General features: G+C 65.6%; 46 protein-coding genes. 37 read left to right on the top strand and 9 right to left on the bottom strand.

Annotated elements, in window-relative coordinates; all coding sequences use genetic code 11:
• The 20 genes from UNPF46_RS38205 to UNPF46_RS07775 form a co-directional block, all read left to right on the top strand.
• On the top strand, positions 1-576 hold a 576-nt coding region (locus tag UNPF46_RS38205), incomplete at its 5' end, for a flagellin (RefSeq protein WP_283811656.1).
• 305 nt (positions 577-881) lie between these two features.
• Positions 882-2,510: a flagellar basal-body MS-ring/collar protein FliF gene (gene fliF / locus UNPF46_RS07865; RefSeq protein WP_174719112.1), complete on the top strand. Its 1,629-nt coding sequence runs from the start codon at positions 882-884 to the stop codon at positions 2,508-2,510.
• A complete protein-coding gene (locus tag UNPF46_RS07860) occupies positions 2,507-3,193 on the top strand; it encodes a hypothetical protein (RefSeq protein ID WP_142249602.1) in 687 nt (228 codons plus the stop codon). The genes fliF and UNPF46_RS07860 overlap by 4 nt, the downstream gene beginning before the upstream one ends.
• Positions 3,194-3,199: 6 nt before the next feature.
• Entirely contained in the window at positions 3,200-4,528 is a 1,329-nt protein-coding gene (locus tag UNPF46_RS07855; RefSeq protein WP_142249601.1) for a MotB family protein, read from the top strand.
• Positions 4,525-5,703, top strand: a complete 1,179-nt coding sequence (locus tag UNPF46_RS07850) for a chemotaxis protein (RefSeq protein WP_142249600.1) — start codon at positions 4,525-4,527, stop codon at positions 5,701-5,703. Before UNPF46_RS07855 ends, UNPF46_RS07850 begins: the two co-directional genes overlap by 4 nt.
• Complete coding sequence (gene fliK, locus UNPF46_RS07845; RefSeq protein WP_142249599.1) at positions 5,700-7,043, top strand: flagellar hook-length control protein FliK; 1,344 nt, start codon at positions 5,700-5,702, stop codon at positions 7,041-7,043. The genes UNPF46_RS07850 and fliK overlap by 4 nt, the downstream gene beginning before the upstream one ends.
• Positions 6,994-7,575 (top strand): transglycosylase SLT domain-containing protein, encoded by a 582-nt coding sequence (locus UNPF46_RS07840; RefSeq protein WP_142249598.1) that lies wholly within the window; start codon positions 6,994-6,996, stop codon positions 7,573-7,575. Before fliK ends, UNPF46_RS07840 begins: the two co-directional genes overlap by 50 nt.
• Before the next feature lie 120 nt (positions 7,576-7,695).
• Positions 7,696-8,925 (top strand): flagellar hook protein FlgE, encoded by a 1,230-nt coding sequence (locus tag UNPF46_RS07835; protein WP_100178018.1) that lies wholly within the window; start codon positions 7,696-7,698, stop codon positions 8,923-8,925.
• Between the two features lie 34 nt (positions 8,926-8,959).
• Positions 8,960-10,435 (top strand): flagellar hook-associated protein FlgK, encoded by a 1,476-nt coding sequence (flgK, locus tag UNPF46_RS07830; protein ID WP_142249597.1) that lies wholly within the window; start codon positions 8,960-8,962, stop codon positions 10,433-10,435.
• A gap of 3 nt (positions 10,436-10,438) precedes the next feature.
• Positions 10,439-11,485, top strand: a complete 1,047-nt coding sequence (locus tag UNPF46_RS07825; RefSeq protein WP_100178020.1) for a flagellar hook-associated family protein — start codon at positions 10,439-10,441, stop codon at positions 11,483-11,485.
• A gap of 56 nt (positions 11,486-11,541) precedes the next feature.
• Positions 11,542-11,886 carry a flagellar biosynthesis regulator FlaF gene (gene flaF / locus UNPF46_RS07820; RefSeq protein ID WP_063201526.1) on the top strand — a complete coding sequence of 115 codons (345 nt, stop codon included), beginning with the start codon at positions 11,542-11,544 and terminating at the stop codon, positions 11,884-11,886.
• Entirely contained in the window at positions 11,886-12,296 is a 411-nt protein-coding gene (flbT, locus tag UNPF46_RS07815) for a flagellar biosynthesis repressor FlbT (protein ID WP_142249596.1), read from the top strand. Before flaF ends, flbT begins: the two co-directional genes overlap by 1 nt.
• A gap of 14 nt (positions 12,297-12,310) precedes the next feature.
• On the top strand, positions 12,311-12,730 hold the full coding sequence (gene flgD / locus UNPF46_RS07810) for a flagellar hook assembly protein FlgD (protein ID WP_100178023.1): 420 nt from the start codon (positions 12,311-12,313) through the stop codon (positions 12,728-12,730).
• On the top strand, positions 12,727-12,993 hold the full coding sequence (fliQ, locus tag UNPF46_RS07805; protein WP_142249595.1) for a flagellar biosynthesis protein FliQ: 267 nt from the start codon (positions 12,727-12,729) through the stop codon (positions 12,991-12,993). The genes flgD and fliQ overlap by 4 nt, the downstream gene beginning before the upstream one ends.
• A gap of 77 nt (positions 12,994-13,070) precedes the next feature.
• Positions 13,071-15,152 (top strand): flagellar biosynthesis protein FlhA, encoded by a 2,082-nt coding sequence (flhA, locus tag UNPF46_RS07800; protein WP_100178025.1) that lies wholly within the window; start codon positions 13,071-13,073, stop codon positions 15,150-15,152.
• Positions 15,149-15,901, top strand: coding sequence for a flagellar biosynthesis protein FliR (gene fliR / locus UNPF46_RS07795; protein WP_100178026.1), 753 nt, complete (start codon positions 15,149-15,151; stop codon positions 15,899-15,901). Before flhA ends, fliR begins: the two co-directional genes overlap by 4 nt.
• Before the next feature lie 5 nt (positions 15,902-15,906).
• The gene (locus tag UNPF46_RS07790) at positions 15,907-16,326 is read left to right on the top strand and encodes a hypothetical protein (RefSeq protein ID WP_100181264.1); all 420 of its coding nucleotides are present in this window, start codon (positions 15,907-15,909) and stop codon (positions 16,324-16,326) included.
• On the top strand, positions 16,323-16,799 hold the full coding sequence (locus UNPF46_RS07785) for a rod-binding protein (protein WP_174718999.1): 477 nt from the start codon (positions 16,323-16,325) through the stop codon (positions 16,797-16,799). The genes UNPF46_RS07790 and UNPF46_RS07785 overlap by 4 nt, the downstream gene beginning before the upstream one ends.
• A 43-nt stretch (positions 16,800-16,842) precedes the next feature.
• Positions 16,843-17,355, top strand: a complete 513-nt coding sequence (locus UNPF46_RS07780; RefSeq protein WP_100178028.1) for a flagellar biosynthesis protein FlgN — start codon at positions 16,843-16,845, stop codon at positions 17,353-17,355.
• Positions 17,352-17,810, top strand: a complete 459-nt coding sequence (locus UNPF46_RS07775; protein WP_100178029.1) for a hypothetical protein — start codon at positions 17,352-17,354, stop codon at positions 17,808-17,810. Before UNPF46_RS07780 ends, UNPF46_RS07775 begins: the two co-directional genes overlap by 4 nt.
• Before the next feature lie 253 nt (positions 17,811-18,063).
• Here the strand turns inward: UNPF46_RS07775 and UNPF46_RS07770 are convergent, their stop codons facing one another.
• A complete protein-coding gene (locus UNPF46_RS07770) occupies positions 18,064-18,834 on the bottom strand; it encodes a response regulator transcription factor (RefSeq protein ID WP_174719323.1) in 771 nt (256 codons plus the stop codon).
• A gap of 817 nt (positions 18,835-19,651) precedes the next feature.
• Here UNPF46_RS07770 and UNPF46_RS07760 point away from each other — a divergent pair.
• On the top strand, positions 19,652-20,608 hold the full coding sequence (locus UNPF46_RS07760; RefSeq protein ID WP_142249594.1) for a hypothetical protein: 957 nt from the start codon (positions 19,652-19,654) through the stop codon (positions 20,606-20,608).
• A gap of 15 nt (positions 20,609-20,623) precedes the next feature.
• On the opposite strand, the gene UNPF46_RS07755 is transcribed toward UNPF46_RS07760, so the two are convergent.
• The gene (locus UNPF46_RS07755) at positions 20,624-21,202 is read right to left on the bottom strand and encodes a MarR family winged helix-turn-helix transcriptional regulator (RefSeq protein ID WP_100178032.1); all 579 of its coding nucleotides are present in this window, start codon (positions 21,200-21,202) and stop codon (positions 20,624-20,626) included.
• A 624-nt stretch (positions 21,203-21,826) separates the two neighbouring features.
• On the opposite strand from UNPF46_RS07755, the gene UNPF46_RS07745 reads away from it, so the two are divergent.
• Positions 21,827-22,714: a dienelactone hydrolase family protein gene (locus UNPF46_RS07745; RefSeq protein ID WP_142249593.1), complete on the top strand. Its 888-nt coding sequence runs from the start codon at positions 21,827-21,829 to the stop codon at positions 22,712-22,714.
• Between the two features lie 58 nt (positions 22,715-22,772).
• Here the strand turns inward: UNPF46_RS07745 and UNPF46_RS07740 are convergent, their stop codons facing one another.
• Together UNPF46_RS07740 and UNPF46_RS07735 are read right to left on the bottom strand one after the other, a co-directional pair.
• A complete protein-coding gene (locus UNPF46_RS07740; protein ID WP_142249592.1) occupies positions 22,773-24,041 on the bottom strand; it encodes a serine hydrolase domain-containing protein in 1,269 nt (422 codons plus the stop codon).
• 122 nt (positions 24,042-24,163) lie between these two features.
• Positions 24,164-25,009: an SDR family oxidoreductase gene (locus UNPF46_RS07735; RefSeq protein WP_142249591.1), complete on the bottom strand. Its 846-nt coding sequence runs from the start codon at positions 25,007-25,009 to the stop codon at positions 24,164-24,166.
• A 145-nt stretch (positions 25,010-25,154) separates the two neighbouring features.
• On the opposite strand from UNPF46_RS07735, the gene UNPF46_RS07730 reads away from it, so the two are divergent.
• Positions 25,155-25,901: an HAD family hydrolase gene (locus UNPF46_RS07730; protein WP_142249590.1), complete on the top strand. Its 747-nt coding sequence runs from the start codon at positions 25,155-25,157 to the stop codon at positions 25,899-25,901.
• Between the two features lie 24 nt (positions 25,902-25,925).
• Here the strand turns inward: UNPF46_RS07730 and UNPF46_RS07725 are convergent, their stop codons facing one another.
• Both UNPF46_RS07725 and UNPF46_RS07720 read right to left on the bottom strand, forming a co-directional pair.
• Positions 25,926-26,333, bottom strand: a complete 408-nt coding sequence (locus UNPF46_RS07725) for a nuclear transport factor 2 family protein (RefSeq protein ID WP_100178036.1) — start codon at positions 26,331-26,333, stop codon at positions 25,926-25,928.
• A gap of 92 nt (positions 26,334-26,425) precedes the next feature.
• A complete protein-coding gene (locus tag UNPF46_RS07720; RefSeq protein ID WP_142249589.1) occupies positions 26,426-27,910 on the bottom strand; it encodes a mannitol dehydrogenase family protein in 1,485 nt (494 codons plus the stop codon).
• A gap of 142 nt (positions 27,911-28,052) precedes the next feature.
• Here UNPF46_RS07720 and UNPF46_RS07715 point away from each other — a divergent pair, with 142 nt between their 5' ends.
• The 6 genes from UNPF46_RS07715 (at position 28,053) to uxuA (ending at position 34,277) form a co-directional block, all read left to right on the top strand.
• Positions 28,053-28,856, top strand: coding sequence for a FadR/GntR family transcriptional regulator (locus UNPF46_RS07715; protein WP_142249588.1), 804 nt, complete (start codon positions 28,053-28,055; stop codon positions 28,854-28,856).
• 56 nt (positions 28,857-28,912) lie between these two features.
• Positions 28,913-29,905 carry a sialic acid TRAP transporter substrate-binding protein SiaP gene (locus UNPF46_RS07710; protein ID WP_100178039.1) on the top strand — a complete coding sequence of 331 codons (993 nt, stop codon included), beginning with the start codon at positions 28,913-28,915 and terminating at the stop codon, positions 29,903-29,905.
• A 132-nt stretch (positions 29,906-30,037) separates the two neighbouring features.
• Positions 30,038-30,616, top strand: a complete 579-nt coding sequence (locus tag UNPF46_RS07705) for a TRAP transporter small permease (protein ID WP_142249587.1) — start codon at positions 30,038-30,040, stop codon at positions 30,614-30,616.
• A 4-nt stretch (positions 30,617-30,620) separates the two neighbouring features.
• Entirely contained in the window at positions 30,621-32,027 is a 1,407-nt protein-coding gene (locus UNPF46_RS07700; RefSeq protein ID WP_142249586.1) for a TRAP transporter large permease, read from the top strand.
• Positions 32,024-33,073: an L-idonate 5-dehydrogenase gene (locus tag UNPF46_RS07695; RefSeq protein WP_142249585.1), complete on the top strand. Its 1,050-nt coding sequence runs from the start codon at positions 32,024-32,026 to the stop codon at positions 33,071-33,073. Before UNPF46_RS07700 ends, UNPF46_RS07695 begins: the two co-directional genes overlap by 4 nt.
• 13 nt (positions 33,074-33,086) lie before the next feature.
• Positions 33,087-34,277, top strand: a complete 1,191-nt coding sequence (gene uxuA, locus UNPF46_RS07690) for a mannonate dehydratase (protein WP_142249584.1) — start codon at positions 33,087-33,089, stop codon at positions 34,275-34,277.
• Between the two features lie 172 nt (positions 34,278-34,449).
• On the opposite strand, the gene UNPF46_RS07680 is transcribed toward uxuA, so the two are convergent.
• The gene (locus UNPF46_RS07680; RefSeq protein ID WP_142249582.1) at positions 34,450-35,388 is read right to left on the bottom strand and encodes a LysR family transcriptional regulator; all 939 of its coding nucleotides are present in this window, start codon (positions 35,386-35,388) and stop codon (positions 34,450-34,452) included.
• A gap of 210 nt (positions 35,389-35,598) precedes the next feature.
• On the opposite strand from UNPF46_RS07680, the gene UNPF46_RS07675 reads away from it, so the two are divergent.
• From UNPF46_RS07675 to UNPF46_RS07650, 6 genes are read left to right on the top strand one after another with little or no spacing between them, the layout of a single operon-like run.
• Entirely contained in the window at positions 35,599-36,678 is a 1,080-nt protein-coding gene (locus UNPF46_RS07675; RefSeq protein WP_174719000.1) for an ABC transporter ATP-binding protein, read from the top strand.
• A gap of 33 nt (positions 36,679-36,711) precedes the next feature.
• Positions 36,712-37,428, top strand: a complete 717-nt coding sequence (locus UNPF46_RS07670; protein ID WP_142249581.1) for an HAD family hydrolase — start codon at positions 36,712-36,714, stop codon at positions 37,426-37,428.
• Positions 37,429-37,444: 16 nt separating this feature from the next.
• On the top strand, positions 37,445-38,752 hold the full coding sequence (locus UNPF46_RS07665) for an NAD(P)/FAD-dependent oxidoreductase (RefSeq protein ID WP_181769835.1): 1,308 nt from the start codon (positions 37,445-37,447) through the stop codon (positions 38,750-38,752).
• A 21-nt stretch (positions 38,753-38,773) separates the two neighbouring features.
• Positions 38,774-39,820, top strand: a complete 1,047-nt coding sequence (locus UNPF46_RS07660) for an ABC transporter substrate-binding protein (RefSeq protein WP_100178049.1) — start codon at positions 38,774-38,776, stop codon at positions 39,818-39,820.
• Positions 39,821-39,829: 9 nt separating this feature from the next.
• Positions 39,830-40,702: an ABC transporter permease gene (locus UNPF46_RS07655; protein WP_181769834.1), complete on the top strand. Its 873-nt coding sequence runs from the start codon at positions 39,830-39,832 to the stop codon at positions 40,700-40,702.
• Positions 40,699-41,484: an ABC transporter permease gene (locus tag UNPF46_RS07650; RefSeq protein ID WP_142249579.1), complete on the top strand. Its 786-nt coding sequence runs from the start codon at positions 40,699-40,701 to the stop codon at positions 41,482-41,484. Before UNPF46_RS07655 ends, UNPF46_RS07650 begins: the two co-directional genes overlap by 4 nt.
• A gap of 224 nt (positions 41,485-41,708) precedes the next feature.
• On the opposite strand, the gene UNPF46_RS07645 is transcribed toward UNPF46_RS07650, so the two are convergent.
• The gene (locus UNPF46_RS07645; RefSeq protein WP_181769833.1) at positions 41,709-42,356 is read right to left on the bottom strand and encodes a TetR/AcrR family transcriptional regulator; all 648 of its coding nucleotides are present in this window, start codon (positions 42,354-42,356) and stop codon (positions 41,709-41,711) included.
• A gap of 211 nt (positions 42,357-42,567) precedes the next feature.
• On the opposite strand from UNPF46_RS07645, the gene UNPF46_RS07640 reads away from it, so the two are divergent.
• Entirely contained in the window at positions 42,568-43,908 is a 1,341-nt protein-coding gene (locus UNPF46_RS07640) for an MFS transporter (RefSeq protein WP_100178052.1), read from the top strand.
• A gap of 18 nt (positions 43,909-43,926) precedes the next feature.
• Positions 43,927-45,441: a carboxylesterase/lipase family protein gene (locus UNPF46_RS07635; protein WP_142249577.1), complete on the top strand. Its 1,515-nt coding sequence runs from the start codon at positions 43,927-43,929 to the stop codon at positions 45,439-45,441.
• Here the strand turns inward: UNPF46_RS07635 and UNPF46_RS07630 are convergent.
• On the bottom strand, positions 45,405-46,094 hold the full coding sequence (locus UNPF46_RS07630) for an aspartate/glutamate racemase family protein (RefSeq protein WP_142249576.1): 690 nt from the start codon (positions 46,092-46,094) through the stop codon (positions 45,405-45,407). The two genes, UNPF46_RS07635 and UNPF46_RS07630, sit on opposite strands and share 37 nt — an antisense overlap.
• Positions 46,095-46,470: the final 376 nt, after the last annotated feature.

Raw genomic sequence — 46,470 nt, 5'->3', positions numbered from 1 at the left:
ATCCAGTCGGAAATCACCCAGATCCAGCAGGACATGAAGAACGTCGCCAGCGCGGCGACCTTCAACGGCGTCAACTGGCTGAGCACCAACGCCTCGACCCCGGCCACCGTCAACCTGGTGTCCTCGTTCTCGCGCGTCGGCGGCACGCCGACGATCAGCACCATCACGGTGACGGTTGCCAACTACTCGCTCTACACCGCGAGCACGAACGGCATCCTCGACACGGTGAGCGGCAGCGCCTCGGTCGACAGCCTCAACATCGGTGCGCTGACCGACTCGGCCGCCGACCAGACCATCCTCGATGGCTACATCGCGAAGGTCACCGCGGCGATCAACACCGTCAGCCAGTCCGCCGCCAACCTCGGCGCCATCAAGAACCGCATCTCGAACAACACGGAATTCGTGAAGTCGCTGATGGACTCGGTCGATCGCGGTATCGGCCAGCTCGTCGACGCCGACATGAACGCGGAATCGACCCGGCTCCAGGCGCTGCAGACCCAGCAGCAGCTCGGCGTTCAGGCGCTCTCGATCGCCAACCAGAACAGCCAGAGCATCCTGTCGCTGTTCCGCGGCTAAGCGGCGCTTTCGAAAACGACCGTGCTCCCTTCAGGGAGCACGGTCCCCGCCGTGACCGGCGGACGCGACGGCACATGACGTGCCCGCAATCGACCCCGACGCCAGACCTGATACGGCCCGCCGCAACCGACCGCACCATGATGCGCCCGGAGCGACTGCGCGTTGCCGAAAGGCTGAAGGCGTCTCCAAGCTTCTTGTAAAATTGCAACGCCGTGCCTGCGAACTGACACAATCGCGTCCGCGCGCAACCCTCAGACAAGGTTGGCAGCGGAGTGTCGTCTACGTTCGCATTGGTACGAGGTCATATGCTGTTCAGTCGTGCGCAGATACAGCAACTGCTCAACAACCTGCTGGAGCTTGGGCCGCGACGCCTGATGGCCTTGGGACTGATCGGCTTCGCCGTTCTCGTCACTGTCGTCGGCGGCGCGTATTATCTGAGCCGTCCCGAGTTCGAGACGCTCTATACCGGCCTCACCCGCGAAGACGTGACGCGAATGGGCGCGGCGCTGCGCGAGCAAAACGTCACCTTCGACGTCAACACGGCGGGCGATGCGCTCTCGGTGCGCCCGAGCCAGACCATGCAGGCGCGCATGCTGCTCGCCGAGAAGGGGCTGCCGACCAGTGCCAATTCCGGCTACGAGCTGTTCGACAAGATCGGCTCGCTCGGATTGACCTCGTTCATGCAGGAAGTGACGAAGCTGCGCGCGCTGGAAGGCGAGATCGCGCGCACGGTTCAATTGATGAAGGGCGTCAAGGCGGCGCGCGTGCATATCGTGCTGCCGGTGCGCGGCTCGTTCCGCGCGACGCAGCAGCCGCCATCCGCCTCGGTCGTGCTGCGCACCGACGGCGCCATCGAGGCGCGCACGGCGCAGTCGATCCGCCATCTCGTCGCCGCCGCGATTCCGGGCATGAGCCGCGACAAGGTGACGGTGCTCGACGCCGACGGTTCGATGCTGCTCGCCGAAGAGGACGAGGCGAGCGCCGCCCCGACCAAGATGGCGAGCCTGCAGAAGACGGTCGGCGGCATGGTGCAGGAGAACATCCGCAAGGCGCTGACGCCGTATCTCGGCCTCGACAATTTCGAGGTGAGCGTCGCCCCGCAGCTCTCCACCGACAAGAAGCAGATCAACGAGACCGTTTACGATCCCGAGAGCCGTGCCGAGCGTTCGGTGCGGAACGTGCGCGAGAAGGAATCGTCGCAGAACGCCGACCGTTCGACCCCGACCACGGTGCAGCAGAACCTTCCCGATCAGCAGGTGAACGCCGGCGGCGGCAAGAACTCCAGCGAGGACAAGACCCGCCGCGAGGACGTCACCAATTTCGAGGTCTCGTCCAAGACCACGACGACGGTGAGCGACGGCTATTCGGTGAAGAAGCTCTTCATCGCCGTGCTGGTCAATCGCGCCCGGCTGGTCGCCGATCTCGGCGACAAGACCAACCAGGCCATCGTCGACAGCAAGCTCGCCGAGATCAGCCAGCTGGCGGCGACGGCCGGCGGACTGGACAAGACGCGCGGCGATCAGATCCAGGTGACGGCCGTCGACTTCATCGAAGGCTCGCGCGAGCTGGCGCCGGTGCCGCCGATCAGCTTCGTCGAGATGATCAACAAGCAGCTCGGCAGCGTCATCAACGCGGTGACGATCCTGGCGGTCGCCTCGATGCTGGTCTGGTTCGGCTTGCGGCCGGCGGTCAACGGCATTCTGACGCATCGCGCGGAGCAGGAGCAGGTGGAGGCCGCCGAGGCCGCTGAGCTGGAAGCCGCTGCGGCCCTTGCCCTTGCAGAGAACAGCGACCCCGAGCTCAACCTCGTCGAGGACCTCGAAGGCAAGATGCAGCGCACGCCGCAGAAGCGGCTGGAGCAGATCGTCCGGCTCGATCAGGCGCAGGCGGCAGCGATCCTTAAAGACTGGATGCGACGCGAGGAGGCGGCATGAACGCGGCAATCGGAAAGCTCCTGACTCAGTTCGACGCGAACGGCCGGGCCAAGGCACCGCCGCCTCCGCCGCCCAAGATCCAGGACGTGCTGACAAGGCCGAAGGAGATCGCGCGCGAATCTCAGCCGCAGCTTCAGGCTCAGCCGCAGCCGCAGTCGCCGCCTCCGGCGCCGAAGGCGGAAGCGCCGCCGGTCAATCTGCTGGAGGACGCCTACCGGCGCGGCCTGGCCGCCGGCGTTGCGGAAGGCGACACCAAGCTTGCCGAGGAGCGCGTTCGCAGCGCGGTCCGGCTCGGCGAGGAGCGCGCCAAATGGTCCGACCAGCAGGCGGTCGCGATCGTCAGCGGCTTCGAGGCGGCGTGCCGCGAGATCGAGACCAACATCGCAAGCTCCGTCGCGCGGATCCTGCTGCCGTTCCTCGCCGACGCGGTGCGTGACAAGGCGATCGGATCGCTGGTCGAGCAGATTGCGGCGCTGACCGGCAACTCGTCGGTGCCTGCCTTCAAGGTCACCGGCCCGAGCGAGCTGCTCGATCTCGTGAGAACCCAGCTCGAGGCGTCCAGGCGCACCGGCATCGAGTATGAGGCGGCCGAGACGGTCGAGGTCCGCGTCGTCGCCGACCAGACCGTGATCGAGACGCAGATCTCGGCCTGGAGCGAACGCCTGAAGGAAGCGCGCCGGTAAGCCGCCATGGAAGAAGTCAAGCATGAGCTCGTGATCGTCCGCCGTCGCAGCGCCTTTGCCGAGGAGGCGCATCACGGCGGCGTATGGAAGATCGCCTATGCGGACTTCATGACCGCGATGATGGCGTTCTTCCTGGTCATGTGGCTGCTGAACGCGCTCAACCAGGACCAGAAGCAGGTTGTCGCGAGCTATTTCAATCCGATCAAGCTCGCGGAGAACGCACCTGCCCCGAAAGGTCTGAAGGACCTCTCCAAGAAGGAGCCGTCGTCGTTGGAAGGTCAGGACGGCAGGCGGCAGCCGGCCGGTCCGAGCGAAGAGCGCCGCGGCGATTCCCCGACGGCGGAGAAGCCGCCCTTCTACGAAGAGAAAGTGCTGTTCCGCGATCCCTACGCAACGCTCGCCGAGATCGCGAGCAGCGCCAACCAGGCCTCGGGGCAGAGGCGCGCCGGCGCGCTGACGTCGGCCGAAGAGGATGGCCTGAAGGGCGGCGACGCCTATCGCGATCCGTTTGATCCCGGCTATTGGAAGCTGGCGCCGCAAGCCTCCAAGGACGCGGATCGCATGATCGAAAGCGAGCCCAAGCCGAATGCCTCCGCGCGCGACGCCGCGGCCGCCGCAAGTCCGGGTGAGCAGACACGTCGTGCCAAGGCGGACGACGCCGGCGGAAGCGTGGCTTCGAACGCGGATGCGTCGTCCGCGAACCTGTCGCCGCTGATGCCGCCGGCGCCGGCGCAATCGCCGCGCGAAGGCAGCGCCCAGGCGACGGCTCAGGCGAACAGTCAAGCGACCGCTCAAGCCAACGCCGCCGCGCCGGCACGTCCGAACGATGCCGCCAAGGAAAACGATCCGCGCGATGCCGCGCAGACTCAGCAGCCGACCGTCAAGCAGCTGCAGTCCGCGATCGCGGAGGCGCTGTCGGACATCAAGGCGGGCGCAGGCCCGGCGGCCGAGGTGCGTCAGGTCGAGGAGGGGCTCCTGATCAGCCTGACCGACGATGCGAGCTTCGGCATGTTCGCGGTCGGCTCGGCCGAGCCGCGGCCCGAACTGATCCGCGTGATCGACAAGATCGGGCCGCTGCTGACGAAGCGCCAGGGCATGATCATCGTCCGCGGCCATACCGACAATCGGCCGTATCGTTCCGAGAACTACGACAATTGGCGGCTGTCGACCGCCCGCGCCCAGATGGCCTATTACATGCTGGTCCGCTCCGGCGTCGACGCGCAGCGGATCGAGCATGTCGAAGGTTACGCCGACCGGCGCCCGAAGCTTCCGAACGATCCCGCCGCCGCGCAGAACCGCCGGATCGAGATCCTGATCCGCGAGAAGCGCCCTTGATCAGGCCGCTCCTCTGCGCCGCCCTGCTGCTCCTGCCGTTCACGGCGGGACGCGGGCTTGCGCAACCCGCGCGCCAGTCGGGTGAGCCCTATGAACTCGTCCGCGCGTTGCAGGCGGTGCAGGACGGCATCGCCAGCGGCGACACCGCCGCGCATGGCAGCCACATCGCGCTGATCCGGCAGATCGGCGAGAAGTTTCTCGCGGCCGATCCCGCCGTGTGGAGCAATCCGCAGAACAGCCAGGCCGTCGTCATCTACCTGCTCAGCGGCGGGGCGCCGCAAATCGTCCGCAAGCTGCCGCGCGACAAGATGAACGTGGACGAGCGGCTGTTCAACGGCGCGCTCGCTTATGTCGAGGGCCGTCAGGAGGAAGCGCGCGAGCAGCTCAAGGACGTCAAGCCGCGGACGCTGTCCTCCGGCCTCGGCGGACAGGTCGCGCTGGTCCAGGGTGCGTTGTTCGCGCGTGTCGAGGCCTCGCTCGCGATCGAGCGCCTGGACGACGCGCGCCTGCTGCTGCCCGGCACGCTGGTGGAGGAGGCGGCGCTGCGGCGCGAGATCCTGCTGGTGGGGCAGGCGGAGGATTTCGAGAAGTTCGAGTTCCTGACGCTGGCCTATCTCCGCCACTACCGCAACTCGATCTATGCCGGCGATTTCTGGCAGCGCTTCTCCACCGGTCTGACGCAATCAAGCCTGGCGCTCGACGAACGCCGCTTCGCGCGGATCGCGGCCCTGCTGGAGCAGATCGATCGGGCAAGCCGCCTCAAGCTCTATCTGGTGATCGCGCGCGCCGCGATGGTGCGCGGACACCTGGCCGTGACGCGGCTCGCCGGCGAACGGGCGCTGACGCTCAGCGCTGATGCCTCGGCGGACCGCGAACGGGCGCATTTCTTCCGCGGCGCGGCGCGGGCACTCGCCGACGAATATGACGGCGGCCTCGCCGAGTTGAAGGCGGTCGACCGGTCGAAGCTGCCCGAGCGCGACGTGCCCCTGTTCAACGCCACGGTGCAGCTCGCGCTCGATGTTCGCAAGCCGCTTCCGGGCGAATCCGCCACTGCAACCGACAAGCCTCCGGTAACGCCGGCGCGCCTAGATCTGGCGTCATCAACCGCGACGCTCGCGCGCGCGCAGAAGCAGCTCCGCGAGCTCGAACTCTTCACCAGGGATCGCCGTCCATGACCAAGCTCACGGGAACCTCCGGACAGCTCTTCTCGGGTCTTGCCGAGAGCCTCAACATCCGGGGAACGTCGCGCTCGGCCAAGAGCGCCGGGGGCAAGTCTCAGTCCAGCTCCTCGTTCAACGACCTGCTCCATACCGTCTCGAACCTTGCCAAGCAGGCTCTGAACGACGGCGGCAGCGAGACGACGGCAAAGCCCGGAACGTTGCGTACGCGTCTGGCTCACCCGGGCGAGGCGGAGAAGCCGAAAACCGCGGTGGTGCCGGAGCGCGTCGCAGCGTCGGAGCACGCAAAGTCCAGCGAAGAGCCGTCCGACAAGACGACCGACAAGCCCTCGGAGAAGCAACGCCGCGTCGATCATGCCGCCAAGCCGGACGTCCAGGCCCCGTCGAATACTGCCGTGGTGATCGGACAGGAGATCGCCGCCGCCCCTGCCGTGAAGCCGCAGATGCAGTTGCAGTCGGCCGACAAGGACGCGCCCGCGCGCGAGGAGGGGCCGTCCACGAAGCGCGAGGTTCAGGGTACGAAGGCGGCGGCGACGACCGAGACCGCTTCACCCGATGATGCTCCGGCCGCCGCGCGGCCGCGGGGCGCGGCCTCGCAAGTGGCGGCCGCGCCTCAACCCCTGCCTGCACAGGACAGTGAGCCGTCGGGCGCGATGCCCGCGACAGCAGGCTTCGAAGCGGTCACGGCCAATGTCGAGCGCGCCGCCAGGGCCGCGGGGCGCGAGGCGTTGCCAGAACCGATCAAAGTCACGGTGGTCCAGCAGGAGACCCATCTGCCTCCGGCGCAGTTCAGCGCCCCGCAGCAGGTCGCGAGCGCCGTCGTCGCCGAGCTGAAGGAGTCCGCAAGCCCTGCGGCGTCCGCCGCGCCGGATCTCACGGCGTCCCAGACCAATGCGCCGGATCAGCCGCTGAAGATCCTGACACTTAATCTGGAGCCGCCCGCGCTCGGCAACGTCACCGTGCGCCTTCGTCTCGTCGGCACCGAAGTGTCCATCCATCTAGCGGCCGAGCGCAAGGACACCAGCCAGATGCTGGACCAGCAGCGCGATTCGATCCGCGATCTGATGCAATCGGCAGGCTACGTGGCCGACGTCGCGCCCGTGCAGCACGGCTCGCTCGACGGATTCCAGAGCGGCTCCGGCCAGTCGCAGCCGCAGTTCTCGGGCCAGCAACAGCCTTCGTCGCAGTCGCAAGGAACGTTCGGCGGCGCCGGCACGCCATCGGGACAGTCCGACGGCGGCGCCAGGCAGGCAAGGCAGGAGCGCCAGTCCAACCAGGAGACGCGTCATGACCAGGAATTGGGCCAGCAGAATCGCCGCGGCCCTGTTTATCTGTAATGCCGGCACCGCGGCGGCGGCGACCGACGGCGCGCGTCCCTGCGAGCGCGAGATGGCGCGCGCGGCCCAGCAGCACGGGATTCCGCTCGGCATTCTCTACGCGGTCGGCCTCACCGAGACCGGGCGGCGCGGCGCGCTGCATCCTTACGCGCTCGGGGCCGACGGCCAGACCGTGTTCGCCAAGGACCTCGACGACGCGATCGCGAATTTCGAGGCGATACGCGGCAAGGGGATCAAGCTGATCGATCTCGGCTGCATGCAGATCAACCACTATTTCCACGGCGACAAGTTCAATTCGGTGCGGGCGATGTTCGATCCCGCCAGGAACGTCGACTATGCCGCGCGGTTCCTGAAAGAACTGAAGCAGCGCGAGGGCAGCTGGACCATGGCGGTCGCGCGCTACAATGCCGGCCCCAACAACCAGCCGGCGCAGAAGCGCTACGTCTGCCACATCGTCGCGCATCTCGTCTCCAGTGGCTTCGGCGCGTGGACCGACAAGGCGCGCTCGTTCTGTCAGCCGAAGGCGACGTGACGTGACGAACTGAAGCAACGACCGATGGCGCGACGACAAGTTGTGCATCGTCCCCAATCATCAGCCCCGCGCAAGCAAGAACCCGCATTGTAGCTGCAACCTACCAAAGGAGCCCCCTTCATGAGCCTGTATGGTGTTATGCGCACCGGCGTTTCCGGGATGAACGCGCAGTCCAACAAGCTGTCGACGGTCTCGGACAACATCGCCAACGTCAACACGACCGGCTACAAGCGGGCTTCCACCGAATTCTCCTCGCTGATCCTGAAGAGCGGCTCCGGCAATTACGATTCCGGCGCGGTCGAGACCACGGTCCGCTACGCCATCTCCGATCCCGGCAACTATCACTTCACGACGTCGACGACGGATCTCGCGGTCCAGGGCAATGGCTTCTTCGTGGTGCAGGACGCGAACGGAAACAACTTCCTGACCCGCGCCGGCGCGTTCGTGCCCGACAATACCGGCAACCTCGTCAACACCGCCGGCTTCCAGCTGATGGGCTACAACATCGCGAACGGCGCCGTCCCCACCGTCGCCGCCAACGGCTTCGGCGGCCTGCAGGTCATCAACGTCAACCAGATGGCGCTGCAGGCTGCGCCGTCCACCAAGGCGACCGTCGCCGCCAACCTCGATCCGAGCGCAACCGCGATCGCAGCCCCGGCGGGGCCCGCCAACTACACCTCGAAGACCTCGATGGTGACCTACGACAATATCGGCAATGCCGTGACGCTCGACGTCTACGCCGCCAAGACGGGCGCCAACACCTGGGACATCCAGGTCTATAATGGCGCAACCGCGCTGACGACGGCCGGCCCCGCAACCACGTTTACCTTCGACGTCACCGCGACCGGCAAGGGTAAGCTCGCCGCGGCGAGCCCGACGTCGCTCTCGGTCGCGATCCCCGGCGGCTCGGCCGCCTTCAACATCGATATGTCGGCCATGACCCAGGTCGCTGCCGCCTTCGACTTCAAGGCGACCGTCGACGGCAACGCTCCGTCCGCGGTCGAGAAGGTGAACATCGACGACAAGGGCATCGTCACCGCCGTGCTCAAGAACGGCACCACGCTGCCGAGCTTCCAGATCGCGCTCGCCACCGTGCCGAGCCCGGACCATCTGACGCCCGAGGTCGGCAACGTCTATTCGCCCAATCTGGAGTCGGGAAACGTCCAGGTCGGCCTCGCCGGCCAGGGCGGTCTCGGCACCGTCAAATCCGGCGCATTGGAAGATTCCAACGTCGATCTCGCGGACGAGCTGACCTCGATGATCGAGGCCCAGCGCGGCTTCACCGCCAACTCGAAATCGTTCCAGACCGGTGCCGACCTGCTGGACGTCGTCGTCAACCTGAAGCGCTGAATTCCTCAGCGCTCGTCTCGGGTAAGAGCACTTCATGTCCATCACCGGCGCCCTCAACTCCGCCCGCTCCTCGCTCATGGCGTCGGGCATCCAGTCGGCGACGATCTCGCGCAACATCGCCGGGGCCAGTGCCCCCGGCTATTCGCGCAAGCTCACCATGCTGGACAATTTTCCCGGCGCGGGCGTCTATGTCGCCGCGATCCAGCGCGCCGCCTCGTCCGGCCTCTATACCAACGTCCTGATCGCGACGTCCTCGTCCGCCAAGCAGAGCGTGATCTATGACGGTCTGCAGAAGATCGCGGCCGCGACAGTGGACGATCCCGAGCTCGAACAGTCGCCCACCGCCCAGCTCAACAAGCTGAAGCAGGCGCTGCAGCAATACGCCAACTCCACCGACAATGCGACCCTGGCACAATCCGCCGTGACGTCCGCCAAGGACATGGTGACCGCGCTCAACCAGGCCACCAAGACCGTGCAGTCGGTCCGCGAGCAGGCGGACGCCGACATGGCGACGTCGGTCAGCAACATCAACCAGCTCCTCACCCAGTTCCAGACCGTCAACACCGCGATCGTGAAGGGCACGATCACCGGCGACGACGTCACCGACTATCTCGACCAGCGCGACAGCATCGTCTCGAAGCTGTCGCAGGAGCTCGGCGTCACCATGTCGCTGCGTCCCAATGGCGATGCGGCGCTCTATACCGACAGCGGTGTCGTGCTGTTCGACAAGACGGCGCGGACGGTGAGCTTCGCGCCGACCAACGCCTACACGGCCGGCACCACCGGCAATGCCGTCTTCATCGACGGCGTGCCCGTGACCGGTGCCAATTCCGTCATGCCGCTCAAATCCGGCAAGCTCGCCGGCCTTGCCCAGCTGCGCGACCAGGACACGGTGACGTATCAGAGCCAGCTCGACGAAGTCGCGCGCGGCCTGATCAATGCCTTCAAGGAGGTCGATCAGTCCGGCGCTGCGCTGCCCGACGTGCCCGGCCTCTTCACCTATCCCGGAGCGCCCGCGATGCCCGCGAGCGCCACGATCTCGGTCGGCCTCGCCGGTACGATCTCGGTCGCCGCGTCGGTCGATCCGGCCGCGGGCGGCAACCCCAATCTGCTGCGCGACGGCGCCATCAGCGGCAACCCCGCCTACAATTACAACACGACCGGCAACGCCGGCTTCTCGACGCGTCTCCAGCAGCTGATCGACAACATGAACGCGCCGCAGCCGTTCGATGTCACGGCGCAAGGCAAGCCGAGCGGCAGCGTGATCGAGTTCGCCTCGTCATCGGCGAGCTGGATCGAAAGCCATCGCAAGACCGCGGACGCCAACGTGCAGTACCAGAACACGCTGCTCGACCGCAGCACCGCGGCGCTGTCCAACGTCGCCGGCGTCAACATGGACGACGAGATGTCGTTGATGCTCCAGGTCGAGCGCACCTATTCGGCCTCGTCCAAGATCATTTCGACCGTCGACCAGATGTTGCAGAGCCTGCTGGCTGCCGTGGGGAATTAAGTCATGATGAGCGCGAACTACATTTCGACCTTGATGCTGTCGTCGTCGTTGAGGTCGTCGATCACGAACAACCAGAGCGCGCTGACCAAGGCCTCGAAGGAGGCGACCACCGGCCGTTTCGCCGATGTCGGCCTGGAGCTCGGCACGGGAACGGGCCGCGACGTGGCGCTGCGGGCCGATTTCAACTTCGCCGACCAGCTCGTCGACACCAACGAGCTGGTGTCGGGGCGCCTCGACGTGACGCAGAACCGGATCACTCAGCTCGGCACGACCGCGTCAGAATTCCTCAAGAACCTGATCGCGGCCCGCGACGCCGACAGCGGCGCGAAGATCATCCTGCCGAGCGCGTCCGCCAACCTCCAGGATCTGATCGGCGCGCTCAACGTCTCCTACAACGGCTCGTATCTGTTCGGCGGCATCAATACGCAGACCGTGCCGGTCGCGAACTACACCGCCGGATCGACCAGCAAGAACCAGGTCGACGCAGACTTCCTGGCGACGTTCGGCTTCTCGCAGTCCGCGGCGGGCGTGAGCACGATCACGCCGGCGCAGATGCAGAACTTCCTCGACAACAATCTCGATCCGGAGTTCGCAAGCCCCGCCTGGAACACCAACTGGTCAACGGCAACGGATCAGACGCTGTCGAGCCGCATCTCCACGACCGAGGTCGTCGACAGCTCCGTCAGCGCCAACCAGCCCGGCTTCCGTAAGCTGGCCGAGGCCTACACCATGCTCACCGACCTCGGCAACACCAGCCTGAGCAAGGACACGTTCCAGGTCGTCGTCGACAAGGCCATCGGTCTCGTCAGCGGCGCGATCAACGATCTCGCCGTGCTCGGCGGTACCGTCGGCTCGATCCAGCAACGGCTCACCGGCGCATCCGAGAAGCTGAAGATCCAGAAGGACATTCTCAACAACCAGATCGTCAAGCTGGAGGCGGTCGACCCGACCGAGGCCTCGGTCCGGGTTAACACCTTGCAGACCCAGATCAAGACGGCGCTCGCGCTGACCTCGCAGCTCCAGCAGATCAGCCTCATCAACTATCTCTAGAGTCGGGGGTCGCAAATTTTGTCCTGTTATTCGGTCTCCTGCGCAGAGTGGTTCTGATGACGTTTGAAGCCTATGAAGCGGTCGTCGACGAGAGTGGCTACGAGGCGCGGGGGCGCGAGCGGCAGGCGCTCAGCCTCGGCATCGACCGGCTCGAGCGCCTCCAGAGAGGGCGCTTCAGCCTCGAGGATCTGGTCGAGAGCCTGCTCTATGTGCGGCGGCTGTGGACGATCTTCATCGAGGATCTCTCGCATCCTGAAAACGGGCTGCCGGAAAAGCTGCGCGCCGACATCATCTCGATCGGCCTGTGGGTCGTCAAGGAAGCCGATCGCCTTCGCGAGGAGAGATCGAACGACGTGATGCAGCTCATCGAAATCAACCGCCTGATCCGAGACGCTCTTTGATGAAAGTCTCCTTGCGGGCCGGCGAACGGATCTACATCAACGGCGCGGTGCTGCGCGTGGACCGCAAGGTCTCCGTCGAGCTCGTCAACGACGTGATGTTCCTGCTGGAAGGGCAGGTCATGCAGGCCTCCGACGCCACCACGGCGCTGCGGCAGCTCTATTTCATCGTCCAGCTCATGCTGATGAACCCGACCGACATCCGCGACGCCGCGGCGCTCTACACGCAGCATCACGCGGCCCTGTGTGCCGTGTGCGAGAGCCGCGAGATGCTGGACGGGCTCGGCGCGGTCGACGAGCTGGTCCAGGCGACACGTTACTTCGAGGCGCTCAAGCGGATCCGAGCCCTGTTCCCGGTGGAGCAGGCCATCCTGGCCGGCGCGACCCCCATTTCCCCCGTCGAGGCTGCCTGACAGCGGAGAGACACATGAACGTCACCAGCGCGACCGATACGACCGGCAAGTCCAATACGACCAACACGACCACGACGACGTCGGGCAGCGGCGTCGACTACAATACGTTTCTTCAGCTCCTCATCGCCGAGATGAAGAACCAGGATCCGACCAATCCGATGGACACCTCGCAATATATGAGCCAGTTCGCCCAGCTCTCGACGGTCGAGCAGGCGATGCAGACCAATTCGAAGCTCGACGCGCTGCTGTCGTCGCAGTCCTTGTCCCAGGCCAACAGCCTGATTGGCAAGACCGTCAGCTTCACCGATTCCACCGGCGCCAGCTTCAGCGGCAAGGTCGTCTCGGTCGCCATCAACAGCGACGGCTCCATCGCGACCCTCCAGGACGGCACCAAGGTTGCCGTCGGACCCGGCCTCACGATCAGCCAGTCATGAACGAGCGGGACGCTCTCGACATCGTCCAGGCGGCGATCTGGACCATCATCGTCGCCTCCGGGCCTGCGGTCGGCGCCGCGATGCTGGTCGGCACCCTGATCGCGCTGATCCAGGCCCTGACCCAGATCCAGGAGGTGACGCTGACCTTCGTTCCGAAGATCATCGTCATCCTGCTCGTCGTTGCCGTCTCCGGCTCCTTCATCGGCGCGCATCTCTCCACCTTCACCGAGATGGTCTATTCGCGGATCGAGCACGGCTTCTGATCCGGACGGCGATCCGCCACCATCCCCGCGTAAGCTTTGCACGGCAGATTGGGGGCGGACCCCTCTGCCGGTGACCCATGGCCGATACGTTAGCTGCTAGCCTGCCGACTCCCCGACGATTGGGGGCCGACGCCTTCTTTGCCGGCGGCATCGTGGCCATGCTCACGATCCTGTTCCTGCCGATCCCGCCGATCCTGATCGACCTTGGCCTCGCATTCTCGATCGCGCTGTCGGCGCTGATCCTGATGGTCGCGCTGTGGATCCAGCGGCCGCTCGACTTCTCGGCCTTCCCGACCGTGCTGCTGATCGCGACGATCCTGCGCCTGGCGCTGAACGTCGCGACCACCCGTCTGATCCTGTCGCGCGGTGGCGAGGGCGAGCAGGCTGCCGGCCACGTCGTCGCCGGCTTCTCCAAGTTCGTCATGGGCGGCGACTTCGTCATCGGCCTGATCATCTTCGCCATCCTGGTCACGGTGAACTTCGTCGTGATCACCAAGGGTGCGACGCGTATCGCCGAAGTCGGCGCCCGATTCACCCTCGACGCGATTCCCGGCAAGCAGATGGCGATCGACGCCGATCTGTCGGCGGGCCTGATCGACGACAAGGAAGCCCAGCGCCGGCGCCGCGAGCTCGAAGAGGAGAGCGCGTTCTTCGGTGCCATGGACGGTGCCTCGAAATTCGTCCGCGGCGACGCCATCGCCGGCCTCATCATCACCGCGATCAACATTTTCGGCGGCATCATCATCGGCGTCACCCATCACGGGCTGACACTGTCGCGCGCCGCCGACGTCTACACAAAGCTCTCCGTCGGCGACGGTCTGGTGTCGCAGATGCCGGCGCTGATCGTGTCGCTGTCGGCGGGCCTGCTGGTCTCCAAGGGCGGCACCAGGGGGTCGGCAGAGCAGGCCGTGCTGCGCCAGCTCAGCGGTTATCCGCGCGCGGTGTCGGCCGCCGCGCTGATGATGTTCGTGCTCGCTTTGATGCCGGGGCTGCCGTTGGCGCCGTTCTTCGCGCTGGGTGGCGTCATGGCCTTCGTCGGCTACTCGCTGCCGAGGCGGCAGGCGGCGCAGGACCGCAAAGAGGCGGCCCTCAAAGCCGACGAACGCGCCCAGGCCGAGGCCAAGGAATCCGTCAAGGAGCAGCTCAAGACCGCGGAGATCGAGCTGGCGCTCGGCGGCCACCTGTCGGTTCATCTGCTGGGCTCGCGCACCGAGCTCGCCCACCGCGTCGCCAAGATCCGCAAGAAGTTCGCCAAGCAGTACGGCTTCGTCATTCCTGAGATCAAGCTCTCCGACAATCTGTCGATCGACCCCAAGGGCTACCAGATCCGGATCCACGACACCCGCGTCGCCCATGGCGAGCTCAGGCTCGGCGAGGTGCTCGTGCTGGTCGACAAGGACGGCAAGCCCGACGTGCCCGGCGAGGAGGTGATCGAGCCCGCTTTCGGCATGAAGGCGCTGTGGGTGACGGAAGCCTTCACCGACGAGGTCAAGCGGCAGGGTTGCAAGCCGGTCGACAATCTGTCGGTGCTGCTCACGCATCTGAGCGAAGTGATCAGGGCGAACCTCTCCCAGCTGCTGTCCTACAAGGACATGCGCGCGCTGCTCGACCGGCTAGATCCCGAGTACAAGCGCCTGGTCGAGGATCTCTGCCCGTCACAGATTTCCTATTCGGGCCTGCTGGCGATCCTGAAGATCCTGCTGGCCGAGCGGGTCTCCATTCGCAACCTTCACCTCATCCTGGAGGCGATCGCCGAGATCGCGCCCCATGTGCGGCGCTCCGAGCAGGTCGCAGAGCACGTGCGGACGCGGCTTGCCCAGCAGATCTGCGGCGACCTTTCCGACAACGGCGTGCTCAACGTCATCAGGCTCGGCAACCGCTGGGACCTCGCGTTCCACCAGAGCCTGAAGCGCGACGCCAAGGGCGACGTCGTCGAGTTCGACGCCGATCCGCGCCTGATCGAGCAGTTCGCCACCGAAGCCTCCGCCGCGATCCGCAAGTTCACGGAGAACGGCACCAGCGTGGTGCTGGCGGTGACGCCGGAAGCGCGTCCCTATGTCCGGATGATCCTGGAACGGGTGTTCCCGACATTGCCGGTCCTGTCGCATGTCGAGGTCGCGCGCAGCGCCGAGATCAGGGCACTCGGAGCCATCTCGTGATCAGCGGCCTTGCCGACAGCGTGCTGGTGACGTTCATCGTGTTCTGCCGCATCGGCGCCTGCCTGATGCTGGTGCCCGGCTATTCCAGCGTCAACGTTCCGGCGCAGGTCCGCCTGTTCGTGGCGCTGGTCACGACGTTCGCGCTGGCGCCGATCCTGATCGCGGTCCTGAAACCTCTCACGGACAACGCAGCCCCGCTGACGCTGGCGCTCCTGATCTGCTCCGAGCTTCTGGTCGGCAGCGTCATCGGGCTCGGCGGCCGCGTGTTCTTCCTCGCGCTCCAGACCATGGCGACCGTGATGGCGAGCGCGATCGGCCTCAGCAACATCCCGGGCACGCCGGTCGCCGACAGCGATCCGGCGCCGGCCCTGGTGCCGTTGATCATGGTATCCGTCACCACGCTGTTCTTCATGACCGACCAGCATTGGCAGGTGCTGCGCGGCCTGATGAACTCCTACGACGTCTGGCAGCCCGGCAGCAGGATCGGCGGCGGCATGGCGCTCGACCAGCTCGTCGGCCGCCTGTCGGAGGCGTTCGTGCTGACGCTGAGGATCACCAGCCCCTTCATCGTCTATTCGGTGATCGTCAATCTGGCGGTCGGCCTGATCAACAAGCTGACGCCGGCCATTCCGGTTTATTTCATCTCCGTGCCGTTCGTGCTGTTCGGCGGCTTCCTGCTGCTCTACCTCACCAGCGACGAGCTGCTGACGCAATTCATGCTCGGCGTCTCGTCCTGGCTGGCGGAGTGACCGGCATGACCTCGCGCGCGGACAAGCTCGGCCGGATGGTCTCGCTCGTGAAGCTCCAGCTCCGGCTGTCCGAATGGCGGCTCGCGCAGCTGCGGCAGCAGGAGAGAGGCCTGCAGGACGAGCAGGAATGGCTGGTAGGCGCCTTGAACGACGGCACGCCGCCGGCCGGCTCGTCGAGCGAATCGATCGCGCGGCGCTTGAACAGGACGAGCGTCGACGCGCGCGCGGTTCAGGCGCAGGCCGCGCAGCAGCTCGACCAGGTTCGCGCGGAGAACCGCCGCGTGAAGCAGCTCGAGGAGGTCGCGAAGGCGGCGCTGGCCGAGAAGCTTCGCGACGCCGAGAAGCGCTCCCTCGAGGAGATGACGGGACAAAGTCCCGCCGTGCGCGCGTGGACGCCGCGGCCAGCCAACCGGAACAAGCCATGATCGTGACAGCCACACCCGACCTCGTTCTCGACGTCCTCGAGGCCGCCGATCCCGTGACGCAGCGCGCGGCGACCGCGAAGCTCGATGCGCTGAAATCCGCGGGCGCCGATTTCGCCGCCACGATGGAGGCGGAGGTCGGCAAGGCCGCGGCGGCCGCCGAGCCATCGGCGACGAAGCTGCCCGAGGCGCAATCGGATGCGGTGAACGGAGCGCCGGTGAGGGTGATCAAGGCGCCGGCATCCGGCGAGGTGTACCGGAAGTTCGAGGCGTTCATCCTCCAGACCTTCGTCGAGACCATGCTGCCGAAGGATTCCGAGGAAGTGTTCGGCAAGGGCACGGCGGGCGGCGTCTGGAAGTCGATGCTGGCGGAGCAGCTTGGCAGCCAGCTGGCAAAGGGCAAGGGCATCGGCATCGCGGAGCGGCTCGCCGCCGCGCATCCGCCGGCACCGAACGCTGCAGGCAAGGCCGGATGACGATCCGAGGAATGGGTGACAGACGTTGAGGGGTGAATTTCCTATGCAGGTACAAGAAGGCGCAGCGGCCATCGTGATCGAGCAGCCGGTCACGGACACCGAATCGATGATGACGGAAGCGGCGGCAGACGATGCGCTGTTGCCCGTGCTGCTGCCGATCGTGGGCACCGGGGCCGTGGTCGACGGCGCGGACGCGGCGAGATCGGACGAGGTGCGCGGCCTCCTGGCCGCAATCCGCCGCCTCGAGAGCATCGTCGAGGAGGAGACGGTCGCGCTCACCACGGGGCAGAAGATCGATTTCGACGATTTCAGCGCGCGCAAGAGCCGGAGCATGCTCGAATTCGTCCGCCTGATGCGGGCACGGATGCATCTCGGTGGCGAAGTCGAGGTCACCGAGCAGATTCAGCGGCTGCGGGAGAAGCTCGAGCGCAATCGCTCGGTCCTCGAAATGCACTATGACGCGGTGCGCGAGGTCGCCGGCATCATCGTCAAGGCGATCAAGGAGGCCGAGTCGGACGGCACCTATACCGGTCGCGCAGCGCAGGACGGAAAATGATCAGACTGGTGCTGGCCGGGCTCTGGGTATGCATCCTCACCGCGGGCACGAGCTATGGGGTGGCCTATTGGAAGGAGAATGGCAGCCTTCTGCCGGCAAAAGACGAATATCTCGACGGGCTGCAATACCAGAAGACGCGGGCGCTGAGCGTGCCCATGGTCGAGAACGGCAACGTGCAGGGCTATATCGTGGCGCGATTCGTCTACACCGTGGAGGCGCGGACCATGCACCAGCTCAACGTCCCGCCGGAGCCGTTCGTTGTCGACGAGGCCTTCCGCAGGATCTATGCCGACGACCGCCTCGACTTCCGCAAGCTCGCCCGTTACGACCTCTCCATCCTGACGACGGCCATCAAGCAGCGCGTCAACGAGCGGATGCAGGCTGACATCGTCCAGGACGTCCTGGTCGAGGACTTCAATTACGTTTCCAAGGAAGAATTCCAGCAGAAGCCGTAGCTCTATTCTGCGGCCATCCTTCGAGACGCCGCTACGCGGCTCCTCAGGATGAGGAGCCACGTAGCGCCGTCTCGAAGGACGAGGCGTGCGCTCAGCTCGCCGTCATGCGATCTCCAGCCCTCATGAGGAGGAAAACGCACCTCCACCGCGGCTCGAGCAGGCGCATCCCACGTCGCTGCCGCCAAACGTGCAACGGCCTCCGCGAAGTGCTCCGCGGAGGCCGTTGTCTATTCGCGCCGGGCCTTCGCCCGTCTCAGTTTCCGGCCGGGTAAGCGGCCGGGACGGCGTGCGTCCTGTTCAGGAGAATGCCGACCTCGTCGAGCTCCTGCATCGGCTCGTCGATTGTGTCCCCGGCGGGGATGTCGAGGCGGTACCCGACATAGCGCCGGGCCACGATCGCGTCGAAGCCGAGGCGGTCGCGGAGCTTCTTGCGCAGCTTGCTGACGTGGCTCTCGATCACGCTTTCGTCGAACGTGGACTCGAAGATGCCGTAGACCGCGTTGAAGATCTGCGTCTTGGTGATCCACTTGCCGTGATTGCTGACCATATATTCGAGAATGCGCAGTTCGCGGCGGGGCAGGGTGAGGGCATGGCCCGCGATCTCGGGGTCCCGGCCGTTGAAGAAGACCTGGATCCTGTTCTCGCAAGGCCTCGGCAGCTCGCCCACCCGGCGGCGCGCGATCGCGGCCGTTCGGGCGAGGATTTCGCGGAGGTGGATCGGCACGTACACGACGTCGTCGACGCCCGACTCGAACAGCTCGAGCGTGTTCTTGAGCATCTTCTGGCCGCTCATGGCGATGATGGGAGCCGAGGAGCGCTTGCGCATGGCCCGCGGCAGGCTTCCGCGGGCATCGCAATCCCCGAGGAGGAAGGCGTCGACCGCCGCCAGATCCGACTCGCTCGCGGATTGCAGCCAGTCCCAGAATTCCCCGGAGGAGAATCCGATCGAGGATACGCCTTCGCGAACGAGCCCTCCGACGTAGCTGTTCGCGACGCTCTCGCGATCATCAACGATAATATACATCAGTCTTTCGCCCCTGTTTCGCACTTGTTGCGGCCGGTTGGTTATTGTGATGCGCCGGCTCGGCAACGTGCTGTTTGACGACATTCCTTCCCGCGAACCGTTGTTATGGTTTCGATATTCGCGGGCAGCCCTACGCATTCAGTGCCTGCGTCTCGCAGGCCTGCTACTTCGACTCGATACTGAACGCTTACTGTGTGAGGCTCGGCGGGTGTCTTGCGGATCACCTCGCGGAGCGAATTGAGAAACGACCTAGAACGGTTGCGCCACGTTGCTCATCGCGTTCGAACGCTACTGAACTCTGCCGATCTCCTCGCCAACTGGCGAGAATCACTTGATAGGACCGTAACGATTGCCGATTTCCGATCAAGCGTGCGAAAGAAAGCGATTGCTATGTGTGTTTGATGCTGTTGATTCGTTTCAGGTTGTTTCTTGATATATTCGATCGCATCAGTTGATTTGGAAATTGAACTAGTTTTGCACGGTGATGGTTCTATAGTTCCGTATCCCCGTACAATTACAGCTATTTCGAGTGGTGCCGCGGGTCATGTAAACCAAGGGTTTTTCAACCCGGGATTGACTCCGAGACTTGCTTTTCCACATGCGACAATTCGACTCATGTGCGGCGGCGTGACTCCAGCTTGGCGAAATCTTGGCGAGGGTGTGTCTTTCGAGTCGCACTCTCGCCACGTGCGTGACGCGATTGACGCGTGCGACGTCGCATCGCGCGCGATGAAGATCTTCAGATGCGCACGTTTCAGGCAAGCTTCGACAAATAACGTCACCGTTCGACAGATCGAACCGAACGGAGCATTCTCACATGTTGTCCGATGGACAAGCTCGTCCCAACGCGACCGCTGATGTTTCCGCGACGGCGAAGCCGGCTGCCGAGCCGCGCGATATGAAGGACAATACGGCGCACGCGACCAAGCCTGCGGCGAGCGCAAAGCGTGTCTCGGCCGCGGCGAGCGACGAAGCTCTCGCGAAGGAAGCGCTCGAGGGACTGAAGCGTATTCGCGCCAAGGCGCGTCTCGACAAGATGGCTATACCCAAGCCCCCGCAAACCGTGATGAAGCCGGCCGTGATCGTGGCCAAGCCGCCGCCGCCGCGTCCGACCTGGGTTGTGCCGCTCGCAACATTGGCGGGCGCCGCCATCCTCGTGGTCTGCGCCTGCACCGGCGTGATCGCCTATCTCACCACGCAGCCCGCCCAGAACAACGTTGCGGCCAATACCGAGATCAGGATTCTGCGCGAGACCGTCGCGCAGCTTCGCAAGCAGGTGTCGGGAGTGTCGGAAAATCTCGACGGCCTGCGCACCGCGGTCGATCAGTCGAGCAAGGCAACCAACGACCGCTTCGGCAGGTTTGCCGAGAATTTGGACCGCATCGAGCGGGTCAGCTCGTCCTCGACGGCGAAGCTCGACAAGCTCGCCCAGGTGCAGGTCCAGGCGCCGGTGCCCGCGCCCGCGGCAGTGCAATCGCAGCCGTCGTCGCAGCAGGGGGCGATGATGGCCTCGGTCGCGGCGCCCGAGTTCACGGGCTCGGTCGCGCCGTCCGAGCGTGCATCGGCACCGCGGAAGGTGATCAAGGGCTGGTCGGTCCGCCAGGCCTATGAAGGAATCGCGATCCTGCAGAGCCCGAACGGCGTCATCGAGGCGGTGCTCGGACAGCAGGTGCCCGGCCTCGGCCGCATCGAGGAGATCAGGAGCGAGAACGGGCGTCTGGTTGTCGAGACCAGCGGCGGCGTCGTCTATTCGTCACGCAAGGCGACGCCCTGAAGCGCACCCCGTCCTCTATTGGCGATGATGCTCGAAGCTGGTGCACAGCAGATCGACCTCCGCCTCCGCGATCGGCGAGCGAAACAGGCGACAGCTGAATTCGGCCGTCGCCTTGCTGTCCGTGCCGGTGCGCTCTTCCCGGAGAAAGATGCATCGCTTGCAGACGTCGGTGTGGTGGCGCTGCTCGGCTGCGTCCGACTGATCCAGCACATGCCGGAACGTATCGCGGAAGCGGATCTTGACCTCGTCGTCGAGCCCGGCAATCGCCTCGACGAGAACGTTGACGGGGTCGCGCACCAGGAACTTCTTGCCCTGCTGCGTCACGCTCAACATCACCGAGCGCTTGTCCGTCGCCGAGCGCTTCCGCTCGAGATAACCGAGCCGCTCGAGCTCCCCGATGATGAACGAGGCGGTGCCGCGCGTGGTTCCGACGTAACTCGCGAGCGCCGAAGGCGTTCGGGAAAAGCGGTTGGCACGGGAGAGGAATCTCAGCGCCATCCACTCGCGGTCGCGCAAGCCATGCTTGGTGCCTTCGAACCACAGGATGCGTGCGACCTGCTCCAACAGTTCAATCGATTCACGAGCCAAATTCATCTTAATTCCGGGTCGGATAAAGCTTTATTCAATTGAGCCTTGGGTAGCGCAATCTCGGCGGACGAGAAGGAAGTCCCAAGGGGTGGCCCTTCGGCCGGTAGCGGGAGATGGAACTTCCGGCCGTGGAACTAGGGCGTCACAAAGAAAGTTCGAGTAAACCGCGCGACTCAAGTCATCTGAAAATTTCAGTCAAATCACGACGGCTCGCCGCGTGTTTGACGGCGATGTGCGAGGGGCGAGCAACATGATGTGTCATTGAGGCCACCCGGCCGCCCATTTGTTGCGGGTGAGGGGTGCCGAATGCGCGAACACGCACATCACCTGCAGCGTTCGGTGCGACGGCCGCCGAGGCGAGAACCCTCCTTTTCGGTTAATGGATGTTGCGATGCAATGCGGATAGATGGTTAAGTCCGGCACATCGGCGGTCCTGGAAATGTCAGAGCGCCGTCGGCACGCGAGCAGCCGCGCCGTCCGACGTTGGAAACAGCGCAGGCGGAACGGCGGCAGGGGCCGGCCTGACAGCGCGCGGGCTCGCAGGCTGGTGATTTGCGTTTCGCCGGCAAGTATTGGCGAATGCCTCGCCGAAGGGAGAAACCACCATGCGCAGCAGGAAGGGATAGGCCGATGAGCTTGGAAACCACCATGACGTCCGACGTCGTCGGGCTGACGAAAGTCGCCCCGGTCTCGCGCCGCGGATTCATGAGCGCCACTGCGGCGGTCGCTGCCGGTTACACGCTTGCGGCCGGCCCCGTGCGCGCCGAGCCGATCACGACCGACAGCAATGGTCTCCAGGTCGGCGAGGCCAAGATCAAGGTCGGTTCCGAAGAGATGCCTGCCTATTTCGCCCGTCCCGCCGGCAACACCAAGGCGCCGGTGATCATCGTGGCGATGGAGATTTTCGGCCTCCACGAATACATCAAGGACGTGACGCGGCGCCTCGCCAAGCTCGGCGCGTTCGCAGTCGCGCCTGACTACTATTTCCGCAAGGGCGTCGACCTCACCAAGATCACCGACATCAAGGACCTGCTGCCGATCGTCAACGCCAAGCCGGACGCCGAGCTGCTGTCCGATCTCGACGCGACGGCGGCGTGGGCGGGATCGCAGGGCGGCGACACCGCCAAGCTCGGCATCATCGGTTTCTGCCGCGGCGGCCGCACGGTCTGGGAATACGCCGCCCACAGCGGCGCGCTCAAGGCCGGCGTTGCCTTCTACGGCACGGTGGTCGATCCCGCCAATCCGCTGTGGCCGAAGAGCCCGATGCAGCTCGCGCCCGAAATGAAGGCGCCGGTGCTCGGCCTCTACGGTGGTGCCGATACCGGCATTCCCGTCGCGCAGGTCGAGCAGATGAAGGCCGCGCTGGCCGAGAACAAGAAGACCGCCGAATTCAAGATCTATCCCGACGCGCCGCACGGCTTCCATGCCGATTACCGCGGCAGCTATCGCAAGGATGCGGCGGAGGATGCCTGGAAGCAGGCGGAGGCCTGGTTCAAGAAATACGGCGTCCTGAGCTGACGCCTGGTCAAGGCAAAAGGGCGGTCCTGGCGGCCGCCCTTTCTCCTTCAGCGAGGTCTCACTTCGTCATCGCGCCATAGACGATGTCCTGGACCTGCTCGCGATAATATTTCCTGAGCTCGCCGGGCGCGGCCGTCCCCACCACGACGACGAGACGCTCCTTGGGGTCGCAGAAGAACTGCGTTCCGTAGGCACCGTTCCAGGTGAATTCGCCGGGATTGCCGGGCACCGACGACAGGCCCTCGCCGGTGCGGACGGCAACCGAAAGGCCGAAGCCGAAGCCGGCGCGATGCGGCTCGATGTTCGCCACGTTGTTCTTGATCTCGGGACCGAGATGATTGGTCGTCATGTGGTGCACGGTCTTGGGCGAGAGGATGCGATGGCCGTCGAGCTCGCCGCCGTTGAGCAGCATCTGGCCGAAGCGGATGTAGTCGCCGATCGTCGCAAACGAGCAGGCGCCGCCGCAGTCGAACTTGGTCGGCGTGTCCAGCAGCTTGATGGATTGCGGCTTGCCGGTCAGCGGATCGTTGGCAAAGGGGCGGGCGAGGCGAGGGCGCTGCGCGTCGGTCGGATGGAAGGTTGCGTCCTTCATGCCGAGCGGCTGCCAGACATTGGCGGCGAGATAGTCGCCGAGCTTCTGCTCGCTCACCTTCTCGACGACCGCGCCGAGGACGTCGATCGAGAAGCCGTATTCGAACTCGGTCGAGGGCTGATGCGCCAGCGGCAGCTTTGTGATGCGATCGATGAAGGCCTGGGTGTCGCCTTCGATCGCGGGCGCTGTGCCGTCAGGATATTGCCGCGCCACCGGGCTCGATGAGTCCGGCCTGCCGCCATACATCAATCCCGACGTATGCCGGTAGAGATCGTGGATGAAGATCGGCGAGGCCTGCGGCTCGAGCTTGAGCGCGCCGTTGGCCTCGGTCACGCCGACCTTCATATCGGCAAAAGCGGGATAGTAGTTCGACAGCTTGGCCTGCAACGGCAGCCGACCCTGCTCCATCAGCGTCAGGCCTGCCACCGCCGCCATCGGCTTGGTCATCGAGGCCAGCGCGAAGATCGCGTCGATGGGCATCGGCGTGCCCTTGTCCGGGTCGAGCATGCCATAGGCCTTGTAGTGCACGAGCTTGCCGTCACGCGCGATGGCGACGACCGCGCCGGGGACGCGCTTGGCGGCGATCTCGCGTGCGAAGAAATCGTCGAGACGGGTGAGACCCTGCCTGGAAAAGCCGACATCGTCGGGGCTGGCTTCGGGCAGCGGTGCGGCGCGCGCTGCACCGAGCGTGATGACGGCAGCCGCCGCCGCGATCATGGCGATCGTCTTGTTCATTGCGTCCTCCCAGGAGGCGAGCTCTTGAGGTGCTGGCTCGCTCGACGCCTAGATCACGACCGCGCTGCGACGAAGTCAAGCGCGCGGCCGGCATGTCTGGGAGGCGCGGCCGCGTCGGAATCCTATTGTCCTTCGCCCGCGCGCCACAGCGCGTCGAGGCCGTGCCGATAGGTCGGGTGGACCAGCGCGATGCCGAGCTCGTGCTTCAGTTTCGCATTGGAGACGCGGGCGCTGCTGGCATAGAAGCTCCGCGCCATCGCCGACATCTCGGCGGTGGCGAAATCCTCTTCGGGCGGCGGCGCAACGCCCATCAGCTGTGCGGCATAGGCGATCACGTCCTGCGGCGGCGTCGGCTCGTCATCGCAGACGTTCCAGGTGCCGCCACCCTGGTGCGGGATCGCCGCCATGATCGCGCTCGCGATGTCGTCGACATGGATGCGGTTGAAGATCTGTCCGGGCTTGACGATGCGGCGGGCCGTTCCCGCGCGCAATGTCGCCAGCGCATTGCGGCCGGGACCATAGATTCCGGCAAGCCGCAGGATCGCCGCATCGCCATGCGCAATGTCCATCCAGGCCTGCTCGGCGGCGACCCGCATGCGGGCGCGGTCGAGTGTCGACTGCGGCGGCGTAGTCTCGTCGACCCAGCCGCCGCAGTGATCACCGTAGACGCCGATGGTGGAGAGATAGACGATCTTGCGGCGGCCGGCCGCCAGCACGTCGCCGAACGCTGCGATGGCGGGGTCGCCGGCGGGGCCGGGCGGGATCGACACCAGAAGCACATCGGCGTTGCGAACCCGTTCGGCCGTCTCACGCGACGGACTGCCGGAAAAGCCGTGCACCTCAAGGCCGGCAAGGTCGTCCCGCTTTGCGGGATCGCGCACGGTGCCGGCGACATGGGAGAAGCTGCCGCCGAACCGGTGGACGAAGTGCCGGACGCTGTAGCCGAGGCCGAGGATGAAGAGCCGCATGCGTCTCCCGTGCAGGTCGAGGTTCCCGTGCGCGCCGTCGCGCGCCTTTCGCTCATAAGAGATTTTTGGGTCCGGCAAAAGATATTGCGATTTGTCTCGCCTCATGCCCCGGGCGATGGTCGGCTGTCAAAGGGAGGCACCGATCATGCAGGCAGAAGCGCTCGCCTCAGTGCCGGCGGATGAGCTGATCCGGCGTGCGGCCGCGCTGATCTTCGATGTCGACGGCACCCTGGCCGAGACCGAGGAGCTGCATCGGCAGGCCTTCAACCATGCTTTCGCCCGCCACGGTCTCGGTTGGCAGTGGGACCGCGCGATCTACAAGGATCTGCTGCGGGTGACCGGCGGCAAGGAACGCATGCGCGCCTATCACGGAAGGCTGGACGTGGCGTCCCCCCTGACGGATGCGGACATCGCCGAGCTGCACCGCATCAAGACCGCGCATTATGCCGAGCTGATCGAAACCGGCTGCTGTCCGCTGCGGCCGGGCGTGATCGAGCTGCTCGCCGCGGCAAAGGCGCGCGGTCAGCGGCTTGCGATCGCGACCACGACCTCGCACGGCAACATCGATGCGCTGCTGTCGCAGGCGCTGGGCGCGAGCTGGGCCGCGGCGTTCGATGCCATCGTCGCCGGCGACGATGTCAGCCACAAGAAGCCGGCGCCGGACGTCTATCTCGAAACGCTGGCGCGGCTGAAGCTGGGCGCGGCCGCGTGCGTTGCCATCGAGGATTCCGCCAATGGGCTGATCTCGGCTTCACGCGCCGGCATTCCGGTCCTGATCACGCGCAGCATGTTTTTCCGGGACGAGGATTTCAGCGCGGCGCGGTGCGTGCTGGACGACCTGTCGGAACTGGCCGCCAACCAAAAATTCGAAAAACAACCCCATGCACAGTAGATCACGGCAGCGTGACCATCGCGGTCAGTGCACCCTGTGGCTCGTTCTATCGTCTTCAGCCTGCTCGACAATCTGCGCAATCGGGCTCGATTGGTGATGCACCAGAAGCCAATCGTCGCCGACGCGGCGGAAATGGTTGGCAGCGGCCAGAGCGGTGCCGTCGACGATCTCGATGCAGAGCACGCGGGCGCTGTCGCCGTCGACGATCGCCTGCGGCTCGGCGCAGACGATCTGCGGTCTTTCCGGGTTTTGCAGGATGTCGCGCCAGCTCCCGATCACGGTGGCGCGGCCGATGATCGCCGGCCAGCCGGGATGGATGCAGGAAATGGCGTCGTCGTCCGCCCACATCCGTTCCATGCCGTCGAAATCGCCGGCCGAAAAGGCGGCGTAGAAGGCCGCGTTGGCGGCGATGACCTTGGTGTCCTTTGTCATGCTTCCCCGGTGCGGCAAGGACAGACAAAAAGCAAGCGCGACTTCCGTTCGGCCTGGTGTCCGATTTGGACCGCAGTGCAGCATTGCCCCGCTCAGGCCGAGACCAGCATCTCCACCGCCCGCCGCGCACCGTGCCTGTATAGACCGCCGAGCGCCGTCGTCACGGCCTCGCGCAGCCGCGGCTCGGCACCCAGCGGCCCGAACACTTTTTCCACCCCAAGCAATGCGGGCGCGAGCCGCTCGGCAACCGGCCCTGCCTCGCGCGCCAGCGCGGCGAACTCGCCGGCAAGGGGATCGCGCACGTCGATGGCGCGGCCCTGTTCGTCCGTTGCGGTGACGTAGCGCATCCAGCCGGCGACCGCGAGCGCATGCGTTGCGATCGGCAGGTTCTTGGCGAGGCGGTCCTGCATCGCGCCGAGCAGCCGCTGCGGCAGCTTCTGCGAGCCGTCCATCGCGATCTGCCAGGTGCGGTGATGCAGCGCCGGGTTGGAAAAGCGCTCGAGCAGCGAGGCGCGATAGGCGGCAAGGTCGGTGCCGGCAGGCATCGTCAGCGTCAGCGCGGCGTCCTCCATCACGCGCGCGGCGAGGCGCGCGAAATGCGGATCCTGCATGGTGTCCGCGATGGTCTTATAGCCTGCCAGATAGCCGAGATAGGCCAGCGCCGAATGGCTGGCATTGAGCAACCGCAGCTTCATCAGCTCGAACGGCTTGACGTCGGTGACGAGCTCGACGCCGGCGGCGGCAAGGTCGGGCCGGCCGGCGGTGAAGCGGTCCTCGACCACCCATTGCGTGAAAGGCTCGGTCATCACAGGCCAGGCGTCGCGAAAGCCCAGCGCGTTCGAGACGGCATCGCGGTCGGCATCCGTCGTTTCAGGAACGATGCGGTCGACCATGGTCGAGGGGAAAGCGGCATTGTCCGCGATCCACTTGCCGAGTTCCCTGGAGCGGAGCGCGGCGAACTGCGTCACGATGCGCTGCACGGTGTGGCCGTTGGCGGCGAGATTGTCGCAGCACAGCACGGTGAAGGGCAGGGCGCCCAGCGCGCGCCGCCGTGCCAGCGCAGCGACGATGAAGCCGGGCGCCGAGCGCGGCGCGTCGAAATTGTTCAAATCGTGCACGACGTCGGGATGCCGCTCGTCGAGATCGCCGGTCTGCGGCGTGTGGCAATAGCCCTTCTCTGTGACCGTCAGCGAGACGATGCGGGTGGCGGGATCGGCCATCCGCTCCACCAGCGCGGCCGGGTTCTCGCGCGCGACGACGCTGTCGAGCAGCGCGCCGATCACGCGATGCTCGGTGCCCTCAGTGGCGCGTACGGCAACCGTGTAGAGATGATCCTGCGGGGCGAGGGCATCGCGCGTGTCCGGGCTGCGCAAGCTGGCGCCGATGATGCCCCAGGACGAGCTGCCGCCAGCAAGGCAATCGTCGATGACGACGGCCTGATGTGCGCGATGAAAGGCGCCGAGGCCGAGATGCACGATGCCGGGTGAAATGCGCGAGCGGTCGTAGGCCGGGCGGCGGACGGCCGGCGGCAACCGGTCGAGATTGGCGCTGCCAAGACGCACGGAACCTGGGCGCATGGACGTCTCCCCTTTGCTTTGCCGCTGCTTGACATGGCGCCTGGATCAGGTCAATGCTCCGGTCAATTGGTAAGACCAATTTTCCAAAATTGGCGGGCCGCGGGCCGACAAGGCCCCGCGCGACCCTTTCGGGAGGACCAGCGTGCCGCTGGAAGCTGTGGAGGCGAGACGGCTTTATCGCCAGGTCGCCGATCAATTGCGAAGCCTGATCGACAGCGGCGAGTACGCGGTCGGCAGCCGCTTGCCGACCGAGCGCGAACTCGCCGAGCAGCTCAAGGTGTCCAGGCCGACGGTGCGCGAAGCCTTGATCGCGCTCGAGGTCGAAGGGCGCCTGCGCATCCGGGTCGGCTCCGGCATCTATGTGATCGAGCCCGCCGCAATCGCCGCGCCCGCAGCCGCCGCCGTCATCGAGGGGCCGTTCGAGCTGCTGCGCGCCCGCGAATTCCTCGAAAGTGCCATCGCCGAACAGGCCGCGCGCGTCGCGACCAAAGACGACATCGCCCGCATCGACGCCTCACTGCTCGCGATGGAGAAGGTCGAGCATCCCGGCGAAGCCTCGATGGTGCACGACCGCGCCTTCCACGTTGCGATCGCCGGCAGTCTCGGCAATGCCGTTCTGGTGCGCGTGGTCGGCGAACTGTTCGACCAGCGCCTCAATCCCTATTTCGCGCAGCTTGCGCATTATTTCGAGAGCCCCGGCACCTGGCGCACCGCGCTCGACGAGCACCGCGCCGTACGCGAGGCGATCGCGGCGCATGATCACGACGCCGCGCGCGAGGCGATGCGCACCCATCTGGCGCGGTCGCAGGAGCGCTTCGCGCAGAATTTCGGTGCCGAGACCGCGGCAGGACCGGCTTCGGGCCGAAGCCGGGCGGCGCGGTCGCCGGCAAGACCTAAACCTGCGCCGAAGAAGAAGCGCACTACGGGCGGCGGCACCCGGCGATGAGATTGGGCGGCCCGCATCCGCCTCGGACGCGGGCGAACAAGAAGCAGACTTGAACAATGGAGGAAAAGTCAGTGTTGAAAAAAATGACGATTGCAGCAGTAATTTCGGCTGCCGCGCTATTGGCTGCCACCCAGGCCGGCATGGCGCAGACCAAGCTCAAATGGGCCCATGTCTACGAGACCTCGGAGCCGTTCCACACCGCGTCCGTGTGGGCCGCACAGGAGATCAACAAGCGCACCAACGGGCGCTATGCGATCGACGTCTATCCGGCCTCGCAGCTCGGCAAGGAGGCCGACATCAACCAGGGCCTGTCGCTCGGCTCGGTCGACATCATCATCTCCGGCTCGAGCTTCGCGGCCAAGAGCTTCCCGCCGATCGGCGTGACCTATTATCCCTACACCTTCCGCGATGCCGACCATCTGCTCGCCTACACCAAGAGCGACATCTTCAAGGAGCTCGCCAAGGGTTACGAGGACAAGAGCGGCCACCACATCGTCGCGGTGACCTATTACGGCGTGCGCCAGACCTCGTCGAACAAGCCGATCAAGACCTGCGCCGACATGAAGGGCCTGAAGATGCGCGTGCCCGACGTGCCGGCCTACCTCGCCATGCCGCGGGCCTGCGGCGCCAACACCGCGCCGATCGCCTTCGCCGAAGTCTATCTGGCGCTCCAGAACGGCACCGTCGAGGCGCAGGAGAACCCGTTGACCACGATCGAGGCCAAGAAGTTCTACGAGGTGCAGAAGCACATCGTGCTGACCGGCCATATCGTCGATCACCTCAACACCGTGATCGCCGGCGCGCTGTGGAAGAAGCTGTCCGACGAGGACAAGAAGATCTTTACCGAAGTGGCGCAGGAAGCCGCCGCCAAGGCCACCGGCGAGATCAAGCAGAACGAAGCCAAGCTGGTCGCCTTCTTCAAGGAGAAGGGCCTGACCGTGACCGAGGTCGACAAGAACGAGTTCCGCGACACCGTGCTGAAGAACGTCGCGTTCGAGACCTTTGGTTACCGCAAGGCCGACTGGGAAAAGATCCAGGCGGTGAAGTAACACTGGCTGTCATTCCGGGACGGCGCGCAGGACCGGGCACAGCCCGGTCCGAGCACCGAACCCGGAATCTCGAGGTTCCGGGTTCTCGCTTCGCGAGCCCCGGAACGACGTTCAGGTTTTCAGGAGTACCCCATGTCCATCGCCGAAATCCACCGGCAGATCACCGCGGACGAGATCGCCCATACCTTCGAGGAGGAGGCGACGCCGAAGGTCGATCTCGGCGTCTACGCGTTCGAGGACTGGGTGGCGCTCGCCATCTTCTGGGCGATGGCGCTTGCCGTCTTCCTGCAGTTCTTCACCCGCTACGTGCTCAACGACAGCTACGCCTGGACCGAGGAGATCGCGACCTATTGCCTGATCGGCGTGGTCTTCATCGGCGCCTCGATGTGCGTGCGGCTGTCGCGGCACATCCAGGTCGACCTCCTCTACCGCTATCTGCCGCAACCCGTGGGGCGCGTGCTGTCGACCGTGATCGACCTGATCCGGCTCGCCTTCTTCGGCTACGCGATCAAGCTGGTCTGGGTCTACATCCAGATCATCGGCGACGAGCAGATGACCACGATCAATTTTCGCAAGGACTACGTCTATTACGCCGTGCTGCTCGGCTTCGTGCTGATGTTCGCGCGCTCCGCGCAGGTGGCAATACAGAACTGGCGGCAGGGCTACTCGGTCCTCGAACGACCCGGTGCCTACGACGGATCGGAAGGATAAGACCATGCTGCTGTTGCTCGGAGGCTTTCTCATCCTGATGCTGCTCGGCGTTCCCGTGGCGATTGCCATGGCCGCGTCGTCGCTGGTCTACATCCTGGTCAGCGGCGTGACGCCCGACGTCACGCTGGCGCAGCGCATGATCGCCGGCGTCGAGAGCTTTCCGCTACTCGCCGTGCCGTTCTTCATCCTGGCCGGCAATCTCATGAACATCGCCGGCGTCACCGGGCGCATCTACAAATTCGCGGTCGCGCTGGTGGGCTGGATGCGCGGCGGCCTCGGCCACGTCAACATCATCGGCTCGGTGATCTTCTCCGGCATGTCCGGCACCGCCATCGCGGACGCCGCCGGTCTCGGCACCATCGAGATCAAGGCGATGAAGGACCACGGCTACTCCACCGAATTCTCGGTCGGTGTCACCGCGGCGTCCGCCACGCTCGGGCCGATCATTCCGCCATCGCTGCCCTTCGTGATCTACGGCATGATGGCCAACGTCTCGATCGGCGCGCTGTTTTTGGGCGGCGTCATTCCCGGCGTCGTCCTGACGCTGTTCATGATGGCGACCGTCACCTATTTCGCGCACAAGAACAAATGGGGCAGCGACACGCCGTTCTCCTGGCCGCAGCTCGGCTCGGCCGGTCTCGAGATCCTCATCGTGCTGTCGTTCCCGATGGCGATCTGGCTGATGGTGCTCGCCGGCCTATCGGTCAACATGGCGGTTGCGATCGGCCTCGGCACGCTGCTGATCATCGACTGGTACTTCGACTTCTCGGCGGTGATGGCGCTGATGGCGCCGGTGATCCTGATCGGCGGCATGACGCTGGGCTGGTTCACGCCGACGGAAGCTGCTGTTGCCGCGGTGATCTGGTCGCTGTTCCTCGGTCTCGTTCGCTACCGCACCATGACGTTTCAGACCGTTGCCAAGGCGACTTTCGACACCATCGAGACCACGGCCTCGGTGCTGTTCATCGTCACCGCAGCCTCGATCTTCGCCTGGCTGCTGACGGTGTCGCAGGCTGCACAGATGCTGTCGGACTGGATGCTCAGCATCACCCACAACAAATGGGTGTTCCTGGCGCTCGCCAACGTCCTGATCCTGTTCGTCGGCTGCTTCATCGACACCACGGCGGCGATCACCATCCTGGTGCCGATCCTGCTGCCGATCGTGCTCAAGCTCGGCATCGACCCGATCCACTTCGGCCTGATCATGACGCTCAACCTGATGATCGGCCTGTTGCATCCGCCGCTCGGGATGGTGCTGTTCGTGCTCGCCCGCGTGGCAAAACTCTCGGTCGAGCGCACGACGGTGGCGATCCTGCCCTGGCTGGTGCCGCTGATGCTTGCGCTGATCGCGATCACTTACATCCCCGACCTGACCCTCTGGCTGCCGAAATACATGGGACTCTCCAAATGACCTCGACTGCTCTCGCCGCAACCTTGTTCGGCCCCGAGGATCTGCGCATGGTCGAGCATCCGCTCGACAAGCTGGCATCTGGCATGGTGCGTATCCGCTTCGGTGCCGGCGGCATCTGCGGCTCTGACATGCATTACTTCCGCCATGCCCGGACCGGCGACTTCGTGGTGAAGTCGCCGCTGGTGCTCGGCCACGAGATCTCGGGCGAGGTCGTGGAGATCTCCGGCACCGCAGCGAACCTGAAGGTCGGTGACCGCGTCGCCGTCAATCCGTCGCGCTGGTGCGGCCATTGCGTCGCCTGCCGCGAGGGCCGGCCGAATTTGTGCGAGAACATCTACTTCATGGGCTCGGCCTCGAAGACGCCGCACATGCAGGGCGGCTTCGCCAATTATTTCGATGCGGTCCCCGTGCAATGCGTGAAGATCCCGGACCACGTGTCGTACCAGGCCGCGGCGCTCGCCGAGCCGCTCGCGGTCTGCCTGCACGCAGTCGCGCGCGCCGGCAATATCGAGGGCAAGCGCGGCATCATCTTCGGTGCCGGCCCGATCGGGCTTCTGACCATGCTCGCCGCGCACCGCGCCGGCATGGCCGATATCACGGTCGCCGACATCGCGCCGGCGCCGCTGGCCTTCGCGACCAGGCTCGGCGCCTCGCATGTCGAGAACGTCTCGGCTGGCGAGGAAGGTCTGAAGGCGCAGGCCGCGGCACGTCCTTACGATGTCGCCTTTGAAGTTTCGGGCACCGCCGCGGGCCTTGCCAGTGCCATCGGCATCGTCAGGCGCGGCGGCGTGGTGGTGCAGATCGGCAATCTGCCGGGCGGCCAGATCCCGACGCCGTCGAACGCGGTGATGGCGAAGGAGATCGACCTGCGCGGCTCGTTCCGCTTCGGCTTCGAATTCATGACCGCGGTGGAGCTGATTTCGGCCGGCAGCGTCGACGTGCTGTCGCTGGTTACCGCCGAGCGTCCGCTGTCGACCGCGCCCGACGCGCTGCGGCTGGCGCTCGACCGCTCGCAGAGCGTCAAGGTCGTGCTGACCGCGAACTGAGTGGAGAGACCAGATGATGCTCGAAGGTTGGCGCTGGTACGGGCCTGATGATCCGGTCTCGCTCGACGATGTCAGGCAGGCCGGTGCGAGCGATATCGTCTCGGCGCTGCATCAGGTGCCGATCGGCGAGGCCTGGACGCGCAAGGCGGTCGAGGAGCGCAAGAACTTCATCGAGAACGGTCAGCCCGGCCGCTCAAAGCTGACATGGTCGGTGGTGGAATCGATTCCGATCCCCGATGACGTCAAGCGTCTCGGCGGTAAGGCGACGAAGTCGATCGAGGCGTGGATCGCGAGCATGGAAGCGGTCGCCGCCTCCGGCATCAAGATCATCTGCTACAATTTCATGCCGGTCGTCGACTGGTGCCGCACTGACCTGGAGTGGGAGCTGCCAAATGGCGCCCGCGCCATGCGCTTCGACCAGGACCGCTTTGCCGCCTTCGAGCTGCATATCCTGAAGCGGCCCGCCGCGGTGCAGGAGTACTCACCCGAGCAGCAGGCCCGCGCGAAGGCGCTGTTCGAGAAGATGAGCCAGGCGGATATCGACTATCTCGTCATGGTCATCGCAAGCGCGCTGCCGGGCTCGACCACCGAGCCGATGACCATTCCGCAATTCCGCGACCGGCTGGAGACCTATCGCGACATCTCGCCTGAGATCCTGAGGCAGCATCTCGCCGAGTTCCTGGCGCGGGTGACGCCGGTGGCCGAGCAGCTCGGAGTGTCCCTGACCCTGCATCCCGACGATCCGCCGCGCCCGCTGTTCGGTCTGCCGCGCATTGCCTCGTCAGCCGCCGACTATCAGGCGCTGTTCGACGCGGTGCCGTCCAAGGCGAACGGCATCTGCCTGTGCACCGGTTCGCTCGGCGTGCGCGCGGAGAACAATCTGCCTGAAATGGCCGAGCGCTTCGGCCCCCGCATCGCCTTTGCGCATCTGCGTGCAACCAAGCGCGAGGCGGACGGGCTGTCGTTCTACGAGTCCGATCATCTCGACGGTGACGTCGACATGGTCGCCGTGCTCAAGGCGCTGCTGAAGGAGAACGCGAAGCGTTCGCCCGACAAGCAAATCGTGTTCCGGCCCGACCACGGCCACCGCATGCTCGACGATCTCGCCGCCACCAAGCGCACCAACCCCGGCTACACCGCGATCGGCCGCCTCCGCGGCCTCGCCGAACTGCGCGGCGCGATCCGCGCGATCGAACATCGGTAGGGAAAAGCTCTCTCGTCATGACGTGGAAGGAGGGGGTCCGACGCCTCCAAAGCGTCATGGCCGGGCTTGTCCCGGCCATCCACGTCTAGCCACGCCGCACCGAGAACGTGGATGCCCGGGACAAGCCCGGGCATGACGACCTGTTGCGAACGTTCGATTGCGGCTCCGCCACCTAATAACACGCGTCCATCGCGCCGAGCCTCGGATAGAGCCGGTCGATCGCGGCGATCTCGCTGTGCATCTGCGTGATGATCCAGTCGCGGATCTCGGCGGCGATCGGGCGCATCGGCCGGTTGCGGGGCGGCAGGAATTCGCAGATGCGGCGCGTGGTGGTCAGCGTGTCGGAGGCCGGCACCAGCGCGCCGGTGAGCAGCCAGTGCGAGGTGACGGTCAGCCAGCCGAGCGCGATGCCCTGGCCGAGCAGGGCGGCCTGCACCACGACGGCATAATCCGTAAAGCTCAGCCCCTTGGCCGCGCCGCGGCGTCCGGTGAGGAGCGATGCATAATCCGCGGCCCAGTCGCCCGGCGTCTCGGCGAGGCGGATGATGGTGTTGCCCTCGGCGGGATCGGTTGCGCCGAGATAGGAGGGGCTGCACATCGGCAGCATCACTTCCTTCATCACGAGCGTTCCGCCGGAGGGCGGCTCCTCGCGATCGCGAAAGCGCATGCCGAGGTCGACATTCTCCACCGGCCCGCGCAGCGCGCCGGAGATCAGCTGGAAGCGCAGGTCGACTTGCGGAAACTGCTTCTGCAGCTTGTCGATGCGCGGCATCAGCCAATGCGTGGTGAAGGCGGAGGAGACCGACAGCGTCACCGTCTCGGTGCCCTTGCGGCGCCGCTCGATCTCGACGAGGCCGCTCTCGATGCTGCGAAAGCCGTCGAGCACGCGGCGATACAACAGCTCGCCTTCCTCGGTGAGCACGGCACGGCCCGCTGTGCGGTCGAACAGGCGGACGCCGAGATGCTCCTCGAGCTGGCCGAGCATCCGGCTCACCGCAGGCTGCGTCACGTTCAATTCCGCGGCGGCGGCCGTGAAGCTGCCATTGCGCGCCGCCGCGTCGAAGACGAACAGGGCGTTGCTCGACGGCAGCATGCGGCGAAGCTCAGGCATAACGTCATGTTATGGGCGCGGTGAGAATTTGGCAATTGCCGGATTTTGCCAAGTCTGGTGTCATCGGCATCACAGCCTAAAGACAGGGTGTTCGGGCAAGGATTTGGTGCGGCGCACGCTGCGCCACTGAATGCTCCGGAATGCTGTCTATAAAGCAGGCTTATGGCGCGCAGTGAGGCACGCCATTGCAGGGACGGGCGAGGTCGATCGTTGGACAAACGAGCGGAAAGCGTCGAGATCAGGTCCGCGAGCAAGGCGTATGGCGCCGTTCGCGCTCTCGACGACGTCTCGCTCAATGTCGGCGCCGGCGAGTTCGTCTCGCTGCTCGGTCCCTCCGGCTCGGGCAAGACCACGCTGCTCGGCATTTTGGGCGGCTTCATCCTGCCGACGTCAGGCACGATCCTGTTCGGCGGCCGAGACGTCACCTACATGCCGCCGCACAAGCGGGACATCGGTGTGGTGTTCCAGAACTACGCGCTGTTCCCGCATATGAGCGTCGGCGAGAACGTCGCCTTTCCCCTGCGTGCGCGCCGCCTGCCGAAAGCCAGCTGGCCCGACAAGGTGCGCGCTGCACTCGGCATGGTCGGGCTTTCCGGCTATGAGGAGCGCGGCATCGCGCAGCTCTCCGGCGGCCAGCGCCAGCGCGTGGCGCTGGCGCGCGCCATGATCTTCGAGCCGCGCCTGATCCTGATGGACGAGCCGCTCTCCGCGCTCGACAAGCAGCTGCGCGAATCCATGCAGATCGAGCTGCGCGCGCTGCACCGGCGCATCCAGGCCACCATCATCTATGTCACCCATGACCAGCGCGAGGCGCTGACCATGAGCGATCGCGTCGCCGTCATGAAGGATGGACGGCTGATCCAGATCGACGTGCCCGAGCGGCTGCACGACCATCCCGCCGATTCCTTCGTCGCGAGCTTCATCGGCGAGGCGACGATGCTTCCCGTCCGCCGCGTCGATGCCTCCAGCGTGGCGCTCGGCAATGCGCTGCTGCGCAGCGCCCGCCTTATCCCGGACGGCGATGCCTTGATGCTCGCCGTGCACAGCGAGAAGCTCCTGATCGACGACGGTGCGCAGGACGGCGCCTGCAACCGGCTGACCGGAACGGTCACCGACATCGTCTATCAGGGCGAGAGCCTGCGCATCTTCCTTTCGCTTGCCGACGGCATCGCGCTCAGCCTGCGCCAGCCGAGCTATCACCAGGCCTATAGCCGCATCCCGCCGCTCGGCGGCCGCCTCACCGTCACCCTTCACCCCGAGGACACCATCGTCGTGCCCAGGGTGGACTGATTCAAGCCCTGTCCAACCGAGAGAAGAAACGACATGTCGACCCAAGCCGCGTTCAGCAATTTCAAGGTTCTCACCTTCGACGTCGTCGGCACCCTGATCGATTTCGAGACCGGCGTGATCGAGGCGGTGCGCAGGATCTCCGGCAAGACGCCCGCCGAGCTCAGCGACGACCAGATCTTCGAGCCCTACAAGCGCGGCCGCGACAAGTTCTACGGCCGGTCCAGCGAGGCGATGTTCCACGTCTATCGCCATCTCGCCACGGAGCTCGGGCTGCCCTCCGACGATGCGGCGTGCGACGTGTTCCAGCTCTCGGTGCTGCGCTGGGGGCCGTTCGCGGACTCGGTCGAAGCGCTCAAGCGTCTGCGCACGAAGTTTCGGCTGGTGGCGATGACCAATGCGGACCGCGTCGCGCTGTCCTGCTATGCCCACGCACTCGGTGATCCCTTCGACGACACCGTGTGTGCCGACGAAACCGGCGTTGCAAAACCCAATCCCGAGTTCTTTGCCTACAACAAGGGACGTCAATCCGCCTTCGGCTACAAGCAGTCCGACATTCTGCACGTCGCGCAGAGCCAGTACCACGACATCGGGATCGCGCGGAAGCTCGGCTACAAGGTGTGCTGGATCGAGCGCCGCCAGGGTATCGCCGGCTTCGGCGGCACGCCGGCGGTGGAGACGCTGACCAAGCCGGACTTTCATTATCCGACGTTGAAGGCGCTGGCCGACGCGGCGATCGGGCCGGCGGCGTAGCATCGTGAGCGCGGGCATGACACGGGACTGGAGCGCCCTGCCATCGGTCAACTCGCTGTGGGAAGCCACAGCCGAGCCGGCGCGCGAATTTCCCGTGCTGTCGGGCGAGCAGCAGGCGGATGTGGTGATCATTGGCGCGGGCTATACCGGCCTGTCCGCGGCGCACCACATCGCCAGGAGCGGCCTCAGCCCGGTCGTGCTGGAAGCCAACCGCCCCGGCTGGGGCGCAAGCGGCCGCAACGGCGGCGTCATCACCGCGAAATTCCGCCTGTCGTTCCGCGAGGTCGATGCCGTGCACGGCCGCGCCATGGCGAAGCGCATGTACGAGATCGCGCATGAATCGACCGACATGGTCGAGGAACTGGTCTGCGAATATGGCATCGCCAGCGCGAACCTCGTGCGTACCGGCCAGGTCAAGGCGGCGCACAACGAGACGACGCTCCGGGCCGCGATCGACGAAGCCAACTGGATGACGCGCGAGATGGGCTCGGCCGTGGTCCGCATCCTCGACAGGGATGGCGTGCGCGAGGAGACCGGCTCGGACATCTTCGTCGGCGGCGTGCTCAATCCCGGCTCGGGCGGCATCCATCCGCTGAACTATCTGCGTGGGCTCGCAAATGGTGTGGCGAGCCGGGGCGTGCCGATCTTCCAGGAGTCCCCGGTCGTCAAGCTGCGGCGCGAGGGGGACGGCATCGTCGCCGAGACGCCGCGCGGCACTGTGCGCGCCAAGCAGGCGATCATCGCCACCAACAGCTATTCCGATCTCACCAATGCCACCGCGCATCTGCAGCGCACGCTGGTCCCGTTCCGCAGCGCCATGGTCGCGACCGAGCAGCTGCCGCGCAATCTTGCGGGAAAGCTGATGCCGTCGGGTCGCACCTACACCGAGACCAAGCGCATGATGCGTTGGTTCCGCATGGTCGACAACCGCGTGATCTTCGGCGGCCGCGGCGCGTTCGGCAAGCAGGACTCGCAGGCCGCGTTCGACGCACTGCGCAAGGCCATGGTCGGCATCTTCCCCGATCTCGCCGACATCCCGCTCGCCTACAAATGGTCGGGCCTGGTCGCGATGACGCTGGACTCGGTGCCGCATATCGGCCGGCTCGACGACCGCACGCTGGTCTCGCTGGGCTACAACGGCGCCGGCGTCGCGATGTCGAGCCTGATGGGCCGCTATCTCGCCGCCTTCGTGCGCGGCGAGACGCCGGACGTCGGCCTGCTCGATATCAGGCGTATGAAGACGATTCCGTTCTATCCGCTGCGCGAGCCCGCCGTGCGCATGGTCGCCGGCTGGTACCAGTTTCTCGATGCGATCGGTCAGTGAGATCATTTGGAGGAGGCGAGGATGACGATGACGCAGAAGTTTGGATTGGGCTGCGCGCTGCTGGGCGCAATCGGATATGCTGCTGCGGCCGATGCCGCCGAGCAGATCACCTTCGTCTCGCAAGGCGGTGCCTATCAGCAGGCGCAGACGGTGGCGATCCTCGATCCCTCGGCCAAGAAGCTCGGCATCACCATCAACCAGGATTCCATTCCCGACGCCTGGCCCGCGATCAAGACGCAGGTCGGCAGCGGCAAGCCGATCTGGGATGTCGTCGATACCCCGACCGGCAACTGCCTGCGCGGCGGCGAGCAGGGGCTGATCGAGAAGCTCGATTTCTCCAAGATTCCAAACGGCGCGGCGATGCCGGAGGCCTATCGCAGTCCCTATTCGGTGTCCTATGAATTCTATTCCAGCGTGCTGTCCTACAGCCAAAAGACGTTCCCGAAGGATGCGCCGAACAGCTGGGCCGATTTCTGGGACGTGAAGAAATTTCCCGGCCGCCGCGCGCTGCGCAACCATCCGTTCGCGACGCTGGAGGCCGCGCTGATGGCTGACGGCGTCGCGCCGGACAAGCTCTATCCGCTCGACGTCGACCGCGCCTTCAAGAAGCTGGAGGAGATCAAGCCGCACATCACGGTGTGGTGGACCTCGGGCGCGCAGTCGGCGCAGCTGCTCAACGACGGCGAGGTCGACATGGAGATGGCCTGGAACGGCCGCGTCACCGCCGTCGCCAAGGAGGGCGCCAAGGTTGCCTTCACCTACAACCAGGGCATCCTGCAGAGCACCTCACTCTGCATCCTCAAGGGCGCGCCGAATCTCGCCACGGCCGTGAAATTCCTCAACGAGGCGGTCGATCCCGTGCACCAGGCCAATCTGCCGCTCCACATCGACTACGGCCCCGGCAATCCCAAGGCGTTCGAGACCGGCGTGATCAAGCCCGAGCGCGCCGCGCAGCTGCCGAGCGAGCCGGCCAACGCCGCCAAGCAGGCGCTGATGTCCTACGCCTGGTGGTCTTCGCCCGCAGGCGAAGCCGCCGAGAAGCGCTGGGCCTCGTTCATGCAGAAGTAAAGCGCGCCAATGCCGACGACATCCGTGCCGGATCCCTCCGAGAAGCATCAGCGCCGTGAGAACGGCCTGATGCTGGCATTGGTGTCGCCGGCGCTGCTGGTGATCCTGGCGCTGATCGTGCTGCCGGTCGGCTGGCTGGCCTGGCAGTCGGTCTATCATGACGGCTTCACGCTGGAGAACTACCGCCGCATCTTCACCGAGGACATCTACTGGCGCAGCTTCGCACTGACCTTCGAGATCAGCCTCGCGGTGACGGTGATCGCGCTGCTGCTCGGCTATCCCGTCGCCTATCTCGCCAACTCCGTGCCGAAGGGTTGGAGCATCCTGATCCTGTCGCTGGTCGTGCTGCCGTTCTGGACATCGGTGCTGGTGCGCGCCTATGCCTGGCTGGCGTTGCTTCAGCGCACCGGCGTGATCAACCAGTTCTTGCGTTACCTCGAATTGATCTCCGAGCCGCTCGCCCTCGTCCACAACACTTTCGGCACGGTGGTCGCCACCGTGCACATCCTGCTGCCGTTCATGGTGCTGCCGCTCTACGCCACCATGCAGAAGATCCCCGGTGATCTCATGCAGGCCGGCGCCAGCCTCGGGGCAAGTCCGTCGCTGACGTTCTTGCGCGTCTTCCTGCCGCTGTCGCTGCCGGGCGTGCTCGCCGGCTGCACCATGGTGTTCGTGCTCTGCCTCGGCTTCTACATCACGCCGGAACTGCTCGGCGGCGGACGCACCGTGATGGTGTCGATGCTGGTGAGCCGCAATGTCGAGCTCTACAACCAGTTTGGGGCTGCGAGCGCTGTCGCGGTCGTGCTGCTGCTGAGCGTGCTTGCGATCTTCTTCGCCGTCAGCCGCTTCATCTCGCTCGATCGCGTGCTGGGGCAGAAATGATGCGCACCTCGCCCGCACGCATCGCCCTCTACGTGATCAGCGCGCTGGTGCTGGTCTATCTGATCCTGCCCGTGCTGATCATCGCGCCGATCTCGTTCTCCAGCGCGCGCTTCCTGACCTTCCCGCCGCCGTCGTTCTCGACGCGTTGGTATCAACAATATTTCGCCAACCCGGCCTGGATGCAGGCGACACGGGTGACGCTGACGGTCGCGCTGCTGACGGTGGTGATCGCGACGCCGTTCGGGGTTGCCGCCGCCTACGCCATCAGCCAGTCGAAGCTGCGCATCATGCGCGTCATCCACATGGCGCTGTTGCTGCCGCTGGTGGTGCCCATCATCATCACCGCGGTCGGCATCTTCTTCGTCTATGCCAAGGTCGGCCTGGTCGCGACCATGCCTGGCCTCGTGCTGGCGAACGTGATGCTGGGTTTGCCCTACGTCGTCATCTCCGTGCTCGCAGGGCTCCAGAGCTTCGACCCCGCGCAGGAGATGGTGGCGCGCAGCCTCGGCATGAACCGCCTGCGCAGCTTCTTCGCGGTGACGCTGCCGCAAATCAAGTCCAGCGTGATCGCCGGCGGCATCTTCGCCTTCATCTCGGCAATGGACGAGACCATCGTGGCGCTGTTCATCTCCGGCGGCCAGTATCAGCCGCTGACCAAGCGCATGTTCACGGCGCTCCGCGACGAGATCGACCCGACCATCGCCGCGATCTCGACGCTGATGACCGCGGCGTCCTTCATGCTGGTGCTGCTGGCGAGCACGCGGCAGAAGAGGAGCGGGTGAGGGGAGTTCTGATCGTGCGTAGCGCGGCAATCGAGCCTCCATCACCGTCACCCTGAGGGGCGCGCCCTGGGGCGCAACGCGCCGCAGGGCAAGCCTCGAAGGGCGACGGCCCCACTGCAAGAGTTCGGCCGTGCATCCTTCGAGGCTCCCGGCGCGATGCTGTGCGCATCGCGCCACTCGCTCCTCAGGATGACGGAATTATCATCGTCGCCCGGCGAAGGCCCTCACTTCGCCCCCAGCCACGCCAGGATCATCTCCACGATCTGCGTGCGGCTCCGCGCCAGTACCTTCGGCTCGCTCAAGTCCCGGTCGAACAGCGCGCCAAAGGTGTGGCGGTTGGCGACGCGGAAGAAGCAATAGGAGGAGATGGCGAGGTGCAGGTCGATGGCGTCGACGTCGTCGCGGAAGACGCCTTCGGCGCGGCCGCGCTTCAAAATGCCGTCGAGGGTCGCGATCACGCTGGCGTTGAGCTGGCGCAGTTGCGGATTCTGCTTCAGGTGCTTGCCGTGGTGGATGTTCTCGATCGAGACGAGGCGGATGAAGTTCGGATTGCGCTCGTCGTGGTCGAAAGTCGCCTCGATCAGCCGCCGTAATCCTTCGCGCGCGTCGCAGCTTTCGATGTCGAGCTGGTCCTCCAGCGCGCGGATGCTGCGATAGGCCTCCTCCAGCACCGCGAGGTAGAGCTGCTCCTTGCCGCCGAAATAGTAATAGATCATGCGCTTCGAGGTGCGCGTCCGCGCCGCGATCGCATCGACGCGGGCGCCCGAATAGCCCTCCGAGGCGAATTCGGCCATCGCCACTTCGAGGATGTCGCGCTTGGTGCGCTCGGGATCGTTGGTGCGCTTCGATGGGGGCGGCATGCGCTCGAGCATTGCTGTTTCTCCCCCCAGTTTCCATGGATCGCCTTGAAGGTGAAGGCAAATTTGGCGCTTTCGGGCCTCGATCCAACGCGTATTGCATAAACGTACTAGTTCGTACATTATGACCTCAAACCGAGCTTGCGGCAATCAAAACCAGAAGAACGCGCGCAAGGCGGCGGCCCGCCTGACGCGAACCGCTCGGACACATGGGGAGGAGATTCTGATGACGTTGACGTCCACCGCATCGCTGCATGCATCATCCGGCGCGGAAGCTGCACAAGACAAGCTGCCCAAGCGCGCCGCGCTGGTCAGCTTCGTCGGCAGCATGCTCGAATACTACGACTTCTTCATCTACGGCACCGCGGCTGCGCTGATCTTTCCAAAAGTCTTCTTCGCCAACGTCGATCCGTCGACGGCGACGCTGCTGGCGCTATTGTCCTTCGGCATCGGCTATATCGCGCGGCCCGTGGGCGCCGTCATCCTCGGCCATTTCGGCGATCGCATCGGCCGCAAGACGGTGCTGTTGTTCACGCTGGTCCTGATGGGCGGCTCGACGCTCGCGATCGGCCTGTTGCCGGATGCCAAGGCCATCGGCAACGCCGCGCCGATCATTTTGACGCTGCTGCGCCTGTTGCAGGGCCTGTCGGCCGCCGGCGAGCAGAGCGGGGCGAACTCGCTGACGCTGGAGCACTCCGCCAATTCCAACCGCGCCTTCTTCACCAGCTGGACTCTGAGCGGCACCCAGGCCGGCGCGATCCTGGCGACGCTGGTGTTCATCCCCGTGTCGAGCCTGCCCGAAGAGCAGCTCTTGAGCTGGGGCTGGCGCATTCCGTTCCTGCTGTCCTTCTTCGTGTTGATTGTCGCCTATCTGGTGCGGCGGACCATGCCGGAAACGCCCGTGTTCGAGGACATCAAGGACAAGGCGAAGGTGGCGCGCTTTCCGGTCGTGGCGCTGCTGCGCGACTATTGGTCCGATGTGCTGCGCGTGATCGTCTGCGCGTTGATCGCGACCGTCAGCACCATGACGGCCGTGTTCGCGCTCGGCTATGCCACCTCGAAGTTCGGCGTCGCGCGTCCGACCATGCTGTGGGCCGGCGTGCTCGGCAACGTCACCGCGCTGATCACCCAGCCGCTGTGGGCGCTGCTGGCCGACAGGATCGGCCGCAAGCCGGTGTTCATCGGCGGCGTGCTCGGCTGCGCGGTGCTCGTGTTCCCCTATTTCATGCTGGTGACGTCAGGGAATACGCCGGCGATCTTCGCCGCGGCAATGATCCTCTCCGGCATCATCTACGCCGCACCGAACGCGATCTGGCCCTCGTTTTATGCCGAGATGTTCGAGGCGCGCGTGCGCTATTCCGGCACGGCGATCGGCACCCAGCTCGGCTTCCTCGCCGCCGGCTTCACGCCGCTGGTCAGCGCAAGCCTGGTCGGCGAGGGACCGAACGGCTGGATCCCCGTGGCGATCTTCGTTGCCTGCTGCTGCGTGATCTCGGCGGCATCGGCGGCAACCGCGCGCGAAACCCACACCGTCGATATCGCCGATCTCGGCAAGCGGCGCGCGTAAGAGCAGGGCAAGTTGCAGATGCGAGCGAAAGCGGTTTCGACCACAAGCGGGCCGGTCACCGGCGCAGAGCAGAATGGCATGCACGTCTTTCGGGGCGTGCCCTATGCAACCGCGCGGCGCTTTGCCAAACCCGTGCCGCCGCTCGAATGGACGGAGCCGCGGAGCTGCACGGAGTACGGCGCTTACGCGCCGCAGCCCGGTCATCTCGATCATGCGGCTGAGGCCGCCTGCCTCAGCCTGAACATCTGGGCGCCGGCGGCCGATCGCCCGCTGCCGGTGCTGTTCTTCGTCCATGGCGGCGCCTTCGTCACCGGTGGCGGCGCCGATTATGACGGCGCTTTCCTGGCCGCGCATGGGCCGGCCGTGATCGTCACCATCAACTACCGGCTCGGCCCGCTCGGCTTCCTCCAGCTGCATCGTCGTGGCTTCGCGGAGGCGAGCAACCTCGCGCTCCAGGATACGCTCGCCGCCCTCGATTGGGTGCGCGCCAACATTGCGAAGTTCGGCGGCGACCCGGACGCGATCACGCTCGCAGGCCAGTCTGCCGGCGCCTCCATGGTGATTGCGCTGACGACCCTGCCGCAGGCCAAAGGCAAGTTCATCCGTGCTCTCGCGCTCAGCGCACCCGGGCGGACCATCATGAGCGCCGATCATGCCGACGACGTCGCGCGGCGCGTGATCGACGAGCTCGGACTGTCGCGTGATCCAGGCATGATTGCTTCCGTGCCGCTGCAAGACCTGTTCGCGGCGGTGGAGCGCGTCGGTCGCAGGCTCGCGGACGAGACGGAGCACGGCACCGTGTTCGGCCCCGTGCTCGACGGCACGGTGATCCCGCGCGAGCCCCGCGACGTCATCGCCGACGGAACGCTGCGTGACATTCCGCTCTGGCTCGGCTCCTGTCGCGACGAGATGGTGATGTTCCTGAAGAGCACGCCGCCGGCCGCGATGATCCGCACCACCGAGCGGCAGCTGCGCGCCTCGTTCGGCGATGCCGGCTGGGAGCGCCTGCTGTCCTGTTATCGCGCCAGCGCGCGTCCCGACGAGGATCCGTACGAGGCGCTGCTGTCGGATGCGTTCTGGCATCGCCCGATGGCTGATCTGGCGCGTCTGCATGCTGCGGCGGGCGGCTCGGCGTGGCTGAGCCGGTTCGATCACCGCCCCTCGCTCGAGCCGTTCCTGTCGCAAGGCCCGACCCACGGCGCCGACAACGCCTGTCTCTGGGCCCACCTGCCTGATTTCATCGATCGCCCGATCCTGAAGCGCAAGGGCGGTCCGATGACTTCAGGCGACGTCGAGGTCGCCGCGCGTTTTCAGGCCGACGTGCTGCGCTTCGTCACGACCGGCAGGCCTGATGTCGCGGACGCCTGGCCGCGGTTCACGACCGACAGGGAGCCGCTCGGGATATTCAGTCAGCCGTTTCACGTCGTCTCGCTCAGAGACGGCGCGCGGTCGCTGCTGTGGGCGGAGCTGCTGGCGCAATCCGGCGCGCCCAAAGCTCACCCGATCGCGAAATCCGCCGCCGTCTCCGCGTGAATGGCCGTGGTGTCGAACGTCTCGACCGAGGTGTCGTCAGGGCCGACCAGCATCGTGATCTCGGTGCAGCCGAGGATGATGCACTCCGCGCCGGCGGCGACCAGCGCGGCCATCACGTCCTGATAGCAGCGGCGCGAGGGATCGGTGACGATGCCAAGGCACAGCTCCTCGTAAATGATGCGGTTCACATCGGCGCGCGCCCCGGTGGGAGGTACCAGCACGTCGAGATCATGCGCGCGCAGCCGGTCGATGTAAAAATCCTCCTCCATCGTGAATTTGGTGCCGAGCAGCCCGACCCGCCGGTATCCCTTCGCCCGGATCCGCTGCGCCGTCGCATCGCCGATGTGGATGAACGGAACGCTCACGCCGGAGATGATGTCGGGCGCCAATTTGTGCATCGTATTCGTGCACAGCACGATCGCCCGCGCGCCGCCGCTTTCGAGACGTCGCGCGACCTCCGTCAGGCTGGCCGCCGCCTCCGCCCAGCGGCCCGCATACTGCATCTGCTTGATCTGCTCGAAATCGTAGGAATACAGCAGCAGAGGCGCCGAATGCAGCTTGCCCATGCGATCGCGGACCCGCTCATTGATGAGCTTGTAGTACAGCGCGGTGCTCTCCCAGCTCATGCCCCCGATCAGGCCGATGGTCTGCATTCCAATGTCCTCGTTGAGTCCGGCCCGACCGTAGACGAAAACGCCGCGGCCCGGTAGCCATCGCTTGACGGAGGCGAGCTGGCGCGCGGTCCGGCTTCACCAATTATGCCTGCGTAGCCCCGATGGAGCGCAGCGCAATCCGGGGCCGCTCGCCCGGCAACTCGTACCGTCCCGGATTACGCTGGCGCTCCATCCGGGCTACGCGATCGCGGCCTGTGTCGCGCCTGTGTCAATCCATACGCGCAAAAATATTCCGCTTTACCGAAATTCGGTTTCGGCGTATGTGTCGGCCATCCTGATCCGGCGAAAGGGGCGGTCGTACGTCGCAACGAGCCGCGGATCGGGGAGCGGTGGACGCTATCAGCGTCGTGCACGG

Source organism: Bradyrhizobium sp. UNPF46 (assembly GCF_006658625.1).
In the GTDB taxonomy this organism is placed as follows: domain Bacteria; phylum Pseudomonadota; class Alphaproteobacteria; order Rhizobiales; family Xanthobacteraceae; genus Bradyrhizobium; species Bradyrhizobium nitroreducens.
The sequence above is the reverse complement of the archived record's forward strand: the minus strand, read 5'-3'. Positions and strand labels throughout refer to the sequence as shown.

Bases quoted from the DNA above. Each gene is read 5' to 3' on its own strand.
- flgD (WP_100178023.1), top strand. From the start codon at position 12,311: ATGAACGTCACCAGCGCGACCGATACGACCGGCAAGTCCAATACGACC.
- UNPF46_RS07650 (WP_142249579.1), top strand. From the start codon at position 40,699: ATGATGCGCACCTCGCCCGCACGCATCGCCCTCTACGTGATCAGCGCG.
- flhA (WP_100178025.1), top strand. From the start codon at position 13,071: ATGGCCGATACGTTAGCTGCTAGCCTGCCGACTCCCCGACGATTGGGG.
- fliQ (WP_142249595.1), top strand. From the start codon at position 12,727: ATGAACGAGCGGGACGCTCTCGACATCGTCCAGGCGGCGATCTGGACC.
- UNPF46_RS07730 (WP_142249590.1), top strand. From the start codon at position 25,155: ATGCAGGCAGAAGCGCTCGCCTCAGTGCCGGCGGATGAGCTGATCCGG.
- UNPF46_RS07655 (WP_181769834.1), top strand. From the start codon at position 39,830: ATGCCGACGACATCCGTGCCGGATCCCTCCGAGAAGCATCAGCGCCGT.
- UNPF46_RS07740 (WP_142249592.1), bottom strand. From the start codon at position 24,041: ATGAACAAGACGATCGCCATGATCGCGGCGGCGGCTGCCGTCATCACG.
- UNPF46_RS07755 (WP_100178032.1), bottom strand. From the start codon at position 21,202: ATGAATTTGGCTCGTGAATCGATTGAACTGTTGGAGCAGGTCGCACGC.
- UNPF46_RS07720 (WP_142249589.1), bottom strand. From the start codon at position 27,910: ATGCGCCCAGGTTCCGTGCGTCTTGGCAGCGCCAATCTCGACCGGTTG.
- UNPF46_RS07770 (WP_174719323.1), bottom strand. From the start codon at position 18,834: ATGTATATTATCGTTGATGATCGCGAGAGCGTCGCGAACAGCTACGTC.
- UNPF46_RS07700 (WP_142249586.1), top strand. From the start codon at position 30,621: ATGCTGCTGTTGCTCGGAGGCTTTCTCATCCTGATGCTGCTCGGCGTT.
- UNPF46_RS07735 (WP_142249591.1), bottom strand. From the start codon at position 25,009: ATGCGGCTCTTCATCCTCGGCCTCGGCTACAGCGTCCGGCACTTCGTC.
- UNPF46_RS07640 (WP_100178052.1), top strand. From the start codon at position 42,568: ATGACGTTGACGTCCACCGCATCGCTGCATGCATCATCCGGCGCGGAA.
- UNPF46_RS07825 (WP_100178020.1), top strand. From the start codon at position 10,439: ATGATGAGCGCGAACTACATTTCGACCTTGATGCTGTCGTCGTCGTTG.
- UNPF46_RS07745 (WP_142249593.1), top strand. From the start codon at position 21,827: ATGAGCTTGGAAACCACCATGACGTCCGACGTCGTCGGGCTGACGAAA.
- UNPF46_RS07760 (WP_142249594.1), top strand. From the start codon at position 19,652: ATGTTGTCCGATGGACAAGCTCGTCCCAACGCGACCGCTGATGTTTCC.
- flaF (WP_063201526.1), top strand. From the start codon at position 11,542: ATGACGTTTGAAGCCTATGAAGCGGTCGTCGACGAGAGTGGCTACGAG.
- UNPF46_RS07785 (WP_174718999.1), top strand. From the start codon at position 16,323: ATGATCGTGACAGCCACACCCGACCTCGTTCTCGACGTCCTCGAGGCC.
- flbT (WP_142249596.1), top strand. From the start codon at position 11,886: ATGAAAGTCTCCTTGCGGGCCGGCGAACGGATCTACATCAACGGCGCG.
- UNPF46_RS07835 (WP_100178018.1), top strand. From the start codon at position 7,696: ATGAGCCTGTATGGTGTTATGCGCACCGGCGTTTCCGGGATGAACGCG.
- UNPF46_RS07725 (WP_100178036.1), bottom strand. From the start codon at position 26,333: ATGACAAAGGACACCAAGGTCATCGCCGCCAACGCGGCCTTCTACGCC.
- uxuA (WP_142249584.1), top strand. From the start codon at position 33,087: ATGATGCTCGAAGGTTGGCGCTGGTACGGGCCTGATGATCCGGTCTCG.
- UNPF46_RS07630 (WP_142249576.1), bottom strand. From the start codon at position 46,094: ATGCAGACCATCGGCCTGATCGGGGGCATGAGCTGGGAGAGCACCGCG.
- UNPF46_RS07645 (WP_181769833.1), bottom strand. From the start codon at position 42,356: ATGCTCGAGCGCATGCCGCCCCCATCGAAGCGCACCAACGATCCCGAG.
- UNPF46_RS07855 (WP_142249601.1), top strand. From the start codon at position 3,200: ATGGAAGAAGTCAAGCATGAGCTCGTGATCGTCCGCCGTCGCAGCGCC.
- UNPF46_RS07670 (WP_142249581.1), top strand. From the start codon at position 36,712: ATGTCGACCCAAGCCGCGTTCAGCAATTTCAAGGTTCTCACCTTCGAC.
- UNPF46_RS07705 (WP_142249587.1), top strand. From the start codon at position 30,038: ATGTCCATCGCCGAAATCCACCGGCAGATCACCGCGGACGAGATCGCC.
- UNPF46_RS07695 (WP_142249585.1), top strand. From the start codon at position 32,024: ATGACCTCGACTGCTCTCGCCGCAACCTTGTTCGGCCCCGAGGATCTG.
- UNPF46_RS07775 (WP_100178029.1), top strand. From the start codon at position 17,352: ATGATCAGACTGGTGCTGGCCGGGCTCTGGGTATGCATCCTCACCGCG.
- UNPF46_RS07665 (WP_181769835.1), top strand. From the start codon at position 37,445: ATGACACGGGACTGGAGCGCCCTGCCATCGGTCAACTCGCTGTGGGAA.
- UNPF46_RS07635 (WP_142249577.1), top strand. From the start codon at position 43,927: ATGCGAGCGAAAGCGGTTTCGACCACAAGCGGGCCGGTCACCGGCGCA.
- UNPF46_RS07790 (WP_100181264.1), top strand. From the start codon at position 15,907: ATGACCTCGCGCGCGGACAAGCTCGGCCGGATGGTCTCGCTCGTGAAG.
- UNPF46_RS07660 (WP_100178049.1), top strand. From the start codon at position 38,774: ATGACGATGACGCAGAAGTTTGGATTGGGCTGCGCGCTGCTGGGCGCA.
- UNPF46_RS07840 (WP_142249598.1), top strand. From the start codon at position 6,994: ATGACCAGGAATTGGGCCAGCAGAATCGCCGCGGCCCTGTTTATCTGT.
- fliF (WP_174719112.1), top strand. From the start codon at position 882: ATGCTGTTCAGTCGTGCGCAGATACAGCAACTGCTCAACAACCTGCTG.
- flgK (WP_142249597.1), top strand. From the start codon at position 8,960: ATGTCCATCACCGGCGCCCTCAACTCCGCCCGCTCCTCGCTCATGGCG.
- UNPF46_RS07780 (WP_100178028.1), top strand. From the start codon at position 16,843: ATGCAGGTACAAGAAGGCGCAGCGGCCATCGTGATCGAGCAGCCGGTC.
- UNPF46_RS07680 (WP_142249582.1), bottom strand. From the start codon at position 35,388: ATGCCTGAGCTTCGCCGCATGCTGCCGTCGAGCAACGCCCTGTTCGTC.
- UNPF46_RS07860 (WP_142249602.1), top strand. From the start codon at position 2,507: ATGAACGCGGCAATCGGAAAGCTCCTGACTCAGTTCGACGCGAACGGC.
- fliK (WP_142249599.1), top strand. From the start codon at position 5,700: ATGACCAAGCTCACGGGAACCTCCGGACAGCTCTTCTCGGGTCTTGCC.
- UNPF46_RS07710 (WP_100178039.1), top strand. From the start codon at position 28,913: ATGGAGGAAAAGTCAGTGTTGAAAAAAATGACGATTGCAGCAGTAATT.